47 protein-coding genes and 1 pseudogene (2 of these 48 running past the window's edge) are annotated in these 57,671 nt (G+C 47.7%); 31 read left to right on the top strand and 17 right to left on the bottom strand.

Features of this window, described 5'->3' with window-relative positions:
- The 3 genes in view from cybH to hyaA are tightly spaced (at most 21 nt apart) and all read right to left on the bottom strand, a layout consistent with a single transcriptional unit that may run on beyond the window.
- On the bottom strand, nt 1-271 hold the start of the coding sequence (gene cybH, locus M0415_RS05875) for a Ni/Fe-hydrogenase, b-type cytochrome subunit (protein WP_088211234.1). It extends 404 nt beyond the left edge of the window; 271 of the gene's 675 nt are visible here — the first part of the coding sequence; it begins with the start codon at nt 269-271; its stop codon lies off the left edge, out of view.
- A 21-nt stretch (nt 272-292) separates the two neighbouring features.
- Nucleotides 293-1,996 (bottom strand): nickel-dependent hydrogenase large subunit, encoded by a 1,704-nt coding sequence (gene hyaB, locus M0415_RS05870; RefSeq protein ID WP_249555023.1) that lies wholly within the window; start codon nt 1,994-1,996, stop codon nt 293-295.
- Between the two features lie 3 nt (nt 1,997-1,999).
- Complete coding sequence (gene hyaA, locus M0415_RS05865; RefSeq protein WP_088211232.1) at nt 2,000-3,136, bottom strand: nickel-dependent hydrogenase small subunit; 1,137 nt, start codon at nt 3,134-3,136, stop codon at nt 2,000-2,002.
- 349 nt (nt 3,137-3,485) lie between these two features.
- On the opposite strand from hyaA, the gene M0415_RS05860 reads away from it, so the two are divergent.
- The 10 genes and pseudogenes from M0415_RS05860 (at nt 3,486) to mepK (ending at nt 15,587) form a co-directional block, all read left to right on the top strand.
- Nucleotides 3,486-3,953: a TlpA disulfide reductase family protein gene (locus M0415_RS05860; RefSeq protein ID WP_249555024.1), complete on the top strand. Its 468-nt coding sequence runs from the start codon at nt 3,486-3,488 to the stop codon at nt 3,951-3,953.
- 3 nt (nt 3,954-3,956) lie between these two features.
- A complete protein-coding gene (locus tag M0415_RS05855) occupies nt 3,957-4,178 on the top strand; it encodes a DUF4266 domain-containing protein (protein WP_011716884.1) in 222 nt (73 codons plus the stop codon).
- Between the two features lie 93 nt (nt 4,179-4,271).
- Nucleotides 4,272-5,618: a DUF3570 domain-containing protein gene (locus M0415_RS05850; protein ID WP_249555026.1), complete on the top strand. Its 1,347-nt coding sequence runs from the start codon at nt 4,272-4,274 to the stop codon at nt 5,616-5,618.
- Between the two features lie 97 nt (nt 5,619-5,715).
- Complete coding sequence (locus tag M0415_RS05845; protein WP_249555028.1) at nt 5,716-6,618, top strand: FAD:protein FMN transferase; 903 nt, start codon at nt 5,716-5,718, stop codon at nt 6,616-6,618.
- A gap of 10 nt (nt 6,619-6,628) precedes the next feature.
- Entirely contained in the window at nt 6,629-7,288 is a 660-nt protein-coding gene (locus M0415_RS05840; protein ID WP_011716887.1) for a response regulator transcription factor, read from the top strand.
- Nucleotides 7,289-7,403: 115 nt separating this feature from the next.
- Entirely contained in the window at nt 7,404-8,798 is a 1,395-nt protein-coding gene (locus M0415_RS05835) for an ATP-binding protein (RefSeq protein WP_249555029.1), read from the top strand.
- 407 nt (nt 8,799-9,205) lie between these two features.
- Nucleotides 9,206-10,843, top strand: coding sequence for a glucan biosynthesis protein G (locus M0415_RS05830; protein WP_220055417.1), 1,638 nt, complete (start codon nt 9,206-9,208; stop codon nt 10,841-10,843).
- Between the two features lie 23 nt (nt 10,844-10,866).
- Nucleotides 10,867-13,050 carry a glucans biosynthesis glucosyltransferase MdoH gene (gene mdoH / locus M0415_RS05825; protein ID WP_249555031.1) on the top strand — a complete coding sequence of 728 codons (2,184 nt, stop codon included), beginning with the start codon at nt 10,867-10,869 and terminating at the stop codon, nt 13,048-13,050.
- 201 nt (nt 13,051-13,251) lie between these two features.
- A pseudogene (locus M0415_RS21495) lies at nt 13,252-14,915 on the top strand (L,D-transpeptidase family protein).
- A 123-nt stretch (nt 14,916-15,038) separates the two neighbouring features.
- Entirely contained in the window at nt 15,039-15,587 is a 549-nt protein-coding gene (mepK, locus tag M0415_RS05810; protein ID WP_249555037.1) for a peptidoglycan L,D-endopeptidase MepK, read from the top strand.
- Here the strand turns inward: mepK and M0415_RS05805 are convergent.
- Nucleotides 15,538-15,972 carry a hypothetical protein gene (locus M0415_RS05805; RefSeq protein WP_249555039.1) on the bottom strand — a complete coding sequence of 145 codons (435 nt, stop codon included), beginning with the start codon at nt 15,970-15,972 and terminating at the stop codon, nt 15,538-15,540. The two genes, mepK and M0415_RS05805, sit on opposite strands and share 50 nt — an antisense overlap.
- Before the next feature lie 313 nt (nt 15,973-16,285).
- On the opposite strand from M0415_RS05805, the gene rplY reads away from it, so the two are divergent.
- On the top strand, nt 16,286-16,573 hold the full coding sequence (gene rplY / locus M0415_RS05800) for a 50S ribosomal protein L25 (RefSeq protein WP_011622605.1): 288 nt from the start codon (nt 16,286-16,288) through the stop codon (nt 16,571-16,573).
- Between the two features lie 104 nt (nt 16,574-16,677).
- Here rplY and M0415_RS05795 read toward each other — a convergent pair whose 3' ends face one another.
- Together M0415_RS05795 and M0415_RS05790 are read right to left on the bottom strand one after the other, a co-directional pair.
- Nucleotides 16,678-20,964 carry a translocation/assembly module TamB domain-containing protein gene (locus M0415_RS05795; RefSeq protein ID WP_249555041.1) on the bottom strand — a complete coding sequence of 1,429 codons (4,287 nt, stop codon included), beginning with the start codon at nt 20,962-20,964 and terminating at the stop codon, nt 16,678-16,680.
- Nucleotides 20,961-22,817: an autotransporter assembly complex protein TamA gene (locus M0415_RS05790; RefSeq protein ID WP_249555043.1), complete on the bottom strand. Its 1,857-nt coding sequence runs from the start codon at nt 22,815-22,817 to the stop codon at nt 20,961-20,963. The genes M0415_RS05795 and M0415_RS05790 overlap by 4 nt, the downstream gene beginning before the upstream one ends.
- 120 nt (nt 22,818-22,937) lie before the next feature.
- Between M0415_RS05790 and M0415_RS05785 the strand changes: the two genes are divergently transcribed.
- From M0415_RS05785 to M0415_RS05750, 8 genes are all read left to right on the top strand, one after another.
- On the top strand, nt 22,938-23,969 hold the full coding sequence (locus M0415_RS05785; protein ID WP_023267272.1) for an isoaspartyl peptidase/L-asparaginase family protein: 1,032 nt from the start codon (nt 22,938-22,940) through the stop codon (nt 23,967-23,969).
- A 249-nt stretch (nt 23,970-24,218) separates the two neighbouring features.
- Nucleotides 24,219-24,635, top strand: a complete 417-nt coding sequence (locus M0415_RS05780; protein WP_011716896.1) for a CBS domain-containing protein — start codon at nt 24,219-24,221, stop codon at nt 24,633-24,635.
- A 128-nt stretch (nt 24,636-24,763) separates the two neighbouring features.
- On the top strand, nt 24,764-28,645 hold the full coding sequence (gene hrpA, locus M0415_RS05775) for an ATP-dependent RNA helicase HrpA (protein WP_249555045.1): 3,882 nt from the start codon (nt 24,764-24,766) through the stop codon (nt 28,643-28,645).
- A gap of 711 nt (nt 28,646-29,356) precedes the next feature.
- Nucleotides 29,357-29,515 (top strand): periplasmic nitrate reductase, NapE protein, encoded by a 159-nt coding sequence (locus M0415_RS05770; protein ID WP_249555047.1) that lies wholly within the window; start codon nt 29,357-29,359, stop codon nt 29,513-29,515.
- A gap of 44 nt (nt 29,516-29,559) precedes the next feature.
- Entirely contained in the window at nt 29,560-29,817 is a 258-nt protein-coding gene (locus M0415_RS05765) for a chaperone NapD (RefSeq protein WP_089067898.1), read from the top strand.
- 2 nt (nt 29,818-29,819) lie between these two features.
- Entirely contained in the window at nt 29,820-32,309 is a 2,490-nt protein-coding gene (gene napA, locus M0415_RS05760) for a nitrate reductase catalytic subunit NapA (protein WP_011716900.1), read from the top strand.
- A gap of 10 nt (nt 32,310-32,319) precedes the next feature.
- Nucleotides 32,320-32,805, top strand: a complete 486-nt coding sequence (locus M0415_RS05755; protein WP_011716901.1) for a nitrate reductase cytochrome c-type subunit — start codon at nt 32,320-32,322, stop codon at nt 32,803-32,805.
- Nucleotides 32,806-32,813: 8 nt separating this feature from the next.
- Nucleotides 32,814-33,401 (top strand): cytochrome c3 family protein, encoded by a 588-nt coding sequence (locus tag M0415_RS05750; RefSeq protein WP_011626281.1) that lies wholly within the window; start codon nt 32,814-32,816, stop codon nt 33,399-33,401.
- 227 nt (nt 33,402-33,628) lie between these two features.
- Here the strand turns inward: M0415_RS05750 and M0415_RS05745 are convergent, their stop codons facing one another.
- Entirely contained in the window at nt 33,629-34,588 is a 960-nt protein-coding gene (locus tag M0415_RS05745) for an integron integrase (protein WP_249555049.1), read from the bottom strand.
- Nucleotides 34,589-34,912: 324 nt separating this feature from the next.
- On the opposite strand from M0415_RS05745, the gene M0415_RS05740 reads away from it, so the two are divergent.
- From M0415_RS05740 to M0415_RS05700, 8 genes are all read left to right on the top strand, one after another.
- Nucleotides 34,913-36,172, top strand: a complete 1,260-nt coding sequence (locus M0415_RS05740) for a S41 family peptidase (protein ID WP_126511645.1) — start codon at nt 34,913-34,915, stop codon at nt 36,170-36,172.
- A 17-nt stretch (nt 36,173-36,189) separates the two neighbouring features.
- Nucleotides 36,190-36,981 carry an ANT(3'')-Ia family aminoglycoside nucleotidyltransferase AadA2 gene (locus M0415_RS05735; RefSeq protein WP_001206356.1) on the top strand — a complete coding sequence of 264 codons (792 nt, stop codon included), beginning with the start codon at nt 36,190-36,192 and terminating at the stop codon, nt 36,979-36,981.
- A 64-nt stretch (nt 36,982-37,045) separates the two neighbouring features.
- A complete protein-coding gene (locus tag M0415_RS05730) occupies nt 37,046-37,837 on the top strand; it encodes an ANT(3'')-Ia family aminoglycoside nucleotidyltransferase AadA2 (protein ID WP_001206356.1) in 792 nt (263 codons plus the stop codon).
- 126 nt (nt 37,838-37,963) lie between these two features.
- On the top strand, nt 37,964-38,842 hold the full coding sequence (locus M0415_RS05725; protein ID WP_249555051.1) for a hypothetical protein: 879 nt from the start codon (nt 37,964-37,966) through the stop codon (nt 38,840-38,842).
- A gap of 201 nt (nt 38,843-39,043) precedes the next feature.
- On the top strand, nt 39,044-39,475 hold the full coding sequence (locus M0415_RS05715; protein WP_249555053.1) for a hypothetical protein: 432 nt from the start codon (nt 39,044-39,046) through the stop codon (nt 39,473-39,475).
- A gap of 150 nt (nt 39,476-39,625) precedes the next feature.
- The gene (locus M0415_RS05710) at nt 39,626-41,584 is read left to right on the top strand and encodes a nuclease-related domain-containing DEAD/DEAH box helicase (protein WP_249555055.1); all 1,959 of its coding nucleotides are present in this window, start codon (nt 39,626-39,628) and stop codon (nt 41,582-41,584) included.
- 79 nt (nt 41,585-41,663) lie between these two features.
- Nucleotides 41,664-42,191 carry a hypothetical protein gene (locus M0415_RS05705; protein WP_249555057.1) on the top strand — a complete coding sequence of 176 codons (528 nt, stop codon included), beginning with the start codon at nt 41,664-41,666 and terminating at the stop codon, nt 42,189-42,191.
- Nucleotides 42,192-42,219: 28 nt separating this feature from the next.
- A complete protein-coding gene (locus M0415_RS05700; protein WP_249555059.1) occupies nt 42,220-42,642 on the top strand; it encodes a GNAT family N-acetyltransferase in 423 nt (140 codons plus the stop codon).
- A gap of 372 nt (nt 42,643-43,014) precedes the next feature.
- Here the strand turns inward: M0415_RS05700 and M0415_RS05695 are convergent, their stop codons facing one another.
- The 9 genes from M0415_RS05695 to M0415_RS05655 form a co-directional block, all read right to left on the bottom strand.
- Complete coding sequence (locus M0415_RS05695) at nt 43,015-43,251, bottom strand: DUF2897 family protein (RefSeq protein ID WP_249555061.1); 237 nt, start codon at nt 43,249-43,251, stop codon at nt 43,015-43,017.
- 28 nt (nt 43,252-43,279) lie between these two features.
- The gene (kdsB, locus tag M0415_RS05690; protein ID WP_011622622.1) at nt 43,280-44,017 is read right to left on the bottom strand and encodes an 8-amino-3,8-dideoxy-manno-octulosonate cytidylyltransferase KdsB; all 738 of its coding nucleotides are present in this window, start codon (nt 44,015-44,017) and stop codon (nt 43,280-43,282) included.
- 82 nt (nt 44,018-44,099) lie between these two features.
- The gene (gene kdnB, locus M0415_RS05685; protein ID WP_011716905.1) at nt 44,100-45,170 is read right to left on the bottom strand and encodes a 3-deoxy-alpha-D-manno-octulosonate 8-oxidase KdnB; all 1,071 of its coding nucleotides are present in this window, start codon (nt 45,168-45,170) and stop codon (nt 44,100-44,102) included.
- Between the two features lie 19 nt (nt 45,171-45,189).
- Nucleotides 45,190-46,377, bottom strand: a complete 1,188-nt coding sequence (kdnA, locus tag M0415_RS05680; RefSeq protein WP_011716906.1) for an 8-amino-3,8-dideoxy-alpha-D-manno-octulosonate transaminase KdnA — start codon at nt 46,375-46,377, stop codon at nt 45,190-45,192.
- Between the two features lie 417 nt (nt 46,378-46,794).
- Nucleotides 46,795-47,400 carry a carbonate dehydratase gene (can, locus tag M0415_RS05675; protein ID WP_086903490.1) on the bottom strand — a complete coding sequence of 202 codons (606 nt, stop codon included), beginning with the start codon at nt 47,398-47,400 and terminating at the stop codon, nt 46,795-46,797.
- 153 nt (nt 47,401-47,553) lie between these two features.
- Complete coding sequence (locus M0415_RS05670; RefSeq protein WP_249555063.1) at nt 47,554-48,384, bottom strand: alpha/beta fold hydrolase; 831 nt, start codon at nt 48,382-48,384, stop codon at nt 47,554-47,556.
- Nucleotides 48,385-48,450: 66 nt separating this feature from the next.
- The gene (locus tag M0415_RS05665; RefSeq protein ID WP_249555065.1) at nt 48,451-49,263 is read right to left on the bottom strand and encodes a M15 family metallopeptidase; all 813 of its coding nucleotides are present in this window, start codon (nt 49,261-49,263) and stop codon (nt 48,451-48,453) included.
- A complete protein-coding gene (dapE, locus tag M0415_RS05660) occupies nt 49,257-50,402 on the bottom strand; it encodes a succinyl-diaminopimelate desuccinylase (protein WP_249555067.1) in 1,146 nt (381 codons plus the stop codon). The genes M0415_RS05665 and dapE overlap by 7 nt, the downstream gene beginning before the upstream one ends.
- Nucleotides 50,399-50,743 (bottom strand): ArsC family reductase, encoded by a 345-nt coding sequence (locus M0415_RS05655; RefSeq protein ID WP_502957113.1) that lies wholly within the window; start codon nt 50,741-50,743, stop codon nt 50,399-50,401. Before M0415_RS05655 ends, dapE begins: the two co-directional genes overlap by 4 nt.
- 246 nt (nt 50,744-50,989) lie before the next feature.
- Between M0415_RS05655 and M0415_RS05650 the strand changes: the two genes are divergently transcribed.
- Nucleotides 50,990-51,166, top strand: a complete 177-nt coding sequence (locus M0415_RS05650) for a hypothetical protein (RefSeq protein ID WP_249555071.1) — start codon at nt 50,990-50,992, stop codon at nt 51,164-51,166.
- Between the two features lie 85 nt (nt 51,167-51,251).
- Here M0415_RS05650 and M0415_RS05645 read toward each other — a convergent pair whose 3' ends face one another.
- Nucleotides 51,252-53,936, bottom strand: a complete 2,685-nt coding sequence (locus tag M0415_RS05645; protein WP_249555073.1) for a TonB-dependent receptor plug domain-containing protein — start codon at nt 53,934-53,936, stop codon at nt 51,252-51,254.
- Between the two features lie 771 nt (nt 53,937-54,707).
- On the opposite strand from M0415_RS05645, the gene M0415_RS05640 reads away from it, so the two are divergent.
- The 3 genes from M0415_RS05640 to M0415_RS05630 all read left to right on the top strand — a co-directional run.
- A complete protein-coding gene (locus tag M0415_RS05640) occupies nt 54,708-55,613 on the top strand; it encodes a LysR family transcriptional regulator (RefSeq protein ID WP_088211445.1) in 906 nt (301 codons plus the stop codon).
- Nucleotides 55,614-55,698: 85 nt separating this feature from the next.
- Entirely contained in the window at nt 55,699-56,808 is a 1,110-nt protein-coding gene (locus tag M0415_RS05635; RefSeq protein ID WP_249555075.1) for an efflux RND transporter periplasmic adaptor subunit, read from the top strand.
- Nucleotides 56,805-57,671, top strand: the beginning of a protein-coding gene (locus M0415_RS05630; protein WP_249555077.1) for an efflux RND transporter permease subunit. Its footprint extends 2,241 nt past the window's final position; 867 of the gene's 3,108 nt are visible here — the first part of the coding sequence; the start codon lies at nt 56,805-56,807; its stop codon lies off the right edge, out of view. Before M0415_RS05635 ends, M0415_RS05630 begins: the two co-directional genes overlap by 4 nt.

Below are 57,671 nucleotides of genomic sequence, written 5' to 3'. Positions count from 1 at the left end.
ATGAGCGCCGCTCGATATCGCTTCGACTGAAAAAATACAGGTAGAAGCGGGCCAAGGTGACTGCGGTCAGCACAAAACCGCAGATCAAATGGGCAAAACGGATCCAGCCTTGTACCAATACATCCGTGCTGTCGGGCGCCACAAGAAACGGCCAAGCAATATAGAATCCGGTGATCACTAGCACTAAAATGGTCAGTGCCCGTAGCCAGTGGAAAATCCGTATCGCGGGACTAAAAACCAGTGTCCGAATGCGGGTTTCAGAATGGTTCATGTTGCGTTCCCTCCCTCGTTGTTATTGACCATTGGGGCTGACACGGAACTCGCTCAATGCTTGACCTTTGAAATCCATCACGTGTACAGAACACGCCATACAAGGGTCGAATGAGTGAATAATACGTATCACCTCAAGGGGTTTAGTGGGATCTTCCAGTTTTAAGCCAATCAGTGAGGCTTCATAGGGACCAATCTTGCCATTAGCGTCCACAGGACCTGCGTTCCAGGTGGTGGGCACGACGGCTTGATAGTTCTCAATGACGCCGTTTTTGATGCGGATCCAGTGGCTTAACATGCCGCGTGGCGCTTCAATCATGGCGTGACCCACATATTCCTTACTCGGATCAATGTGTGGCTTCACATAGGTGGTTTCATCGGATTGAATATTAGTGAGCAGGGCATCGAAGGTTCTGAGGCCTTCCTGCGCCACGATAACCGTTTGCAGCATACGCGCAGCGGTGCGGCCCAGTGTGGTAAACAGGGCTTCAACGGGCAAACCAGTACGGGCTAATAACGCATTCACGGCATCGACCACTACCTTATTGCCACGGGCATAGCTCACCAGCAGGCAGGACAATGGACCCACTTCCACGGGTTCGCCTTGGTAACGTGGCGATTTCACCCAAGAGTATTTACCATCGCCATCTAAGGTCGGCAGTTTGCCGTAAACCGTATCCCGCTCAACAAAGCCAGTGTAGTTAGGAATGGTAGTGCCATCGTAAGGATGCTGCGGCGCATCGGCGGTGTACCATGCATGGCTTACGTCTTCGGCGATAAGCTCAGGGTTAATGTCGCTCACACCCGCTAAGTCGCCCTTCATGATCACGCCTTGGTCAAACAGGTATTCGCCATTGGCGAGCACAAAGTCATTGGTTGCCATGAAGTTTTTAACGTTCACGCCGCCAAGTACGCTGGCTTCACCACCAAAGGCTTCCGCCGCCATCACGATATCGGCTTGATAGGCGCGCAGGATAAAGTCGGTCACTATGGCGTGTTTTTGCTTCCATTCCTGCAGGCGCGCAGGGCTTAGCATGTCGCGCACTGAGGTCACACCGCCCACAACCAATGATTGTGGATGTGGCTGCTTACCGCCGAAAATCGCCAGCATTTCTGCGGCAACCCGTTGCACTTCAAGGGCCTTGAGATAGTGCGACAGGGCAATCAGGTTTTGCTCTGGGGTAAATTTATAGGTGCCATTGCCCCAGTAAGCGTTAGCGAAGGGGCCGAGTTTGCCTGTTTCGACAAAGCCTTTCACCCGCTCTTGCACTGCTCTTAATTCACCTTCGCCCGCAGCAATCGGCTTGTCGGTATATTTGAGGGCGACCTGAGCGGCCTTAGCAGGATCGGCACTTAAGGCGGAGACCACATCGACCCAGTCTAAACCGTGTAGATGATAGAAATGCACTATATGGTCATGCATATAGAGCGAGGTTTGCATTAAGGAGCGCAGGTATTTAGCGTTTAACGGGATTTGAATGCCTAAGGCATTTTCCACCGCTTCAGTACCACAGCGATAGTGGGAATAGGTACAAACACCGCAGATCCGCTGCACGATAAGACCCACGTCCATTGGCGTGCGGCCTTTTAAAATCACTTCAATACCACGCCACAGGGTAGAGGAAGACCATGCCTTGTTGATGACATTATTCTCATCAACTTCGACTTCAATACGTAAGTGACCCTCGATACGGGTGATAGGGTCGATAACAACGCGCTTGCTCATGGGTTATTCCTCCAGCGGCTTGGCAAAAATACTGGCAACGGCGTGGGCTCCAATGCCGACGACAGTCGCGCCTAAAATCACCGCACCGACGGTGTCTGCGGTCGCATCCAATCCATGGAGGAGTTGACGACCAAGGGGTTTTTCAAAATCGGCCATATCATCCCAGAAGTTAGGTTCTGAGCAGCCCATACAACCGTGGCCTGCTAACACTGGCCAGCTGGTGTGATGGTTAAAGCGCTCTGTGGGGCAGTTGTTATAGGTATAAGGTCCTTTACAACCCACTTTGTAGAGGCAGTAGCCCTCTTTTGCGCCGTGATCGCCAAACTCTTCAACGAATTCACCGGCATCGAAACGGCCGCGACGTTCACAGTTATCGTGTACCCGTGCGCCGTAGGCCCATTTAGGACGATTGAACATATCCAGCGCTGGCAATTTGCCGAACATGATGAAATACATCAGAGTGCCGACGATGTTTTTCTCACTCGGTGGACAGCCACCTAAGTTGATCACCGGCTTGCTCACCACTTCGTGTACACCTTTTGCCCCTGTAGGGTTGGGGTAGGCAGCTTGCACACCACCGAAGGAGGCGCAGGTACCCACAGAAATAATCGCCGCAGCGCCATCGGCGGCATGCTTGATGATTTCTAAGCCCGTATGACCTTTACAGCCCACGGTTAAGAAGCTGCCGTTATTGGCGGTTGGAACCGCACCTTCAACGGCCAGTAGATAACGGCCTTTGTAAGTTTCCAGGGCATGCTCGAGGTTTTCCTCTGCTTGCCAACCCGCGGCGGCCATTAAGGTTTCGTGATATTCCAACGAGATATGATCGAAGATCAGCGAATCTAAGTTCGGCGTATCGGCGCGGACTAAGGACTCAGAGCAGCCAGTACACTCGGCCATATGTAACCAGATTAAGGGTACACGGTCGGCCAGCTCGGCGGCTTCGGCGACTAAATTACTAAATGGCAACGGCAGGGCAAGCATGCCTGTCACCATGGCGCTCCATTTCATGAAATCACGACGGGTGATGCCATGTTGTTGCATTTTTTCGACAAGAGAGAGCTGTTGACGGGGAGCGAGTTGGCGCAACGCATCTAAGCGCGCCTTTCCCTGTTCATAGAGGGCTGCATGTGTGTCCATGGGTCAACCTTTTTTGTTATTTAAATGTAAATTGGTAAGGGTTTACATAATTGACATAGCCAGTTTAGGCCCTAGGCGATTGATAATTCTTGATGCATATCAAGAATTTTCAAGAGATGTGATGAAACTGATTTTGACATTTAATTAACATGACACAGATCTAATTTCGAATTTGCTAATGGGACAAAATGTCGCACTTTTAACATTTTTGCCGCTAGAGTTCACTTTGTAATCAATTGATGTCGTAGGAATAAGTGGAACAGCAGACTTAATTTATTCTTCTACAGTTTAAGAAAACCTTAAGATTCAGTTAATAGATTCAAACGCAATTGTGATGGGTGGAAGACGTATGAAAAAACTCTTGTTGTTACTCGGATTATTCAGTGTGGGAGCCTATGCCGCTCCGTCGCTCGATCACCAAGTTTTCGATGCGCAAAACCAAGCGGTTTCCTTAACCGAGTTTAAGGGTAAAGTGGTCTATGTGGATTTTTGGGCCTCTTGGTGCGGGCCATGCCGTAAGTCATTTCCTTGGATGAATGCGATGGCACAAAAATATCGTGATCAAGGTTTAGCCGTGGTGGCGATTAACCTCGACACCGATAAAGCCCTCGCCGATGAATTTTTAAAGCAGGTTCCTGCAACCTTTGATGTGCGTTTCAACCCCGAGGGAGATGTAGCACGAAGCTTTGATTTATTGGGGATGCCCAGCAGCTTTATGTTCAATCGCCAGGGGCAACTAGTTAAAAGCCATGTGGGCTTTTACCAAGACAATGCCGCCGATTATGAGCAAGAACTCGTCAGTCTGTTGAAGGAGTAGTGTATGCGTAAAATCGCCTTGATTGCCGTTTCGTTGATGATAGTGGGGTTAACTGGTTGCTCAAGCTTAGGGGTGCAGCCGTGGGAAAAGGGGCAATTCGCCCGCGCCGATATGGCGCTCGATAGTGAAAAGTTAGACCAAGCATTAGACGATCATATCTATTTTAGTAAGGAAGGCAGCAGCGGCGGCCGTGCGTTTGCGGGCGGCGGTTGTGGCTGTAACTAGTCAGTATTGCTTGAACAGGTTGTGCCGTAGATTTTCATTTTTATTCGGTTTTTAGTCTAAATAAGTTTCAGTGATATAAAGGTGTTGTCAGCCATGACAAATAATAACAATAAGTTAGACTCAATAGCCCCACAAGTTCTCCAAGCTAAACCGCAGACTAAACACATTGCTAGTGCCTTGGCTTTAGCCAGTTGTGGCTTGTTTGTCTCTAATGGTCACACCACTGAGCTTGCAAAAAATGCCGATGATTGGAAAGTCGATGCCGCGCTCATGTATTACGGTGAGCAAGACAGGGTGCAGGCAATCGAAGCCATTGGGACGGCGCAAAAAAACTTTGGCGACGATAGTGTGTTGGATTTAAAACTAGTGGTCGACAGTTTAACCGGTGCTTCGGCTTCAGGCGCGGTTGCCCAAAGCGACAGCCAAACCTTTACCCGTCCTTCCGGTAATGGCCAGTATAAAGTGGCGGCGGGTGAGACACCGCTCGATGATACCTTCCACGATACCCGAGTACAGGGCAGTGCTAACTGGTCACTGGCGCTTAATTCCGATTGGAAAGTCAACGGCGGCGTCTATGGCTCTAAGGAATTCGACTATATGTCGATGGGCGTGAATGCAGGGCTTGAGCGTGGCTTTAACAAGGACAACACCACTCTGTTTTTAGGGACATCTTACAGCTTCGATGTGGTCGATCCCGTGGGTGGCAGACCCGTGGCCTTATCCTCTATGGCGATCCGCGATAACTTTACCACGGATGAAGCCTATCGCGCGGCATTCGATGCGACACGCCAAACGAGCAGTGACGATAAACAAACCGTCGATTTGATGTTAGGTATTACCCAAATATTGAATCAGCGTTGGTTATTGCAGGCGAACTATGGTTTATCCAGTGTCAGCGGCTATTTAACCGATCCCTACAAAGTGTTGAGTGTGGTGGACAATAACGGCACCACTGAGGACATAGTCTACGAGAATCGTCCCGATTCGCGCCTGAAACACAGCTTTTATGTGATGACCAAAGGCGCACTCGATGCTGGTGTTGTGGACTTTTCCTACCGCTATAGCACCGACGATTGGGATTTAACTTCGCACACCTTAGAGACCCACTACCGCTATTACTTTAGTGGCAGTTTCTACGGACAATTGCACTTACGTTATTACCAACAGTCGGCGGTGAATTTCTATCAGCCGTTCCTGCTTGCCGATACGCCGCTACCCGAGTTTGCCAGTGCGGATTACCGAATTGGTGATATGAGTGCTTATACCATTGGGGTTAAGTTTGGCCACCGTCTGCCAGGCGGCCATGAGATGACGTATCGCTTGGAATATTACCAACAGGATCCGAAAAACAATGGCACAACGATCCCGGGCGAGCTGCAAAACTACGACCTGTTCCCAACCCAAAAGGCGATAACGGCGCAGTTTAGTTATTCATTTTAAAGGTATACTCTGTTACTGAGCCGTAGACAAAGCGCATCAATATGGGGCGTGTTGCCCATATTGAGCGTTAAGCGAAGTACAGAATAAGGATGCGAAGATGCCAGCAGTTTCCCCTAATGCGCCTTATCGACTCGTGCGCCGTGATTGGGGATTTTTGGGCGAGTTTAGGGCCATGGCGAGTCCCTGTGAGCTATTGGTTGCCAGCCATGATGAAGACATCGCCTACGATATGCTCGATATGGCGGCCCGTGAGGCGCGAAGAATCGAGCAAAAGTACAGCCGTTTTATTGAAGGCAATTATCTATGGCGTTTGAATCATGCCGATGGCAAACGTCAGTCAATCGATGAAGAAACCTGGCAACTGTTGGCTTTTGCGAAACAATGCTTTGAGTTAAGTGACGGGCTATTTGATATTACGGCTTGCCCGTTAATGCAAGTGTGGCGTTTTACGCAGGACGCCAAGATGCCCGCCAAAGCAGATATTGAGGCAGCGCGAGCCTTAGTGGGCTTTGCGCGTATTGAGTTTAATTCCCAAGAGCTGCTGATGCCCCAAGGTATGCAGCTCGATGTTGGCGGTATCGCCAAAGAATATGCGGTCGACAGGGTCGCCTATGAACTTGCCGAGTCCTATGCGGGGATTTCGGTATTGGTTAATTTTGGCGGTGATATCGCCTGTCCGGTGGCCAATGCTGTGCCTTGGCAAGTGGGGATTGAAGATCCTAATCAGCTTGACCATGCCGCTAAAGTGCTTGCCATCACCCAAGGCGCCTTAGCGACCAGCGGTGATACTCGGCGGTTTATTGAGGTCGAGGGTAAACGTTATGGGCATATTGTCGATCCGCGCACAGGCTATCCCGTGAGCGGGGCACCGCGCTCGGTGACGGTACTCGGGCCAAACTGCGTCACTGCGGGCATGTTGGCCACCATGGCCATGTTACAGGGCGAACAAGCCGAAGCCTTTTTAGCCGAGCAATCGGTTCAGTGTAGTATTTTTCGATAGGGCATTATCAATGCGTATCATGTTAGTGGAAGACAATGAGTTACTAGCCCAAGGGATTTGCTTAAGCCTTGCTAAAATGGGGATGCAGGTCGATCATCTCAGTAGCTATCAGCAAGCATTGGTGGGCATTAAGAATGAGACCTTTAGCGCCATAGTGCTTGATTTAGGCTTACCCGACGGTAATGGTAAGGAGCTACTCAAAGCGTGGCGCGCCGAAGGCGTTTCAATCCCGACGATTGTGCTCACGGCTAACACGGATTTTGATACCAAACTCGAGTGCCTCGATATCGGCGCCGATGATTATTTAGGTAAACCCTTCGATGTGCGCGAGTTAGCCGCGCGTATTCGGGCGATCGTCCGTCGGCAATATGGTTTAGATAATAACAGCTTGAATATTGGCGCGTTAAGTATCGACCTCAACACCCGCGAAGTGAGTTTTCGCGATCAAAATGTGCCTCTGTCACGCCGGGAATTTCAGCTATTGCTGGAACTGGCACAATCCGCAGGTCGTGTATTGACCCGTAATCAGTTAGAGCAGTTAACCTACGGTTGGGATGAGGTCGGCAGCAACTCGATTGAGGTTCATATCCACCATTTACGTAAAAAATTAGCCAACGACTTAATTAAGACGGTACGCGGCATTGGCTACACCCTAACCGAAGTCAATTAACCCATTAAAATTGACACTCGCGCAAGGATTTAAGTGACAAACTCGGCGTTTATCGGTATTTAGTAACTGCCTTTTAGGCATGTCTACTCTCACCATAAACGACGGGGACCACAGGGTGAATCGACTCAAGGTGCTGGATGTGTACTCATTACGTTTGTTATTAACCTTGCTGATGCTCTCGGGGATTTCAGTTTCCGTGGGCATTTCAAGCTGGTTCAGCACCCGAGATTCTAAGCATCAAATCGAAGAGTTATTCGATGCGCAGATGCTGCAAAGCGCGAAAATGCTTGAACTGTTCTATCACGACGAGGAAGCTTTCAAAGCGCCGCAAGAGTTGCCGCAAGTTCTCCATGTGCCCGACAGTCAAGTGAGCACCTTTGCCGAAAAAGCCGATGCGTTAAAGCTTGCCTATGAGCATAAACTCGCCTTCCAGATCTGGAGTGAGGCGGGGCAAGCACTGGTCTTTTCAGACAATATTGGCCGCCAACCCATCACTAAGTTTGTCCAAGGCTACAGCAAAAAAGTGTTCGAAGGGGAGCTCTGGCATGTGTTCAGCTTTTTTTCGGTCAAACACAAAGTCTGGATAGTTACTGCCCAGCAGGACGAAGTGCGCCAAGAGCTGGTCTCACAGATTATGCATAATGCCGTGATAGTACCGCTGATCGTGGTGCCCTTAACCTTACTTATCGTCAGCTTGCTGTTTTACATCTTGTTCCGTCCGTTGAAGTCCTTCGAGCGCGAGTTAATGGCGCGCTCGCCTAACGATCTCACGCCGCTCACTATGTCACTCCCAAAGGAACTTGTGCCCGTGCGCCGCGCGCTAAATCAATATATCAGCAGCATTGCGCATTTTATTGCGCGGGAACGCCGCTTTAGTGCCGATGCGGCCCATGAGTTAAAAACCCCCTTATCCGTGATTAAGTTACATCAACAGGGTTTAGAAGGCTTAGTGGGAGAGGGGGATGCGGAGCGCATCCACCTCGCCGCCATCGATGCGGGTGTGAAGCATATGAGTCATACAGTGGAGCAGCTCTTACTGCTTGCGCGGGTCGATTCGATTGCCGAATTGAATGTGCAGCCTTATCCGCTGTTGCCAATGGTAGAGGATGCGCTGAACCAGCTAATGCCACTGATCACCGACTATGAATGGGATATTGATGTTGACGCGGCGTTAACGCTCAACTGCGATCGTTTTTACCTGTTGATCGTGCTGAAAAATATCATCGAAAATGCCTGTAAATACAGTCCTGCTGAAACGCAAATTTGCATTAGTGCAGCGCTAACTGACGCTTATGTTGAGATCAACATCGCCGACCGTGGTCAGGGCATGACCCATGAGCAAATCGCCAGCGCGACGGAGCGCTTTTACCGCGTCAATGAAAATGAGGGGATAGGTGCGGGATTAGGGCTCTCCATCTGCCACCACATTATTGATTTGCACCAAGGGCAATTGACGATAACGCCCCGCGAAAATGGCGGTTTAGTGGTTACCCTTTTATTACCTCAATAGTATCGTTTGTTTTGTTGGTACACGCTTGATGCAATAAATTTTGTTGCAACAGGCTCGCGTATTGGCAGGCATCACCTAAGATTATTGTCAGCAGTCAGTTTGCAAAAGAGGCTGATTTTGTTTCTATAATGCGAACTAGATAGCACTTTACTCACATACGTTACTTTTAAAGATCAAATCCGTATGTTAATTCGAATTTGATATTCTTTATTGGTATAAGTATATTGCTAAATAGTATCGTGCAAAAGGAGTTAACTGCATCTTTATTTATGAGTTTTTTACTCCTTCTGATATCTTTCGCGATATGTAACAGCCTGTGTTTTTTTACCATCAAACCGCGGTAAAAAAATTTCACTGTGCAGACAAAAAACGTTGATTTCTTAGTTTATTTTTAGGTTACCTATCCTATGGTTAGCTTGTTGCGTTGCCAATCGTTTAAACCTTCTTCTTCACTCATTTGCTCACTGGCGCTTAGCGCAGCATTTGCGCTGTCGAGCACGGCATTTGCTGAAGAAACAAAGCCTGCTGAAAACAAACCCGCCACACCTGTGGTGAGTCCACCTAAGGCGACGGCTCAGCCGGCGAACAAAAATCAAGTGAGATTTACAAAAACGGGCACCTTTGATGGCGATTCTGTAATGAAACTGGCGCGTAAGCTGGCTTCTAAGCCCTATGTGGCGTTAAAGGACCCGCTGCCAGCAGGCCTCGCCAAGTTAACCTACGATGAATACCGCGACATTCGCTTTAACCCGATTTCGTCCATTTGGCGCGATCAAGGTTTACCATTTCAAATGCAAATGTTTCACCGTGGCTTCTATTTCCAAGATTTGATCGAAATTGCCATCGTTGAAGCTAACCAATCGACTCACTTAGCCTACGAGCCTAAGTATTTCACTGCCGGTGAAGTTATCAGCCAAGCATTGCCAAATGATGACATTGGTTACTCAGGCTTTCGCATTCATAACCAGTTAAACACCAACGGTGTGTATGACGAGCTGATGGTGTTCCAAGGCGCGAGTTATTTCCGTGCCTTAGGTAAAGGTAACTCCTATGGCTTATCTGCCCGTGGTTTGGCATTAAAAACCGCCGATCCAGAAGGGGAAGAGTTCCCTATTTTCCGTGCATTTTGGGTTGAACGTCCTTCCTACGACAGCAACCTGATCGTGGTGCATGCACTGCTGGATAGCCCAAGTGTTGCGGGCGCGTATCGCTTCTCTGTGCGTCCTGGTGACAACACCCAGATCGACGTCGAAGCGACCTTATTCCCTCGCGTCGAACTCAGCAAAGTCGGTCTAGCTCCTAGCACTAGCATGTTTTTACATTCACTTAATGGCCGCCACGATACCGATGACTTTAGACCTGAAGTTCACGATTCAGACGGTTTGTTAATGTTTAACGGCCGTGGTGAGCACCTGTGGCGTCCACTGGCGAACCCTCGCCAATTACAGGTGAGCGCGTTTGCCGACAACTCGCCACAGGGCTTTGGTTTAATTCAACGTGAACGCAATTACGCTTCTTATCAAGATCTCGAAGCCCACTACGAGCGTCGTCCAAGTTTATGGATTGAACCTGTGGGTAACTGGGGACAAGGTGCGGTCGTTCTGACAGAAATTCCAACAGAATCAGAAATTCATGATAACATCGTGAGCTTCTGGAAGCCGCGTCAGCCTATTCCTGCGGGCAGCGAGTATCATTTTGCTTACCGTATGAGTTGGGGCGAGGAACCAGCGGCGAAAACCAATTCTGTCGTGGTGAGTCGTACAGCCAGTGGTCGTGCCGACATCGCAAAAGCGACCCCAAGACGTTTGTTTGTCGTGGATTATCATCTTAACGGCGCCATGCCCGATGAATTACCGCTCGCGAAGGTTGAGTCTTCCGGTGGGGTGATTTCAAATGTGGTTATTGCGCGTAACGCGGCTAACAATGGTTATCGCCTCGCGTTTGAGTTGGAGCCAGAAGATAAGGAACTTATCGAATTACGTGCCGAACTCAAGTTCTCAACACCGCGTCAGGTTGAAACCTGGCTCTATCGCTGGACGCTTTAAGGTCCATGACGGAGCAACATAATATGACTGTATCCGAGAATTCGGTTCTTGAGACTGAAGTGCTCGTGGGTGGTAGCGCCATGCCTAATGAAAGGCCTGGCGCGATGGAACCCCAAAGCTTAAGCAAAATGCCTGAAGGCTTCCCACGCCGTAGCACAGTGGCTAACGGCGTGCGCTCGAAGGTATCCCGTCGATTTTTTGTCGTAGGCGGCGCACTTGCACTGTCTGCGTTTGCAATCTACGAAATGGGCGCTGTGTTCAGTATCGGCGGGATCACTCCCCTCGAATATCTGATGTTGGTACTGTTTGCGATTAACTTCTGCTGGATTGCCTTAGCGTTTTGTAGTGGTATCGCAGGCTTCTTCATGTTGCTGAAAAAGCCCAAGCCAAACGAGCTTGACCAGACTGAGTTACATACCCGCACCGCGATTTTGATGCCCACCTATAACGAGTCGCCTGATAGGGTGTTCTCTGCGGTATCTGTGATGGCGGAAGCCTTGTCGCAAACGGGACATGGCCATGCGTTCGATTGGTTTATCTTAAGTGATACCACAGATCCTGAAATCGCCCTGTTAGAAGAGCAGGCGTTTTTAGTGCTGCGCCAAGAAACCCACAAACATTCTCGCGTGTATTACCGCCGTCGTCGTAAGAACGTGGCGCGTAAAGCGGGTAACGTGGCGGATTTCTGCCGCCGTTGGGGCTCTCGTTACGATCACTTACTGGTGCTCGACGCTGATAGTTTGATGGAGTCATCGACCATCACGGGCTTAGCACAACGTATGCAGGCCGATCCTGACGCCGGACTTATCCAAACCATTCCATCGCTCATCAATGGCACCACCTTAATGGCGCGTCTGCAACAGTTTGCGGCGCGTATTTATGGTCCTGTGATTGGTACGGGTCTAGGTTGGTGGGTACAAAAAGAAGGTAACTTCTGGGGCCATAACGCCATTATTCGTACCGAAGCCTTTATGGGCGCGGCGGGTCTGCCAAACCTTAAGGGTAAACCGCCATTTGGTGGCCATATCCTAAGCCATGACTTTGTCGAAGCGGCGCTTATTCGCCGTGCTGGCTGGAGTGTGGTGATTGCCTACGATTTACCCGGCTCTTATGAAGAATGTCCGCCCTCGATTGTCGATTTAGCCGTGCGCGATCGCCGTTGGTGTCAAGGTAACTTACAGCATTCCCGTATCCTGCCGACCAAAGGCTTGCACTGGGTTAGCCGTTTGCACTTAATGACGGGCATTATGGCGTATCTGTCATCGCCATTCTGGTTGTTATTGATTTTAACGGGTTTGATGCTCGCCTTGCAGGCACACTTTATTCGTCCAGAGTATTTTACCGACCAATTCTCGCTGTTCCCAACATGGCCAATCATGGACTCGGACAGGGCATTGAGATTGTTCTATATCACTATGGGCGTGTTGTTTGGACCTAAGATTTTCGGTGTATTATTGCTGCTAAAAGATGGCAACTTTGCCCGCAGTGTCGGTGGTCGCATCAAGGCGATTTTCAGTGTGATATTCGAGGTCATCCTCTCGGCACTGATCGCACCTATTATGATGTTTATCCACTGCGGTGCGGTGATGTCAATTCTAATGGGACGTGACAGTGGTTGGTCCCCACAGCGCCGTGACGATGGCAGCATGCCTTGGTTAACCCTGATCTATCGCCACCGCTGGCATATGCTGGCGGGCGTGATGTTAGGTTATGCGGCCATTTTGGACTCCTTAACATTGCTTGCCTGGATGAGCCCCGCCTTGATTGGTCTTTGGTTGGCCGTGCCGATTTCGGCGTGGACGGGGTCAATCAAAATTGGTGAGTTCTTTAAACGCATTGGCATTTTGGCCACGCCAGAGGAGCGTAATCCTGCGCCTATCTGTATTCGTGCCCAAGAGGCACGTGCCGCTTATCAGGCGCATATCGAGCAGCCTTGGACATTAGCGCAAGTGTTAAAAGATCCAGCGTTAATGGAACTGCATTTAGCTATGGTTGATAAGCAGCCACTGCGTGCGGCGGGTACACCCATTGAACCGGTTGAAGCTATTGTGCACGTAAAAGTGCATGAAGCGCAGTGCCAACAGAGTGCCTTGGCGTTATTTAACCGTCAGGAGATGGCGCTGGTGCTGGCTAATCCGCTGATGCTGCGAAGTTTACAAAAACTGCCAGAGCAGTTTGTGCCGGAAGACTTAGTGTCTTTCTGCTAGTGCGAACTTCAACCTAGCGTTATTTCGCTGACTCGATGAAATGCCACTGATGCCTATCAGTGGCATTTTTGTTTTATCCCTTTGCTGTCTGCATTTCGTTAACGGCTTCAGCTATAGTGAATACAGATTACTGGTGAATTGAGTGTTGATGTCAACATTCGCGGTATATCAGCTCAGTATCTGCTATTACAGGGGATGTTTATGATGCCTGTGAGTCGATTAACGCCAAATCCTAACAAACGAAATCGTAGCTTGAGTTTAGTTAAGCGCTGGCCACTTAGCACATTGCTGATGGGACTTTCCCTTGTGCTCATCGAATCCTATGCAGCCAAACCTCCAGTCACTGCACCTTTAAGTGTTGAACCACAAACTGTTGCGCCGCTAGCTGATGCGACTTCCATTGAAGTTGCCGAACCAGACACCGCAGTTGAGCAAATCCTAGGGCAAACATTACTCTTGAGTCTTGCCGATGTGAGCCCGGTTTTTAGCGCCAATTATCAACAGTTGATCCAGTGGCGGCAGAGGGCGCTGGATAATGAGGAGCAGGTGAAGCTTCAGCAAATGCAGCTGCAACTGGATAACTATTGGCAGTATCTCGATGCCCAAGCTGAATGCATCACGCCATGCTCATCGGCAACACTGCTGCCAAAGGATACGTATTTTCGCGCTGTGGTCATCAAGCTGAAGCAATTAATGGCGTTAGCGGAATCCTCTACGTGGGAGATGCTTATCCTCGAAGATAAGCTAAGTCCAGGGCAAGAGAGTCCACTCATCGCGCCGATTGCGCAGCGTCTTTTCCTATTAGGTTTTCTAGAAAATATGCCTAGCACAGCTTCCGAGTCAGTATCTGAACTAGGATCTGAGCCAGTCATTAAATCAGACATTGAGTCAGATAGAATTTTGCCAGACGCAACAACACCTGCTGATTCAGTCGCACGAGAGGAGCAGGTTGCAACTGCTAACAATCCCTTACGTTATGATGATGCGCTTGTTAGCGCTATCAAAGCCTTTCAAACCCTGCAGGTTTACAGGCGGATGGGGTGATAGGTAAGCAGACCCTGTATTGGCTAAATCAATCTCCCTATGCTCGGGCACAGCTGTTGGCCAAAAATACCCTTAGGCAGCAGATTTTTACGCGCACCTTACCTGCAAGTTATCTGATGATAAACATCCCAGCATTTGAGCTGCAATTCGTCGAAGCGGGGAAGGTCATTCTTAATTCAAAAGTAATAGTAGGCAAAGCATCGCGGCCTACACCACTGTTAAGTAGTCATATCTCCAGCGTGGTGCTCAATCCTCAGTGGCGAGTGCCACGCACCATTGTCCGGCGCGATATCTTGCCCCATATACGTCAGGATGGTCATTACCTGCAGGATCGTGGGTTTGATGTCTACGACTATGACGGCGCTCAAGTCGAACATTCGCCGCAGGAGTGGCAAGAGTTGGCATCCAGCCATTTTCCCTATCGCTTAGTGCAGCGCCCTGGGGCGAAAAACGCCTTAGGTCGATATAAATTTCATTTCGACAACAGTTTTAGCGTGTATTTGCACGGAACTTCTGAGCCAAGTCTCTTTAAAAAGACCGATAGGGCCTTATCATCGGGTTGCATTCGGGTTGAAAAGGTCGAGGAGCTGGCCCGCTGGTTTCAGACTCACTTAGTTAAAGATACGCGTCTTTGGGACAAATTAGCGCCTAATACCACTCAATCCCAATGGTTTGCGTTGTCAGATACCATGCCGGTTTACACGGTTTATTGGACAGCATGGCTTGATGATGCTGGGCAAATTCAATATCGCAATGATATTTATCAGCTAGAGGCTGAGTTTACCCAGGCGGTACCTGCAGCAATTTTTTACATTCTATAACGACCTGAACTTTTAAGAGATTTTGAAATCTGAAATCTTGCGAGCCAGTCAAGGCTTGATCTGAATGGCGATTCAGTATAATTTGCGGTTTTAGTGTCCAAAAAACGAACAAAAGGTGATGATGTGACGTTACTTTGTCCTGCCCGTAGGCAGTTGTTGTTAGGCCTCAGTGGTGTGGCATTGTGTTCTTTAATTCCTTCTAAAGCGTTTGCAAGTCGGTCGACTAAAGGGGTTCGTGATCTCAGCCTCTATAATCGCCACACGGGCGAGCATAACAATGGCAGTTATTGGATTGACGGCCATTATCAGAGCGAAGTATTGAATGATTTTAGTCATTTGCTGCGGGACCATCGCCAAAATGTGGCGGCGCCCATGGATAAACGCTTATTCGATCTGCTTTACACCCTTAAGAGCACCCTCAATACCGAGAACGAAATCCATGTGATTTCAGGCTATCGTTCGCCTAAGACCAACGCCATGTTGGCGGGTAAGAGCAGTGGGGTGGCAAAGAAAAGTTATCATATGCAAGGCATGGCAATGGACATCGCTATCCCGGGCGTGAACCTAAAAAACCTTCGTGATGCGGCGTTATCGCTTAAATTAGGAGGAGTGGGTTATTACCCTAAGTCGGGCTTTGTGCATGTTGACTGTGGCCCAGTCCGCCACTGGTAGTCTTATCGTTTTGCACTGAGAGCTGCTGATAAAACTGCAGCTCGAGTGTTTGAATATCCTGCAAATAATGTTTTAACAGCGGCAAGAAGAGTTGCCCAAGCTTGTTCATTTCCCGATGTTGTTGCCAGTCGTTCACATGCTGATTGAGGCACTGTGAAAACTTAAATTGCCTGAGTCGTTGGCCTTCAACGGCGGATGATTCACAAAGCTGCATCAACATCAGCAAACTGCGATTTTTTTGTTGAGTGCAGGCGAGCAGCTCTAACAGTTTCAATTCGATTGTGGTCTGTTGATAGGGTACCGTTTCGATAAGTGAGACGAGTTCACGGGCTAATTGGCATGAAAGACGATTTTCTTGTTGCAATAAATACAGCTCGTGACGCATGTTTGACAAGACTGAAGTGACAAAATTTGCCCGAGCTTAGCAGGCATAGACGGGCTTAAGTGTGATCAAGATCGCGTGTTTTTTGATTCAGATCAAAGCCGCTTCGGCTATGTAACAGGCTACAAACAAGTTTTCCAATTCAATAAATACTCTTTGTGATTTATAACGATAGCCGCTCGGTATCATTCAGGTTTAAGAGTGGGGCTGTTCTTGTACCTGCCGAGTAACTGTGTTAGTATGCGCGCGCTTTATAATGAGTCACCATTGGTCGAAAATGGTGATGGTTTTTACTCTAAATTTAAGTGAGAAACACATGTCTTACACTATCCAAGCACAAACCCGCACTGAAATAGGGAAAGGTTCGAGCCGCCGCCTACGTCATGCAGGTAAAGTTCCTGCTGTTATCTACGGCGCAGGCAAAGAGCCAGTTTCTATTGTTTTTGATCACAAAGACATCATCAACATTCAAACTAACGAAGACTTCTACACTTCTGTTGTGACTATCGTTTTAGATGGCAAAGAAGTTGGTGTTCGTGCACAAGCTATGCAACGTCACGCGTTCAAGCCAATGATCGAGCACGTTGACTTCGTTTACGCTTAATCGCGTGATTGAAGCAAAAAAGCGCCTATAGGGCGCTTTTTTTGTGGCTGTTTTTTAACGAAAAAGATAAGAATCCCCGCGTAACATGGCTACGCGGGGGAGTATCACTTGATATTGAAGTTATAATAGATATCGAGAGATTGGCCTAAGGTGCCTGATACCGTTTCCAGATAGAGTTGCGATAATAGGTAGTATCTTACCGTCATCTCATACCCTGGGTTAAATACCCCGACGCCATATTTCACCATCAGGTTATCACCGATAAAGCCACTGATCGCCACGCGGCCCTCATCGTTGGTGTCCAGTTGTACGTTAGAGAAACCAAACTCTTCAATAATCCCTGTGGCGGTACTGCCAATGTTATTGATGGCACCACCGCCGCCGACTTGTGAACCTAAGCCCAGTGCAGCACCCATCATCAGCGAATTGTTCTGCTCGTTATTGCTGCTGTTAAAGCCGCTACCTTTGATAATGTAAGACAGGATCTCCGCTTGCTCCTTAGCAGGATTAGAGAACAGGGTCACCACCGGGCGGGCAGGCGTGCCTGTGACACGGACGCCCGCGACCAGATCTTCACTCTTAATTTCACGAATCGCTTCGATATTTAAGTTAGGGACGGATGTCGGGCCAACAAACTGCACCTCACCGGTGCGGATTTTCAGGGTTTGTCCCATAAACTTATAGCTGCCTTGCTTGACTTTAATATCGCCAAACAGCAGTGGTGGGCGGAACGCCTGTTGCTGCAGTTTTAAGGTTCCTTGCAGCTTACCTTTAAGGCCCATGCCATCTACTTTTAAGTCGTTACCGACATTAATGTTTAGATCCGCCACTATGGCATAGGGGCTGGCTTTCGGTTGCGCCGCGGCAATCGAGTCATCGAAGACCACATCTTCCGACAGGGCAACACCGCCCTCGGCGAGCTGGACGATTTTGATATTACCTGAAGGCACATCGACGACGCCTTTAACTTCGAGCTGTTGACTGCTAAAGGCGATGGTGAGATCGGGCGAAACATCAAGCAGCGCAAGTGGCGGTTGGATCACGGCTAATTTGTCGCCCTTTATCGCAAGTTCGCCACTAAATTGACCCTGAGGCCAGCGCATATCACCCGTGACACGGCCCAAGCCATTGCCCATCATCCAGCGTCCTTTGAGGGATGCCTGTTGGCCGCCCAAGTCCATCGACATATCGATTTTATTAATTAGTGTCGGGTTGGCCGTCAATGCGAGGGCGCCTTGAGTCAGGGACACATTGCCCGATACTTCTGGGGCATCCAAGGTGCCGGCAAAGTTTAATCTGCTGGTCAACAAACCTTCGAGGGTATTGAGCTGCGGGAAAAACTCGCCCAAGGGTTGCAGGTTAATTTGCTTGATATTGGCATAACCCGACAAGGTTCTGTCTGGCGTCACGTTGACCGTGACTTCACTCTGCCAACTGGCGACATCTTCTGATTCAAAGCTAATCGATGAAAGGAGTCGTTTAGCATCTAAGTTAGCTTTAAAATCAAGCTGTTGATAATTAATGGTGACTTCACGGTTTTTTGCCCGTTTAAGCTTGATGCTACCGGGCGTAAAATTAAAGTCGACATTGGCCGTGGGTTTACGTCCCGCCGCCCAGGCAAAATTTGCCAAGAGTGAAGAACCGCCATCCCACTGCATATTGTTTGGTAATACAGGCACTAACAGCTTACCTAGATTACCCGCATAACTGAGCTGAGCCTCGCCAGTTTTGCCAATCGTCACTTGATTATCGAGGCAAACCTTACTGTTGGGGTTGACCAGACAGAAGGGGCTTATATTGCCTTTGGACTTATTTTGATCCCAGGCGACAAGAATATCTTTATCAATCTCCCAGCGTCCGACGGGGGTTGCCAAGTTGATTTTATTCACCTGCGCCTGCAGTTGGGATTTTTTCATATCGTATTGGCTAGTGACGCCAAGCTCGAGTCCAAGATCCCCTGTGGCGCTGAGGGTGAGTTTTTGGTTTTGAATATCGCCCTTACTGCCCAAAGTCACAGTATCTAAGCTCTGTGAGCCGAGTTGCAGCGCCTTGGACTTGAGTGATAGGGCAAACTCATGGGCATCCAAAGGTTTATAGTAAGCCTTGAGTGTTGACTCCCTAAGCTTAATATTTTGATGCACCAGATCGACCAGTTGCGCGGTTAACTCTACTTGTGGATGTTTTTCATCCCCAGTGACATTGATATCGGCCTGCAATTGGCCACTGGCTTGGGGCAACCACAAACCGAAATCGGGGACTTGTAGTTTGCCCTCAAGGTTCCAGGTTTTGTTGGTTTCGCCCGCTAGGGTTAAGGTGGAGCCCAGTACCTTGGCATTGACGCCTTTAGCGCTGATATACAGTTTATCGTTGATGCTGACATCGGCTGTGATATCAAACGGATACCCCTGCATCGTGCCTGACAGTTGAGTGTCCGTTAGAGCCACTTGCCACTGTTTATCTAACAAGCGTCCCGTGGTCTGTAATTGGCCCGAGATTAAACTGTTTGGCAAGCTGCTTGTTGCACTTGCACTTGCACTTGTTGCTGTAGTTGCAGCAGCTGTGGTTGGAGCTGGAGCATTTGTAGTTACAGGCGCCGACTTATCGGTGTTTGTGCTCGGCGCTTTAGAGTCTTTTTTAGCTGTCGTTTCAGGCGTCTGCACGGTTTCCGGCAGGGTGATTTCCTGTAATTTCAGGTTATCGAGCAATACCTTGGCTTTCCAAGCGATCGCCTTAGCGTAATCTAGCTCACCGGTGACATCGACCGAACCTAGCTCTCCCTTCGCAGTAAACTGCTTAATATCGAGCTTCGCATCCTGATGATGGAGTTCACTGCTGATGGCTAACACTTTATGGAAAGGTGTGGTGACATTTCCATTGAGCGTCGCCGCTTGCTGCGTGAGGGAGCCTTGGCTGTCGAGGTTAAGGTCGCTGACGAGATACTCGGCATGTTGCAGTGGCCATTGTGCGCGGACTTTTTCCAGTTTGACCTTGTAGGGCAGCGTGGGATCTTTGAGGGTCAATTGTCCATTGAGACTAAAATCGACATCCCCCTTGGCAAGGGCATGGATCCCAAGCTGTCCGACGCTTTGGCTAAGGGTTAGGCTTAATTGTTGATGGGTCAATTCAGGCAACTCGGCAACCTGAGTCACATTGGCCTGAACCTCAAGCGCGAGGGGATAGTCCTGTTCGAGGGCGAGTTGGCCCACCACAGAAACTTCGCCATAACTATGGGCAAGCAGCAGTTTTTCTAGAGTTAACTGATACTTGGCAAATTTACCTTGAAGCTCAATATGGCTAAACAGATCTTCGCGCGGACCAATCTGTAAACGGCTGTTGTCTAAACTGAGGTGCTTTATATCCACCGGGAAAGGCATAAAAACCTGTGGTAAATGGGCAAGTGCCCATTCCTCTGTAGATGCTTGCTTGTCGGTGTTTTCATCCGTTTGCTTATTAGCTTGAGGATTTGCAGGGGCTTTCGCCGAGTCCTTATCAGTAATTGGCTTATCTGCTGTGGTTTTAGCGCTTGCTGTAATTACTGCGGTTGCTGATTTTTCTGTCTCAGGCTGAGGAGGCGTCGTCGCTGCGCTCGTGGTTTCTGCCGCTGCAGTTGTCTCGGCTGCCTTGGTGTCAGTGACTTGTTTGCTAGTGATTTGAGTGTTTGCGCCTTGAAGAGCTGTGGCCTGTGTGTCTGGCGCAGGGCTGTCGTCGGTTGGAATTAACACGGCCAAGCCTTCACTGCTAAGCTGCTCGACCGTGAGTCCTTCGGCAAACCAAGTGGCGGCGGTCTGAATATGATTTGCCGAAAAGCGCATCTTATCGACAGCAATATTGATGTTAATCAGTTCGGCGCTGTCGAGTTTGATGCCAAAGGGTAGAACCAGTTCACTCGGCTCAGCATTTTCGGGGGGGACGTCGACTTCTGCGCCGCCTGCGCTTAAGGCCTCGGTATCAATATTGACATCGATTTGGCTCGCCGTTAAAGCATTCACGCACAGCTGTTTTTGCAGCAGACATGTGGGTTGCCATGCCAAGTGTAAATCCTTGAGCTCGACCTTAATCCCATCCATCGACCAACTGGCGTGGGCTAAGGTGAGATCTTTATTTAAGGAGCCAGAAGTGTAGGTGAGCGCCAGGTCAGGCACAAACTTATCGGCTAAACCCACACTTATCCGAGAGCCAATTTCAGTCCCTAGCAGTAATGCGGTTAACACCAAAAGACTTAAGGGAACGTAAACAATAATCCGCGTGCAGAGTTTAAATATTTGCCAAATGCGCAGCTTAAGTGTTTTGGGCTGCACGCACGTTGGATTTTGCTCCAAAGACAATTGCTCAAGTGTTTGATTCTCTTGTTGAGCAGATGCATTAGGTTCATGAATAGGGGGCTTGCTCATAGCTCTGTCCCCATGGTTAAGTGAATGCGCCATGAACGGTCAATGGTGTCTGTCTCTTTCAAACCAACCCCTAAATCTAACTTAATTGGGCCAATGGGGGAGATCCAATGGATACCACCACCCACTGAGACTACGGGTTCAAACTGATTGTTATCAAAGGCGTTACCCGCATCCACAAAGGTGGCAACACGCCAAGTCGGGGTGACGTAATATTGATATTCCAAACTGCCGACCATGAGATAGCGACCACCGATAACTTCACGATTGACTTTACCATCGGCATCGATGTAATCGAGATAAGGCCCAAGTTCTTGGTAGCCATAACCACGTATGGTTTGGTCGCCACCGGCAAAATAGCGCAGTGATGGTGGGATAAAGGCCAGCTCATTTTCATTGGCTAGGTTGGCGGCGAGATCCATACGCGCCACGATTCTGTGGTTATCAAAAAAGGTGTCAATCCACTTAAACTTGGCCTGTAAGCGGGCAAGGCGTGTCTCGGAGCCAAGATAAGGATCGGCATAATCTAGGCTATACATTTGCCTGAAACCAGACTTGGGATCGAGTGAGTTATCCCCACGGGTCGTTTTAGAAAAGTTAATTCCTGCCAGATAAAAACTGGGGCTGTAATCGGTATCGGACTGAGTATATTCCTCGCGAATCGCATCGAGGGAATAGGTCATCAGCCATTGATTATCTAAGCGTTGCTGCCTGAGTAGCCCGAGCAAATACTTAGTCGACTCCAATTGGCCTGTGTTACGAAAATCGCGGTTCTCGGGTTCGTAAATCTGGGTCACCCCGTATTTATCCCGCAGTAAGCCTAGGCGAATTTTCAGTTGATCGTCTAAGGGGTGAGTCAGCGGAATCGTATAAGTGGTTAAAAACTTAGGTCTGTCAGGCGACCACTCCAAACTGGTTTCTTGGGAGTGACCGTATTTATTAATTTGTGGCGTACGCCAAGTGACCCGTACTCGCGGATCGAAGGTTTTATCTGCGCTTTGGCCTATGTCGCCACCGAGACCTAATTCAATCGAGTGGCTGGCCTTATTGGTGAGCTCCACCTTGACGGGCAACTGGTTATCCTTTGCCTGATCGATCTGCGGTATGACCTTGATATTGGCGAAATAGCCCGTATCCAACAATTGGCGATTTAGAGCGCTGACCCGACGGGTCGAATAGGCGGCATCTACTTTGAAGGGGATAAGCTTAGTGAGAATATCCGGCTCTAAGGTATGGCCTTCAAAGCTCACTTGTCCAAAATGGTAACGTGCGCCTGAGTTAAAATGCAGGCTAATTTGCGCCGTGTTTAAATCGCGGTTGATTTTGATTTGCGACTCGATGAATTCGCCATCGAAATACCCCCTTGCCAAGGCAAGCGTCACCAGTTGGGATTTCACATCGGAATACACCCCATGGTTGAGCGTATCCCCAGGCTTGATATTGACCTCCGCAAGCCACTTATCGAAGGCGCGATCGTCGAGCATCTCACCAGAGAAATTAATATCAACCCATTGGATCTTTACCGGTTCGCCCGCTTTGACCGTGAGCTTTAATTCCCATGGGCCTTTTTCTTTTTCGACTAACTGTTCTTCCACTTCGCCATGGTAATAGCCCATGGACTCGAGGGCGGTGGAGACATTGTCTTCCACGTTAAATAAGAAGGCTCGGCGCTGCACTTCGGAGTCGGGCATAGCACCTAAGTGGGCGAGAATATTACGCTTTAGGGCTTCGTCGACCCCGTTCACTGAAAGCGTTAACAAGTTATCGGCGGCCATCGCCCCCGATGTCACTAAACTCAGGCCAAGTAGCAAATGAAGACGAAAAGGTAATGACGTTATTTGCAAGAATCGCTGCACTTTAATATCCCTGTGATGTGGTTTCATTGTCGCCAGAATGGAGGTAACAGGCAAGGAGATGATTGAAATTAGTCATTGAAATGGTTACAAAGGACGCTACTGTTTAAGGGGATGTAAATAATGAAAATAAAATTAGCCACCTTTAGTTTAATTCTCTCGAGTGCACTTTTTATGTCACAAAATACCCATGCGAATGAAAAACCTTTTGCCATTGCGATCCACGGTGGCGCGGGCACCATTTCTAAGGCCAACCTCACGCCAGAGCTGCGTCAGGCCTACAAAGACAAGCTTAAAGAAGCCGTCGATAAAGGCTCAAAAGTGCTCGAACAGGGCGGTGATAGCTTAGTGGCGGTGCAAACTGCCATCAATGTATTAGAAAATAGTCCGCTGTTTAACGCAGGTGTCGGTTCGGTTTACACCTATGATGGCGGCCACGAGCTAGATGCGTCGATTATGGATGGTAAAACCATGAATGCGGGCGCCGTAGCAGGCGTGCGCCATATCGCTAATCCCATCGATTTGGCCTTAGCCGTAATGAATAAGTCCGAGCATGTCATGCTGTCGGGCGCAGGCGCCGAGGAGTTTGCCTTAACCCAAGGTTTTAAACTGGTACCTAACAGCCATTTCGATAGCGATGCCCGTTATCAACAATTACTCGATGCCAGACAAAAACTGCAGGCGGCTGAAAAATCAGATCAAATTGCGGGTATTGAGATGAAAGATCTCGATTATAAATTTGGTACCGTTGGAGCTGTCGCCTTAGATAAAAACGGCAACTTAGCGGCGGGGACTTCGACTGGCGGTATGACGGCCAAGCGTTTTGGTCGCATTGGAGACTCGCCCGTGATTGGGGCTGGCACCTATGCCGAAAACGGCGTTTGCGCTGTGTCGGCCACGGGCCACGGCGAGTTTTTTATTCGCTACCAAGTGGCGGGCGATATCTGCGCTAAGGTGAAATACCAGCAAAAATCCATTATTCAAGCGGCAGATGAAGTGATTAATCAACGCCTTATCACCGCTGGCGGCTCTGGTGGTGTGATAGCTGTCGACCACAGGGGCAATATTGCCACGCCATTTAACACCGAAGGCATGTACCGCGCCACCCGTAGTAATGGCGAGCCTGCCCAAGTGATGATTTGGCAGGACCAATAAGGTTACCGCCTATTGCCTTAGCGCGCTTAACATGCGCTAAGGCAATATCTCTAAGCCATCCCTTTCAAAATGGCGTTTGTAGGCCCGGTGTTACCCCTCTAAATCACCGTTTTTATCCGCCCAATTTCCTTCCCGCTGAGTAAATAGATAACTCCAATCGATATTAATCGCTTACCACTTGCGAGATTTTGACTAGACTCAAAGCGTAAGCCGAGTTGAGTTAGTAAAGGATAGATTGGGGAGATTGCTATGGATTCAATAAAAATACGCGACCATATGGATCGTCAACCCGTATTGCTACGCGCCAATATGTCGCTGGCCACTGCGGTTGAAAAATTGTTAGACAATAACAAGATGGGTGCCGCTGTCGTGGATGATAACGGCGATTTAGTGGGCTTTTTATCCCAGCAAGATTGTTTAGCCGTGATGCTCAAAAGCAGTTATCACTGTGATATGACCTCAGTGGTAAAAGATTGTATGCGCACCGAAGTCTTGTATGTCGGTCCCGATGACAGCATTTTGCAATTAGCAGAGCAAATGCTTGGCTCTAAACCTAAGATTTATCCTGTGGTCGAGCAGGGTAAAGTCGTCGGCACCATTAACCGCACGAATGTGCTGCGCGCTATGAATGTGTATATGCAGCAATGTTACTTAGCACCCGCCTAAGCTCTAAGCGCTAAGCCCTTCAAAAGGTGATTAATTTGCCTATTTTTCATCCTTTTGAGGCCAAATTAGTCGTACCAATACGTCACGTTCCTTGCTAGGATCGCTGTTTTCGATGCTAGCAATGGAATTTGGTTTTGAACTCTGACAAACATCCGCTATCGAGCGACTTTCTCAAGCAGTGCTTTCAAAGTGATGCCTCGCGGATCCGCCGCCGTTTATTTAAGCTCAATAAAGAAGCCGATTCTGATAAGAAAACCCAAGAGTTAGCCAAACTTGCCGAGCAGGCGCAAGCAGCGTTCGAAAAAGTCGAGCAGCGCCTTAAGGCGCGCCCTAAAATCCAATATCCAGATAATCTGCCCGTTAGCGGCATGCGCGAAGAAATAGCTAAAGCCATCAGTGAAAACCAAGTGGTGATCATTGCGGGTGAAACCGGTTCGGGTAAAACCACTCAGCTCCCGAAAATCTGTTTAGAACTGGGCCTTGGTAGTCGCGGCTTTATTGGTCATACCCAACCGCGGCGTTTAGCGGCGCGCAGCGTGGCGACACGTGTTGCTGAAGAATTACAAAGTCCGCTCGGCGAAATGGTGGGCTTTAAGGTGCGTTTTGCCGATGCCTTAAAGAGTGAATCCTATATTAAGCTGATGACTGACGGGATTTTACTGGCGGAGCTCACCTCGGACCGTTATTTAGATCAATACGATACAATCATCATCGACGAGGCACACGAGCGCAGCCTCAACATCGATTTTATCTTGGGTTACCTCAAGCAAATTTTGAAAAAACGCCCCGATCTTAAGATCATCATCACCTCGGCGACTATAGATGTTGAGCGTTTTTCTAAGCATTTCAATAATGCACCTATTATCGAAGTTTCTGGCCGGACGTATCCGGTGGAAACCCGTTATCGCCCGTTGGTGCAAGATACCGAAGCGGATCTCGACCAAATCGAAGGGATTTTTGCTGCCGTTGACGAATTAGTCGCAGAAGGCTTGGGCGATATTCTGATCTTTATGAACGGCGAGCGCGAAATTCGTGATACCGCCGAGCAGCTTAACCGTCGCAATTACCGCGATACCGAGATTTTGCCGTTATATGCGCGCCTCTCCTATGGCGAGCAATCCAAGGTATTCAGCAGCCATACTGGGCGTCGCATCGTGCTTGCCACTAACGTGGCGGAAACGTCGCTCACCGTCCCTGGTATTCGTTATGTTATTGACCCAGGCACAGCGCGGATCAGCCGTTACAGTTATCGCACTAAGGTGCAGCGCCTGCCCATCGAGCCCATTTCACAGGCCAGTGCCAATCAGCGTCAAGGTCGCTGCGGCCGTGTTGGCCCGGGTATTTGTATTCGTTTATACGATGAGGCGGATTTTAACAGTCGTCCCGCGTTTACCGATCCCGAAATCCTACGCACCAACTTAGCCTCGGTGATTTTGCAGATGCTCGCCATCGGCCTTGGCGATATTGCGGCGTTCCCCTTTATTGAGCCGCCCGATCCGCGCCATATTCGCGATGGCTTCTTACTGCTTGAGGAATTACAAGCCGTTAAGCAGCAGAAGGGCAATATAGTGTTAACGCCGCTTGGGCGTCAGCTATCGCAGATCCCGGTGGATCCGCGTTTAGCGCGTATGGTGGTGGAGAGTCATCAGCTGGGCTGTTTGCAGGAAGTGCTAGTGATCGCTGCGGGTCTGTCGATTCAAGATCCCCGCGAGCGTCCCATGGATAAAAAGCAGGCGTCCGATGAGGCCCATCGCCGTTTTGCCGATCCCCATTCAGATTTTGTCAGTTGGGTGAACCTATGGCAGCACTTAAAAGAGCAGCAAAAGGAATTATCCGCCAGCCAGTTCCGTAAAAAATGCCGCGACGAGTACTTAGCCTACCTGCGTGTGCGTGAATGGCAGGATTTATATACTCAGCTAAAACAAGCGGTTCACGATTTAAAGTGGCGCTTAAACGAGACGCCAGCCAACTACGATGCGCTGCACCGTGCGTTGTTATCGGGTCTGCTGAGTCATATCGGCTTTAAGGATAATAACAACGAATACTTAGGCGCGCGCAATCGTAAGTTTTTTGTGTTCCCAGGTTCACCGCTGGCGAAAAAAGGCCCGAAATGGATCATGGCGGCTGAGCTGACCGAAACCTCTAAGCTGTTTGCCCGCTGCTGCGCCAAAATTGAGCCAGAATGGCTCGAGCCGTTAGCGGCGCATCTGATTAAAAAGAATCACATAGAGCCACATTTTGAGGCGAAACAGGGCAGTGTGATTGCCTTTGAAAACCAAGTGCTTTACGGTTTGACCGTGGTGCATCGCCGCCGCGTGCAATACGGGCCGATTAATCCTGTTGAAGCGCGGGAGATCTTTATCCGTAGTGCGCTCGCCGAAGGGCAATTACAAACCAAAGAAACCTTCTTTATCGCTAACCAAAAGCTATTAGAGGATGTCGAAGCGCTCGAGCACAAGTCCCGTCGCCGCGATATTTTGGTCGATGAACAAGTGTTGATGGACTTTTACGAGCCGCGCATTCCCGAAGGCATCTATAACGCGCCTAAGTTCTTTAGCTGGTGGAAAGAAGCGCGCCGAACTCAACCCGATTTACTCGATTTTAATAAGTCACTATTGATGCAGCGCAGCGCCGATCATATCTCGGCGCTCGATTTCCCCGATACTTGGCACAAGGGCAATATTCGTTTGCAACTGAGTTATCACTTTGATCCTGCGGCGAGTGATGATGGTGTCTCTGTGCATATTCCTGTGGCGCTACTCAATCAAATCGATGATACGGATTTCGATTGGCTGGTGGCGGGGATGCGTGAGGAGAAATGCGTCGCCCTGATTAAGTCTTTGCCTAAGGGTCTAAGACGTAACTTTGTGCCTGCGCCCGATTATGCCCGAGCCTGCGTGCAAGCAATGCAGCCCTTTAGCGCCAGTTTACTCGACGCCATGTGCAAACAGCTTTTGCGTATGAGTGGCACGCGCGTCAATCCCGAAGATTTTGATGTCACGCAGATGCCAGCGCATTTGCAGATGAACTTTAAGATTGAGGACGACAAGGGCAAGTTAGTCGCACAGGGGCGGGTACTCGATACCTTAAAGGCGGAGTTACAGGGCGTGGTCGCTAAGGCGATTCGTCAAGTCGCGGATAAGGGCATTGAAAAGGAAGCGCTCACCGAGTGGTCCTTTGGCGACTTACCAAAACAATTTGAGCAGCGTAAGGGCAACTATCAAGTACGGGCTTTCCCCGCGCTGATAGACAATAAAGACTCAGTTGCTATCAAATTATTTGATGATGAATTTGAGGCACAGACGGCGCATCGTCAAGGTCTACGTCGCTTGCTGTTACTCAATATCCCATCGCCGGTAAAACACCTGCAACAGGCGCTGCCGAACAAGGCAAAACTGGCGATGTATTTCAATCCATTTGGCCAAGTGCAAATTCTGATTGATGACATCATTGCCGCAGCCGTGCAGCAATTGCTTGATGAAAAGGCGCTGGATGTACGCGATGCCGCTCAGTTCGAACAGGCCAAGGATTGGGTACGCCAAGAGCTGAATCCAACGGCTGAGCAAATCGCCCTAAAAGTGGAGCAGATTTTGACGCTCTATCAGGGCATTAAAAAGCGGACTAAGGGTAAAATTAGCTTAGATATCGCTTTTGCGATGAGTGATATTCAAAGCCAATTAGACCAATTAGTGTTTAAGGGATTCGTCGAAGCCTGTGGTTGGAATCGCTTAGCGGATGTGGCGCGTTACCTAAAGGCGATTGAAACCCGTATCGATAAGTTGCCCGTGGATCCGACCCGTGACCGTTTGCATATGCAAAGTATCACTAAAGTGCAGGAGGCCTTAGCGGCGCAACTTGCCAAGGTGCCGCGCTCACAGCCCGTACCTGCGGCACTGATTGAAGCCCGTTGGATGATTGAAGAGTATCGGGTGTCTTGCTTTGCACAGGCGCTGGGAACGGCTTATCCCATCTCGGAGAAGCGTATCTTAAACCATATCCTGCTGAGTTAATGATGTTGATACATTACGGATTGAATCTGTAGATTCAGTGAGTTGAGCGTAACGCGTCATCTTTAGCATTAAAAGCCGAACCTTTGGGTTCGGCTTTTTTATTGTTCATTTTCACCTAACTACCATTAGCCACGACAGACTTGCCCCTTACTGCATAGATTTTCGCTATGGGCTATCAGGCTAACCCCAAAGGGCAAAGTCGGTGGCGAGTAAATTGGCCCTAATGGCGATATTAAAAACCTCAAATTTGCGTGGTCAGTTAGCCAATACGGTAGGGGATTTGGCTGTCTCTTGAGTGAGTTAACACTTTGACGAAGATGTTAAGCCGATTTTGCCGTGGATAATCGGTAATTTGTGCCTTCCTTTACCATCCCCTAATACTCCTTAAGGAATATTTTGTTTAAATCTTGTGCGCTTTACTTGCTGAGCGCCTATATTTTTTCCATGCTTTAGCAATTAGTTAATAAAAAAACATAACCAATCAATCTATTTACAATCTAAAAAAACGCTTAAAAACCATGATCTAACTAAATCTATCGTCAAATTGATGATCTGGATCAAGCATCAAAGGGTTTACCGATTTGGAGGTATACAGTTTGTTAACACCTTAACGCTATGATCATTTCGTGGATCAAAGATGCAATAGAGATACCTATAAATCCTGCATTGGTCAGAGCAATCCATCACAGGAACGAACCTCTTGGAGGACGCATGAGTGCTAACAGCGCAGCAGAAAAATCCTTAGAACTGAAAATTTTTATCTTTTTAACCGTATTTCTCGCCCCCCTCTTATCCGTGTTGTTGGTGAGTGGATTGGGATTTGCCATATGGTTTAGCCAAATCTTAACCGGCCCACCGGGTGCAGGTTGAGGCCTAAAGAACAATAACAACAGCATGAATAAGCGGAGTGTCGGATGAGCAAAGAGCTTCATATCACGAGTCTAGTGGTGCAAGTCATGCCACACAAAATGGCGGATGTTAGGCAACACATTATGGCGATTGAAAATGCCGAACTCTCTGTTAATAACGAAGTGAAACTCGTCGTCGTACTTGAAGGTGACTCCCAACGTGCCTTGATGGACGGTATCGAACAGATTAATGCCATTCCTGGCGTCTTGTCCGCCACTATGGTTTACCACCAGAGTGAAGAGCTCGAAGAGGGTGAAGAATGAATATGAATAGACGTGACTTTATCAAAGCCAATGCGGTGATTGCAGCAGCGGGCGCGGCAGGCTTAGCACTGCCGGCGTCGGCGAGCAATTTAATCACCAGCTCAGAACAAACTAAATTAGAGTGGAACAAAGCCCCATGCCGCTTCTGTGGTACGGGCTGCTCTGTGATTGTCGCGACCCGCGAGGGCAAAGTGGTTGCTACCCACGGCGATGCAAACAGTGAAGTGAACCGCGGCCTTAACTGTATTAAAGGTTACTTCCTGTCGAAAATTATGTACGGCAGCGATCGTTTGACTACGCCAATGCTGAGAATGACCGACGGCAAGTACGACAAGCACGGTGAGTTTACCCCCATCAGCTGGGACAGTGCCTTCGATATCATGGCGCAAAAATGGAAAGAAACCTTAAAAGCCAAAGGCCCGACCGCAGTTGGGATGTTTGGCTCGGGTCAGTGGACCGTTTGGGAAGGCTATGCCGCCGTTAAATTGATGAAGGCGGGCTTTGGCTCTAACAATATCGACCCGAATGCGCGCCACTGTATGGCGTCTGCCGTTGTCGGCTTTATGCGTACCTTCGGTATCGATGAGCCTATGGGCTGTTACGATGATATGGAAGCGGCCGATGCCTTTGTGCTTTGGGGCTCCAACATGGCCGAAATGCACCCGATCTTATGGACTCGAGTGACTGACCGTCGTTTAAGCGCATCCCATGTGAAGGTGGCAGTTCTCTCGACGTTTGAGCATCGCTCCTTCGATCTCGCGGATTTACCGATAGTATTTACGCCACAAACCGACTTAGCCATCCTAAACTTTATCGCCAACTACATCATTCAAAACGATAAAGTGAACTGGGACTTTGTGAAGAAGCACGTGAACTTCCGCCAAGGTACCACGGATATCGGCTATGGTTTACGTCCAACCCATCCGCTGGAGCAGAAAGCCAAAAACGTGAAAACGGCAGGGGATTCGACTCCGATTGATTTCGATACCTTTAAGGCCTTTGTCGCCGAATATACGGTGGAGAAGGTCAGCAAGATGTCGGGTGTGCCAGAGGCTAAACTTATCGAGTTAGCTAAACTCTATGCCGATCCCGAGACTAAAGTCACGTCCTTCTGGACCATGGGCTTTAACCAACATACCCGCGGCGTATGGTGTAACAACCTGATTTATAACATCCACTTACTGACAGGTAAGATTTCGACTCCCGGTAACAGCCCGTTCTCGTTAACCGGTCAGCCTTCTGCCTGTGGTACGGCTCGCGAAGTGGGAACCTTCTCACACCGTTTACCTGCCGACATGGTGGTAACAAACCCAGAGCATAGAAAACACGCCGAAGAAATTTGGAAGATCCCCAGTGGCATTATTCCGCCAAAACCTGGTTATCACGCCGTCGAGCAAAACCGCCGCTTAAAAGATGGCGACTTGAACTGCTATTGGGTGCAAGTGAACAACAATATGCAGGCGGGGCCGAACATCAACGAGGAAGGCTTACCAGGCTATCGTAATCCTGCCAACTTTATTGTGGTGTCCGATGCGTATCCCACAGTCACGACTCAGGCTGCGGACTTAATTCTGCCAACCGCCATGTGGGTTGAGAAAGAGGGCGCTTATGGTAATGCCGAGCGTCGTACTCAATTCTGGCATCAAATGGTGCAGGCGCCGGGCGAATCCCACTCGGATCTGTGGCAGTTGATGGAGTTCTCTAAGCGCTTTACGACCGACGAAGTCTGGTCGAAGGAAGTCCTAGCGGCGAATCCACAATTTAAGGGCAAAACCTTATTTGAAGTGCTGTACAAAAACGGCAATGTCGATAAGTTCCCGCTGGCCGATACCGATCCTAAGTATTTGAACAACGAAGCGAAACATTTTGGCTTCTATGTCCAAAAAGGTCTGTTTGAAGAATACGCCACCTTTGGCCGTGGCCATGGTCACGATTTAGCTCCTTTCGATGCCTACCACGAAGCCCACGGTATTCGCTGGCCGGTGGTCGATGGTAAAGAAACCAAATGGCGTTTCCGTGAAGGTAGCGATCCTTACGTTAAACCTGGCTCAGGCTTTGAGTTCTACGGTAAACCCGATGGCCGCGCAGTGATTTACGCCTTGCCATTCGAGCCGCCCGCAGAGTCGCCAGACACTGAATACGATATGTGGTTATCCACCGGACGGGTGCTCGAGCATTGGCATTCAGGTTCGATGACTCAACGCGTGCCAGAGCTTTATCGTGCCTTCCCCGACGCTGTGTGTTTTATGCACCCAGAAGATGCGAAAAAACGCGGTTTACGCCGTGGGGATGAAGTGCGCGTGGTGTCTCGCCGCGGTGAAATCAAAACCCGTGTCGAAACCCGTGGCCGCAACAAACCACCTGTGGGACTCGTGTTCGTACCTTGGTTCGATGCCAGTCAGCTCATTAACAAAGTCACCTTGGATGCGACAGATCCACTGTCAAAACAAACCGACTTTAAGAAATGCGCCGTGAAAATCGTCAAGGTATAAGGAGTACAGGATGAAAACATTCAAATTAGTCTCAGCATTCAGTGTGCTTGCCTTCTCCACCCTGATGATGACCAGCGTGACTGCAGCGAGCATTCCTGAGGACAGAATTGATACTTTGCGCCAAGCGCCAATCAACGTTGAGCCAACTCCGCCCGCGATGCAGGCGGTGCTGAACAAAGATATCAAAGAGATGCGTAACTACCCTATGCAGCCACCGGTGATCCCGCACAAGATCGACGGCTATCAGCTCGATCTTAAGGTCAATAAGTGTATGTCCTGCCATGCCAGACATCGCACGGGGGACTCCCAAGCGCCTATGGTCAGCGTGACTCACTATATGGATAGGGATAACAACTTCTTAGCCGAGCTTTCGCCAAGACGTTACTTCTGCACTCAGTGCCATGTGCCGCAACTGGATGCCAAATTACTGGTCGAGAATGACTTTGTGGATATGGATCATCTGATTAAAGCGAACACTGAGCAGAAAACACACTAGGAGTCAGCATGTTAGATAAACTTAAAAAGATCTGGCAAGTTCTCAATCGTCCGAGTGTGCACTACAGTTTAGGGTTTTTAACCTTAGGTGGCTTTGTGGCGGGGGTGATCTTCTGGGGGGGCTTTAACACCGCGCTTGAAGCCACCAACAAAGAAGCCTTCTGTATCGGTTGCCACGAAATGGAAAATAACGTCTATCAAGAGTTACAGTCGACTATCCATTTCACGAACCGCAGTGGTGTGCGTGCGACTTGTCCTGACTGCCACGTGCCGCACAACTGGACCGATAAGATTGCCCGTAAGATGCAGGCATCGAAAGAAGTGTGGGGTAAAGTGTTTGGTACCATCAATACCCGCGAAAAGTTTGAGAATAAACGTCGCGAGCTGGCCGAACATGAATGGGAACGGTTAAAGGCAAACGACTCGCTTGAGTGCCGTAACTGCCATAACTTTACCTATATGGACTTTACCAGACAGTCGCCACGCGCCGCCCAGATGCACTCGACATCCTTGGCCAGTGGTGAGAAAACCTGTATCGATTGCCATAAAGGGATTGCTCACCATCTTCCCGATATGGCAGGGGTTGAAGGCTTCTAAACTCGACTCACATTCCATCTCCAGCCAAAGGCCAAGTGCTCTCCACACTTGGCCTTTTTTATGGCGAAGAAAAATCCGTATGTGGCATAGGCGGGATTTAGTTCGCTATCGCCTTTTCTGGCTTGTTTCACCATGGCGCGCTATCGGGGCTACTGACAATTAACTCTGCAAGCTGTAAGTAGACTAAATTTTAGTAATGCTACTTAGTTTCGAAAGGGCTCTGACATTTATAATGTGTCTAACGGGCTAGTTGTCCCCGCAAAATGTTGGCCAAGTACATGTGTATAGATTTGTGTGGTACTAACGTCGTTGTGGCCCAGTAATTCTTGAACACTTCTTATATCACGACCAGCTTGAAGCAAATGGGTTGCGAAGCTATGCCTAAACGTATGGCAGGTGACGCGTTTATTCATTTGAATATTACGCACGGCATTCCCGAGCGCTTTACGAATAACACTTTGATGTAAATGATGCCTGCAAAGTGTTCCTGTATAAGGATTGATACAGGTTGTACTAGAAGGGAAAATAAACATCCATCCGTGTTGCCTAAACGCATTGGGATACTTGCGTTCTAATGCATTTGGCAGAGATGGACCTATCCCTTGAAGGTTGTCATTCTGTTGAGTCTTAATAGCCTTTTCAATATATGTAGTGAGCTTTCCTGCGCATCTATGGCTGAGGATGGTTTGCCTATCTTTATGTCCTTTAGCGTCTCTAACGGTCAGCGAAGCTCTCTCAATATCAATATCTTGGATACGTAACCTGAGGCATTCTGACACTCTTAGTCCACTACCATAGAGTAGTTCTATTATTAGCTTATCGCGGCCATCAAGTTCATTTAGTATTAGTGAGATTTCTGATGGGGATAACACTGTCGGTAAATGTCTCTGTTTAGTGGCATAGCAAAAACCTAAATCCCCAAGCTCATGGTGCAAATGCTTCTGATACAAATAGGCTAACGCGTTAAGTGCAATTTTTTGTGTGTTGATGGCCACATTTCGTTGATTGGCAAGGAAGGTTAAAAATTGTGTAACTTCTTCCGTTCCCATTGTTTCAGGGTGACGCTTGCCGTGAAAGTTAATAAAGGCCTTGATCCAATACAGATAGGTTTTTTCCGTTCTAATACTGTAACCACGCATACGCATTTCTTCTTGAAGGCTGCTTAGAAATGGGCTTTTTAGACTCATGATGACCCTCGCCCTTAAGTGCTGTTGTTTTATACAGTATTATTTGAAATTCCCAGATATCAAGGAGAATAGTGAAAAATTTTTGCGCGTTTGTACATAAACAAATTCAGATTGTTTATGTTTATCAAAAAGTTATGTACTTGCGATTTGAGATAATAGGTTTGGAAAACGCGCATGCGCGTTTTTACTGATGGTATATTTAACAGAATGCTGATAAATTCTTTACATACAGATAGTTAACAGTGCGCGTTTTCACTGGTCCAACGAGATAAACGCGCATGCGCACGAATAAAATGTTATCAGTCAAAAGGAATGCGGGGTTTTATGGCAAGATTGGCAACAGTATGGATGACGCTAGTTATATCATCATATGGATATGCGCATGACAATGTGGTGCGTTGGAAGGATGATATCAACTTTTATGCCGAAAACCTGATTAAAGGGCATATAGATCCTTTTCACACACTTTCACAAGCAAGCTTTGATAGTGAGATCACTAGGATTAAAGAAGGCGTAACTCATCAAACGGAAAATGAAATACTGATCGAACTGATGAGGCTCACACGGAAGATTAACGACGGACACACCTCTTTTCCGTTGTGGGGGCGAGATTATGCCCGCTTCCCACTAGAACTGAAATTGTTTGGCAATGATTTACATGTTACAGGCACGAACAGCCAAAATAAAAACATACTTGGATCGAAAATTATCTCTATCAATGGCGTGCCTTCCTTCGATATTGTCCGTCGTTTATCAGAGATATCCCCTTTCTCTGAAAACGAGTTTTCCACTTCCGTAAGGGCGGCGAGCTATCTTCCTAACGCTACCATTCTGAGCGGTCTTGGAATTGTGCAGACTGAAGGTGAAGCAGAATTTGTATTTGATGTTAGTGGAAAAAAAATAGAGACAACTCTTATATCCAGTGTTTCGCCAAATCTTGACGCTCGGATATCGCACCTAAACGATGCAATTTTTCCTGCCTATGAGAAGATTGATAGTAATGTTTGGTATGGATCTTCGTCAGATAATAAAACTGTGTATGTCAAATTTAGAAGATACCCTTCTATCGCTAAGATGGAACGTTTTGCTAATAATTTGCTCGATTTTATCAACAAGAATAAATCGGAAAATCTTATAATTGACCTTCGAGACAATTTTGGTGGAGATTTTTTTGTGGGCCTCAGATTGGCGCAACGGCTAGTGCTTGCTGACACCATCAATTGGAGGTCGGGAGTGTACACGCTAATCGACAATGTTACGTTTTCTGCAGCAATGAGTAATGCGGCTCAATTTTCTCAAATATTAAATAGCAAACTGGTTGGATCGCCAACTGGAGCTAGGCCGGAAGGATATCAAGATATGGGACAGTTTACGCTTCCGAATTCTGGGCTTGAGGTCACGTTTTCAAAGCGCCTGTATAGCTTCAAAGACGGTCAACGAGATGCATTATACCCTGATGTAAACGTTGAGATTTCAATCGAAGATTACAGAAACGCATATGACAGGCAATTGAGGTGGGTGTTGAGCGATATAGCACACAGAAACGAAGCTGATAACAAAGCATTGCAGCGGACAAGCCGCTGAATGCGGCGTTAGACATCATGAGGGAAGCGGTGACCATCGAAATTTCGAACCAACTATCAGAGGTGCTAAGCGTCATTGAGCGCCATCTGGAATCAACGTTGCTGGCCGTGCATTTGTACGGCTCCGCAGTGGATGGCGGCCTGAAGCCATACAGCGATATTGATTTGTTGGTTACTGTGGCCGTAAAGCTTGATGAAACGACGCGGCGAGCATTGCTCAATGATCTTATGGAGGCTTCGGCTTTCCCTGGCGAGAGCGAGACGCTCCGCGCTATAGAAGTCACCCTTGTCGTGCATGACGACATCATCCCGTGGCGTTATCCGGCTAAGCGCGAGCTGCAATTTGGAGAATGGCAGCGCAATGACATTCTTGCGGGTATCTTCGAGCCAGCCATGATCGACATTGATCTAGCTATCCTGCTTACAAAAGCAAGAGAACATAGCGTTGCCTTGGTAGGTCCGGCAGCGGAGGAATTCTTTGACCCGGTTCCTGAACAGGATCTATTCGAGGCGCTGAGGGAAACCTTGAAGCTATGGAACTCGCAGCCCGACTGGGCCGGCGATGAGCGAAATGTAGTGCTTACGTTGTCCCGCATTTGGTACAGCGCAATAACCGGCAAAATCGCGCCGAAGGATGTCGCTGCCGACTGGGCAATAAAACGCCTACCTGCCCAGTATCAGCCCGTCTTACTTGAAGCTAAGCAAGCTTATCTGGGACAAAAAGAAGATCACTTGGCCTCACGCGCAGATCACTTGGAAGAATTTATTCGCTTTGTGAAAGGCGAGATCATCAAGTCAGTTGGTAAATGATGTCTAACAATTCGTTCAAGCCGACCGCGCTACGCGCGGCGGCTTAACTCCGGCGTTAGACATCATGAGGGAAGCGGTGACCATCGAAATTTCGAACCAACTATCAGAGGTGCTAAGCGTCATTGAGCGCCATCTGGAATCAACGTTGCTGGCCGTGCATTTGTACGGCTCCGCAGTGGATGGCGGCCTGAAGCCATACAGCGATATTGATTTGTTGGTTACTGTGGCCGTAAAGCTTGATGAAACGACGCGGCGAGCATTGCTCAATGATCTTATGGAGGCTTCGGCTTTCCCTGGCGAGAGCGAGACGCTCCGCGCTATAGAAGTCACCCTTGTCGTGCATGACGACATCATCCCGTGGCGTTATCCGGCTAAGCGCGAGCTGCAATTTGGAGAATGGCAGCGCAATGACATTCTTGCGGGTATCTTCGAGCCAGCCATGATCGACATTGATCTAGCTATCCTGCTTACAAAAGCAAGAGAACATAGCGTTGCCTTGGTAGGTCCGGCAGCGGAGGAATTCTTTGACCCGGTTCCTGAACAGGATCTATTCGAGGCGCTGAGGGAAACCTTGAAGCTATGGAACTCGCAGCCCGACTGGGCCGGCGATGAGCGAAATGTAGTGCTTACGTTGTCCCGCATTTGGTACAGCGCAATAACCGGCAAAATCGCGCCGAAGGATGTCGCTGCCGACTGGGCAATAAAACGCCTACCTGCCCAGTATCAGCCCGTCTTACTTGAAGCTAAGCAAGCTTATCTGGGACAAAAAGAAGATCACTTGGCCTCACGCGCAGATCACTTGGAAGAATTTATTCGCTTTGTGAAAGGCGAGATCATCAAGTCAGTTGGTAAATGATGTCTAACAATTCGTTCAAGCCGACCGCGCTACGCGCGGCGGCTTAACTCCGGCGTTATGTGCCTAAATTTACAACTTTTATATTATCCAAATATTCTTTATTGAAATAATCAGGAAAGGAAAACTATGATTGAAAATAACGCAGTATCAGATACAGAGCTCTCGATTCAAGAAGAAATGCACCAAGAAATGATGTTGCAAGCACGTAAGAAAGTACTTGAAAAGAAGGTTTTTGCAGTCATTCAAGATATTTCACGAAGTGGTATCCACGAAAAATTCTATAAAGTGACTAACAAAGGACGAAAAGAGTATATTCAAATCGAGTGGCGCCATTTCATCTTACGTGAACACGAAAAAGATAAAGATGTCATCACGACAGTAAGTCAACGAAAAGGTCGGACCAGTCGCGGCGACTCATACGTTAAAGATGTTGATGTTAAGCAAAGAACTATTCATTACGACTTTATTACTGCTGAAGATAGTGACGGCAATACACACACATTCAGACTACAAGATATGAATCTGGAGAAATTACCGCGCGATCATATGATCAGCCTTGGCTGGGTTTATCACAGTGACACGCAACCTGACAATAGTGATTTGGTTTCTGAGGGGGGCGCACTTGGTCAAAATTGGAAAGGTGAGCTTCAACCAACGATTATTGTGGCGCATCCTAAAGCTGAATCAAACGGCACACCGGTTGCACAATGGATGAAAGCTGAAGAGTTTCAGAAACTTATCGCCAACAGCGGTATTGGCTGGTGGCACCTTGCTTGGGTATTACCTGTCGCCAGTTGCTTTTTCATGGGCGGACGATACTTTGAAAATACTGGTTGGATATTATCTGCTATTGGGTTAGGTGTTGCTGCTGTTGTTGCAATCATTCGTAAGGTTCAACTGGGTAAACAAATTAAAACCTTCTCAGAGTGGCTAAGAGGTGAAATTTCAGACTTTTGTTCAAGATCTGAGGGGTTAGTAGCTTCTATCGTAAGCAAGTTACAGTAGTTATTGCTATCGAGATTGCTTAAGCTTGTTAGTTAAAGTAGGCACATAACAAACTGTTTAAGAGTGATTCGCAACGCGTGGCATTTTTTACTATGCGTTGTTTTTAGTGTCTAAGGTGGTGTGCGGCGGCATCAGTATTGCGTTGCTCACACCTTAACAGGGCGTTATGCGCTTAATTGTAATAATAAAGGGGGGTGTCTGTTGTTGATTGAGCTAGTACAGAAATTTTGTTCAGCATTTGAAGATGAGTTGAACTCTTCAGACTACTTAGATAGTGAGCTTTGTTCTTTCCCAAATGGCTCATGTGAAGCTACAAGCCAAATGCTTGCTCTGTACTTGCAGTCAGCGGGTATTGCTGACGTGGTTTATACAAAGAATGAAACCGATCAGCTAGAAGTTGGTCGTATTCATTATTGGGTTGTCGTTGAAAAAAAAGTAATTATTGATCTAACAGCACATCAATTTGATGAGTTTAAAGGTACTCATGTATGCTCTGTTGAGTCTGAGTTTCATGGGCTTTTTAAACAGTTAAGTACAAGTGTTCCCAATAAGGAAAGCTTGCGGCGACCATTTACTGGTGACTCGAATATCAAGTTTTTTGAAAGACTTATGGTGCGTTTAGAGCGCGCATAACAAAGCGTTCAAGAGGGATTCATGACGCGTGGCATTTTTGGTATGCGGTGATTTTTGGTGGTGAAAGTGGTCTGCGGAAAGTTGGTTTTTGCGGCATTCACCCCTTAACGCGGCGTTATGCTCAAAGTAGTTCAGTCAAACTGAGGTTGTATGGCTAAGATATTCCCAAGCATTGAAGTCATCAAGAAAAGCAAGCAGAAGCCGACTGAGGGTGAGTTATTTCTTCTAAATGAGCTGTCGCAGAATTTCGATACGGAAGTGGAGATATACTTTCAGCCATTTTTTAACGGTGAAAGACCTGACATCATAATTATTCACCCGGTAATGGGTGTAATCATAATCGAAGTAAAAGACTGGGATTTGTCCTTTTATAATTTGGATGAAAACAACAAATGGCATGTAAATAACAATGGGTTGGTAATACGATCACCGTTCGCCCAAGTTTTTGGCTACAAAAAAAATATGTTTGATCTTCATATTAATGGACTTTTAGAAAAGAACTTAAATAATAAGAATTTTTACAAGGTGATATCTTGTTACGTTTATTTCCATAGCGAGAATAAAGATTCAATTCAAAGATTTTTTTCTCCCAGAATGGACGAATTGAAGAACATGCTCAGAGAGCATAATAATGCATATGCTGAAAACCCAATAGACCATGACAAATATGAGCGAAAGAGAGAATGGCTGAACTCAAAAATAAAAAAGTTTGAAAGGGATCTGTATCAGCATGCAGTTACCAAAGATCAGTTAATGAAAATAAAATTTCCACTTTCCAAGAAGAGTGACATATACCCTGCATCAATCCACGAAGCTTTCTTAAGGTATTTGCAGCCTCCTTATCATTATCTCAATGAAGGGAAAGAAATTGAATACACTAAGGTGCAAGAAAGGCTCGTAACCAGTGAGCAGGGCAAGCGAGAAAAAATTAAAGGGGTTGCAGGATCAGGAAAAACTACCGTGCTGGCGAAAAGGGCGGTAAATGCACATTCGAGACATGGTGGTAACGTTCTTATACTCACGTTTAATCTTACTCTTCGGATGTACATTAAAGACAAAATAAATGAAGTGAGAAGTGATTTTTCCTGGGGAGCTTTTGGCATCATTAACTACCATAGATTTATGAGTTCAGCACTCAGTCGATATGGGATAGAAGTAAGTGTTCCTGAAGAAATGAAAAATGATAAAAATAAGGTCAGTGCTTACCTGGATTCGAAATACTACTCAAATGAAAATGTCTTTGAAAATTGCGAAATTGAAGAGAAATTCGATACGATATTAGTCGATGAAATTCAAGACTATAAGCCTGAGTGGATAAAAATTATACGTAAATACTTTTTAACTGACCAAGGCGAAATGGTTCTTTTTGGGGACGAGAAGCAGAATATTTATGAAAGGGAAATTGATGAAGAAAATACCACAAAAGTAGTTCAAGGTTTTGGTCGCTGGAATAAGCTGTCTAAATCTTTTCGTTATAAAGAAGATTCTCACATATTAGATGTTGCAAAAAGGTTTCAGGAAGCATTTTTTAGTGGTCGGTACGAACTCGATTTTACAGAGGCGATGCAACCCGCGTTGTTAGGAGTTGGCGTCAATCAATGTGTATTGATTGACGCAAGCGATATCAATTCAATTGTTAATTATGTTTTTTCTGTCGCAAAACGTGAATTTATTCACCCGAATGACATGGTTATTCTTTCATCCAGCATTTCTCAAATGCGGGAAATCGATTTTTTAATAAGAAAAAATCCAAATTTTAACGAGAAAACTTTGACAACATTTGAAACCAAAGAAGCTTATGAATCTTCACGCATAGATCGTAGTGATATTGAAAAAATAAGAAGTATTAAAAAATATGGATTTAACCTGAATAGTGGTGTTTTAAAGATATCGACAATACATAGTTTTAAAGGTTATGAATCGCCAACTGTTTTTTTGATTGTTAATGAGCTAGATAACGCGGAGTTGGTTTACGTTGGCCTCACAAGGGCAAAGTTCAACTTGGTTGTTTTTGTCACAAGAAACTCTAAGTATTCCAACTTTTTTGAAGGTTCTCTTGAAGTTATTCAATTATCAGATGGCGGCGGCAACGACATGGAAAGAGCATAACAAAGTGCTGCTGCCGGACAATTTTTCCGCTGTGCTCCAAAATTGCCGCAGAGCACGGCGTTAACCCCCTAGGAGAATTATGAAGCATCTAAGCATATTTTTAATTCTTGTATTTACTGCTTTTAGTCAATCTACATTCGCTTGTTCCTTTGGAGGTGCGGACCTTTTTAAACCCACCTTGGAACGCTGGCAAGAACATCCTGGACCAGCTCAAAAAGGCGAGAAAGGAGATTACTGGGAAAAAGTTCCAGCTCCGGTAGTCAAGGTTTCAAGTATCACAAGAGGTTCGGCTAAATCAGGCAGCTCGTGCGATGACGCAGGGGTTATCCTGTTAGAAATCTCGTTGCCGAAAGAATCGACCTATTCAATTGAAGAATTTGCTGTCTATTTCCGTGTTAAAGAGGGGCTGTTGCCGGATGCTATATTTCCTGACGTTCCGCTAGTTGGTGAGTATAAAGATGGGAAAATGACATTGTTACTTGCGTGGCTGGATGGGCACCCATCGCGTCAAATACCTCTTGATTTAAAGGTAGAGGCATTCTTTATTACCAACAGCCTTAACATTGGTGAATCTACCATATTCAATATTGTGGCAAGCAAGGGTTAACAAGTGCAGGCGTTAGGAGACTAGATCGGTGGTTACATTTATACCAGCTAAGGATTTAGCAAAAGCAGCATATTTTACTCTGTCGAATATGCAGCCATATTATGAACAATACTCTGTAGATTGGGATGAAGCTCAGATTGAGCAAATGACACAAGATCTTGTGAACTTTGATATTTTGTTTGAAAAAAAGCTTGTGGGTGTCGTTAGATTATCTTTTGACACTGAAGAGTGCTGGTTACGAGATTTGCAAGTGGAACAGAGTTACCAGAATCGTGGGATTGGCTCAATCGCTATTGCTGAGGCAGAACGTCTGGCTAAAGAGCATGGCTCTCACATTTTGAAGCTTAAAGTGTTTAAAAATAGCCCTGCCGTTCATTTGTATAAGAGACAAGGGTTTGGTTTAACAAGTGAAGATGATCGGTTTTACTACATGAGCCGTGCCGTCTGCTAACCATCAAATTTTATCGCCAGCCAAAAGCGCTGGCGGCGACGTCAACCCGCAGGGCGGCTTTCCTCGCTAAATTGGGGCGTTAACCTATAGACATTTTTACCCGAAATTCACTTGATACAGCTGACGTCCTGACACACTTTTGTGCCTTTCCACGCGGTCTTGCTTCGATTTGTATGAAACTTCAATACGTGGGGCAGTTCTTATCCAGATGCATTTTAGTGGCGAGTATAAATCTTTATTATTCAATGCTTCATCTTTGCTGTGAAAGATTGGGCGTATACGCCAAGTTAGGCCGAAACGTTATTTCTCTCCCACAAAAAAGGCGCTAATGCGCCTTTTTGATGGATAAATCAAAGGAGTAAAGCGACTCGCTTAGGGTTTATCTTGCTCAACTTGGGTTGATTTATCGCGATTTTCAATCGCCGTATCCGCAGACTTATCGGCATCGGGTGAGGAATTCGCGCGATTATCGGTCGTTAACTGCTTTTCTTTATCGTGCTGACCAAACTGTGGCAGTTTGAATTTGGCACTGTATTTCAGTGCGGCAAGATTGCTGGCAATCACACCGACCACCAAAATAATAATGATCCACACTTCTAAGCTCGACATGACAACTCCTTATTGAGCAACGCCCTGATTAATCAACGGCTAAACGTTGCTCACACTTACGAATATCTTCCGGCGTGTCAACTTCGATTGAGTCGAAGGCGCTGATGGCGACTTTGATCTTATGGCCATGTTCTAGGGCACGTAGCTGCTCTAATTTTTCCAGATCTTCGAGACGACCTAAGGGGAGGGCGGCGAAGGCTTGCACGAATCTGCGGGTGTAAGCATACACGCCTAAGTGCTTGTAAACTGGATAATCTTTGGTATCGCGCCCGAAGGGAATACGTGCGCGGGAGAAATACAGCGCGTAGTAGTCGTTATCGAACACCATCTTCACATGCATAGGATCGTCGAGCTCGGCTTTGTTGACAATTTCATAGCCGAGGGTCGCCATTTCAAACTCGCCTGGATGGCGTTCGAAGAGGCTGATCACTTGCTCGATGGAAGTGGGGTCGATTAGGGGTTGGTCGCCTTGAAGGTTGATGACTAAATCGTCATCCTTCAAACCTAATTGGTTAATCGCATCATTGATACGGTCTGTGCCCGATGCCGCATCAGGGCTGGTCATGACCACTTTGCCACCGAAGCCTTCTACGGCGCTTTTGATACGCTCATCATCGGTTGCAACATAAATATTGGTGAGGCCTTTGGCTAACGACGCGCGTTCGTACACGTGTTGGATCATCGGCTTGCCGTTAATCGGGGCTAAGGGCTTGCCCGGGAAGCGGCTTGAACCGTAACGCGCCGGGATTAACAGAGTCACATTCATTAAATTATCCTAATTTATCAAAGATATGCAGTGTAGATAGACAAAAGGGCTCACAACGAGCCCTTGTCATCTGCTTGAGAGCTTAAATGCGACGGAACAGGGCAGTCAACATTTCGTCAGTGACTTTCTCTTCCCATGTTGGGCCGTACACGTTTGCCCATAATGGACCCATGCTCTTAGTCACGGCAACCATTTTCGCGATGGTTTCATCTGGCAGATCTTTACAGATGTTCTTCGGCAGAGTGATGTTGTGCTTCTTCATCATCAGACGGAATTCAGCTACACCTTCTGGGTAGAATTCTTCTAACACGTCGAAGGCGATACAGTTACCGATACCATGGTGGTAGCCGAGGATGTAAGACAGACCATAAGATACCGCGTGGCATGCACCTACTTGGCTGTAAGCGATACTCATTCCGCCCATAAATGACGCCATCATCAGCTTGTCGTCTTTTTCTGGGTGATCTTCTAAGTACACTTGGCGGCAAAGCTCCATGGCTTTTTCGGCGTATGACTTAGAGAATTCGTTTAAGAAGGTACCTTCTAATGATTCAACGCAGTGGATATAGCAATCCATACCTGTGTAGAACCATTGGTCAGTTTCAACACCTTCGATTAACTCAGAGTCCATGATGATTTGGTCAAACACTGTGTAATCTGAGTTCAGACCCAGTTTACGCACTGGACCACACAATACTGCGGTGCGTGACGCTTCAGCACCCGTACCTGAAATCGTTGGAATACCAATGTGGTGAACCGCTGGATTTTTGATTAAATCCCAACCTTGGTACATGGCAGAGCCGCCTGGGTTGGTCAGCATCAGTGATACCGCTTTTGCGACGTCCATGGTTGAACCGCCACCTAAACCGACGACGCTAACCGGTTGTTTGCCGTTGAAGGCTTGAACTTGCTCGGTCAGGGTGTCGATTTGCACTGTGCTTGGCTCATCATCTACGTTAACCCAAATCAGTAAGTCTTGGGCTTTCACTGGGATGCGTGCTTCGAGTGGTTTGCCTTGGTGAACGTCATCGACTAAAAATACCACGAAGTCATCGTCGGCCTTACGCTGTGCAGCTAATACTTCGTCTAATTGTGCGAAGGAGCCACGACCGAAGATCATCTTTTCAACTACTTTAAAATTTTTAAAACTCATTGCAAAAACTCCCGTTTAATTATTGGGCAAATGCTTTCTTAATGTTTTCAATACGCTCGGCAATCTGAGCATCGGTCCAAGACAATTTAATGAGCATGGAAATAGTGCGGCTCATAATGGCATCAGATTTCGGCACAGAAATTTGAGTATAGTCAGGTCTGTCGGCGATTAATGTGATTGGCAACGCAGCAGGGGCCTTAAGCTCCTGAATGTGTTTCCAGTTTTTCAGATAATGCCAGTTGTTCACGTACCAGTAGAAGCAACCGTCAACGCCATTTTCAGCCAGTTTTTTGCTGATCTCTTGGGTACGCGCTTCTGTTGGTAACATAAAGCTTAAGAAGCCAGCTGAATCACCCTCTGGATCGGGGATTTCGCGGAAGCTGACTTCAGGAATGCTCGCCATCGCTTCTTTAATGACTTTTTTGTTTTTACGTTGAATGTCGATAATGGTATCGAGTTTACGTAACTGGGCTAAACCTAAGGCCGCGTTCATTTCAGAGATACGGAAGTTCAGACCCATAATTGGGTGTGACTCGGCGCCACGGTCTTTACCAATATGGTCATGGCCGTGATCGGAGAACATGTGGGCGTGATCGTAGATTTCGGTGTTATTGGTGATCACCGCGCCGCCTTCACCACAGGTGATGGTTTTAACAGAATCGAAAGAGTAACAACCTACATCACCGATAGTACCTAGGGCTTGGCCCTTGTAGCTGCCGCCAATGGCTTGGCAAGCATCTTCTAACAATACGATGTTGTGCTTAGCGCAGACGGCTTTGATTTCGTCCATCTTGGCCATAGAGCCACACATGTGTACTAAGTTTACCGCTTTAGTACGTGGGGTGATCGCCGCTTCAATGCCTTCTGGTGATAGACACAGCGTCTCGTCGATTTCGGCAAAAATTGGCACAGCACCGGCCATGAAAATCGCTTCTACAGAAGCAACAAAGGTAAAAGGTGGCACGATAACTTCGTCGCCAGCACCAATGCCTGCCGCCATTAAGGCTGTTTGCAGCGCAGCAGTACCGCTAGATAAGAGGTGAGCATGCTTAACATTCATTTTCTCGCAGAGCAGTTGCTCCATATCGCGAGTCTTCCAGCGATCATTACGCATATGGTCGAAGTTATAACGGAAGGTAAAGCCGTGTTCCATCACATCGGCGACTTCTTGCTTTTCTTCTGGACCAAATAATTCAAAACCGGGCATGGAAGGTATCTCCTTAGAATTTGTGGCGCATGGTCGCGCTGCAATTAACTGGCGGATTATAACTGGGCTAAAGATCCCTTGCGATGTTTTATTGATGAAAATAAGGTCATGTTGACGTTTCGAGCTTAGATTTTGCTCACTTAACACTGTGTTATTGCATGTGTTCGTGTTTGCTAGCCTTTGCGAGCCGTTGTATTAGGGCATGCGAGTCCATTAAGCGAGGTGCAGCTCGAGGTTTAGCCGATGGGTTGAGATGAACTGCGTCATTCAGAGCCAATGGGGCGAGTGTGGAAGTATCTTGGCAACAAGTTAAATTAGGCGGATGGATCTTGTATGTGGCGTGTAATACAGATTGGTATGCATTAAAACAAAAAACCTGCACGGGGCAGGTTTTTGGCGCGTTTAACTCAAACCGATTTAAATCTTTTGCGCGCGATCGACAGTCACATCAAGGTCGGTTAACAGACCATTATCGATACCGTAAATCCAGCCGTGGATCGCCAGTTCTTGGCCGCGAGCCCAAGCTTCCTGCACGATTGTGCTGCTGGTGACGTTGGCCACTTGCTCAATTACGTTGAGTTCACACAGACGGTCGAAACGCTTGGCATCATCCATTTGCATTAATTCATCCTGATGAAGACGGTAAACATCACGTAAATGACCGAGCCAGTTGTCGATAAGCCCTAAGCGTTGATTCCCCATGGCAGCACGAACACCACCACAGCCGTAATGGCCTACTACCATAATGTGCTTCACCTTAAGCACATCGATGGCGTATTGCAGAACAGATAAGCAGTTAAGATCGGTGTGGATCACCATATTGGCAATATTGCGGTGAACGAAGACTTCGCCCGGCATTAAATCGATGATTTGGTTTGAAGGTACTCGGCTGTCGGAACAACCAATCCAAAGATATTCAGGGTTCTGCTGTTTTGCCAGCTGTTCAAAAAAATCAGGGTGCTCTTGGCGAATGCGTCCGGCCCAGCGACGGTTGTTATCGAATAAGGGTTTGAGTAGTTTCATTTTAACCTATTGTTTTATTGACATATTAAAATGTCTTTATTGCCCTAAGTGATGCAAGCAGCACATTTGTAGCAAGAGTATACCAGTAAATTTACGCTTGCTGGTCTATCCAATGTGCCACAGTGTAGTGACACATTGATGATAGGTGCGCCGTTACAATACTTTCGCTAAAAACCGAGTTAAATGCTCAGTGACAAAGTCGGCTTGCTCTAGGCTGGAAATATGCCCTGCATTAGGAATATGCACTAATTGACTGCCGTCGATGGCATCGCTCATCAGGTAACTCTCAAGCACGCTGCGGGCCTTGTCTTCGACTCCGACCATGACTAAACAGGGCAGAGTCAATTGCTCGGCAAATTCCATGGTATCGCGGCGGCCAAAAATCATTCGGCCAAGTTTTACTATGCTCGGGATGGTCTCTGGCGTTTGCGCGGCCAAGTAGGCTTCAAAACGCTGCACTAATTCGGGGTTATTTTGTTTGGCATTATCGGCGAAAAACAGCGGTGAAATGGCGCTGATGATCGGCGCAGGTATGTTGCCGGCGGCTTGGATCGTGTCCAGCATGCCATAATATTTAGCGCGGGTGATCTCGGGCTCAAACCCAATAAAACTGTCGAGCATCACCAGTGCATTGACGCGTGCGGGGGCTTTAAGGACGAGCTCGGCGCCCCACATTGCACCCACGGATAAACCGATAATCGCAAATTGCTCGATATTGAGGCTATCCATCAAGGTCAGCATATGCTCGCTGATGTCTAAGAGGCTGTTGCAGCTTTCTGGGACGGCGCCCGATTGACCGTGTCCCCAGAGCTCAGGCACGATGCAGCGATACTGTTGACTTAAACTGGCAATTTGCGGCGCCCACATGGCGCTGTCCCAGAGGTAACTGTGGCCAAATAACAGCGCAGGGCCTGAACCTATATCGAGGTAACTGAGTTGGCTACCGGCGATGTTGAGTTGTTTTCTGTGTGAAGAAAAATCCATAAAACCTACTTTTTAAAGATAAACGCCGAGTGTAAGGCGCCATCAAGTTGTGTGAATGGCGAAACCTTAAGGCTTTGCAATTCGATGTACATATTCCGCCACAAGCATAGGTAAGCGAGCGAGCACAGCTTCTTTAAGCAACATATCGCTGTGCTGGATAACCTGCGCTAAGGCCTGTACCTCAAATTGGGGTAACAGGGTTTGAGACACGGGGAAATAGCTGATATGCCAAGGCTCGGCGCTGACGGCGCTTTTACCGCGCTGAAAAGGAAAATAAAACCCAAAATCCTTGGCGTGCTGGAGTAGCCACTGGTGCAAGTGGGCGCAGGGGCCGCCATCAGTGTATTCCGCTTCCACTAACCGCAGGGATTTTACCTCGATTTGCTTGGCATCAAACACATCGATATCCGTGCCCCAGTGATGGCGTGACGCGCCGGGCAATGCCGACCAGAGCAAAATCAAATCGACTAATGCATCATCGCTCAGTGGGCTGATATCCACGGGCTGCTCGTTGATATCCAGCACTGCACGCTTACCGCTGGCCTTGGCGTTCCAAATGGCGAGTTGCCGGTCAAAAGGACGGTAGGCCGAGCAAATCGCGAGGGCTATTCCATCTTTGGCGGCGCTGTCCGCCATCGCTTTAAAGGCGAGGGCAGTTTGAGCCTCCAGCATGAAGCGTGTTTCGCTCGGGTGATAGGGACTCAGCAGTTCGACTAGCTTCAGCTTATCCGCTGACTCTTGGGTTATAGCAGCGGATAAGTCGGTATGTAAGCCCGTGTCTAAACTGCTTGCTATTCCACTCGCTATTCCGCCCTCTATTCCACTTTCTATTCCATAAAGCTGGGCAGTATTCCTTAAGCGTGACGTGGCGTTTAACACAGTAATTGTTCCAAAATCACTTCGTAGCACAGGGCTAACTGCTCGAGATCGTCGATTTTCACGCACTCGTTCACTTTATGGATAGTGGCGTTCACTGGACCGAGTTCCAACACTTTGGCGCCCGTTGGTGCAATAAAGCGTCCATCTGAGGTGCCGCCCGTGGTTTGCGGATCGGTATCATAGCCAGTGACTTGACGGATCGCATGGCGAGTCGCGTCTAACAGTGGGCCTTCGCCGGTTAAAAATGGCAGACCGTTGAAGGTCCAGCTGATGTCATAATCCAGTTCGTGGGCGGTCAATAAGGCCTCCACGCGCTCGATTAATATCTCGGCGGTCACTTCGGTCGAATAACGGAAGTTAAACATCACCTCTAGGGTGCCTGGGATCACGTTCGATGCGCCCGTGCCGCCATTAATATTGGCGATTTGCATGCTGGTGGGCGGGAAGAATTCGTTGCCATTATCCCAATGGGTTTGGCTTAACTCGGCTAAAAACGGCGCGGCTTTGTGGATTGGGTTATCCGCAAGGTGCGGATAGGCCACATGGCCCTGAATGCCCTTAACGGTCAAGTTGGCGGTCAGGCTGCCACGGCGCCCATTTTTGACCACATCACCGAGTTTTAGGGTCGATGAGGGTTCGCCCACCAGTGCCCAAGTGATTTTTTCATTACGGGCTTCTAGGGTATCGATAACCCGTGTGGTGCCATTGATAAATGGACCTTCTTCATCACTGGTGATCAAAAACGCAATCGAGCCGGGATGATTTGGGTGCTTAGCCACAAAACGTTCGGTCGCGACGATCATCGCCGCCAGCGAGCCTTTCATGTCTGCCGCGCCGCGGCCATAGAGGTAACCGTCGATAATGGTTGGCTCAAAAGGTGGGGTATGCCAGCGGCTTAAATCGCCCGCGGGCACTACATCGGTATGGCCGGCAAAACAAAATACTGGGCCTTCATTACCGCGACGCGCCCACATATTGGTGGTGTCTTCAAAGACCATGGGCTCAATATTAAAGCCAATGGCGGCAAGACGTTCGGCCATCAGGGTTTGGCAGCCTTCATCCAGCGGGGTGACCGAAGGACGGGCGATTAATTCTTTAGTCAGTTCGGTAACTGGATGGGTGTTCGAAGCGTGCGTCATAGGGAAAAGACCTTCTTATATTCTGCTTCGTTAAAGCCCACCAGCACTTGTTCACCCACAACCAGCACAGGGCGCTTGATCAGCGTCGGGTAAGTGAGCATCAGTTGAATGGCTTTGGCTTGGTCGATATTGGCCTTATCTGCATCACTCAAGGCGCGAAAACTGGTACTGCGTTTGTTAAAGACGGTTTCCCATCCTGCAATTTGACACCAATGCTGAAGATCCTTTTCTGCTAATCCATCCTCCCTAAAGTCATGGAAGTTGACCGAAAGTTGATGGGTTTCAATCCATTTACGTGCTTTACGCACTGTATCGCAATTTTTAATACCAAAAAGGGTCAAGATGATGCTCCTATCGAGGGGCGCCGTTGGCACGCATTGATTTTGCTCGCATTGTGGCATTGTGTGCTGGATGCCACAAGGGGGATATAAGCTTGTGTGGGCGGTAACTATTCAGAATGCGACTAGGAATAGCAGGGCGAACTGAGAGGAAAAGCTTAAGCGTCAGTTAAGTATTGGCTTCTAGTCTAAGTTTTGAGCCTGAGTACTGAACCTGAGTATTGAGCTTAAATCGACAAGGGGATCGCGATGAATATCAGTGCAAGCAGCCCAATGTTAGCGCATAGCTATGCCGCCAACCGTTCGTCTTCACCCACAGCGTTACCCGCTCAGCCTGCGCCAGCCAAAGTGGAAGAGCTGAGTGAGTCTGCTAAGGAGCGCGCCCGTGAGGCGAGTCAAGGCGAATCGATTGATACCTACGCGTAACTGAGCGTGAAGCCTATAGATAAAAGCCGAGCAATTGCTCGGCTTTGTGTTTTAGGAAGCACAGCTAATCAAAACATGAGGTTGATTAGAAGTTCATCTCTACCGCTAAATAATATTCACGTCCAACAACGTTGTAGTAAGAACGTGGGTAATGCGGCCAAGAGTTTTGGGTTTCGTCAATCTCTGGGCCCGCATCGAAGATATTATTAATCCCGCCGGAGAACTTAATCGCATCGGTTAACATATAGCTGGCAGCCCAGTTAACTTCGACATGGCTATCGATAGTGACGGCATATTTATCCGCTAAACCATTGTTAATGAATGCCTCTTTACGCTGGCCATTCATGCTGTCGGTGTACTTGATCAGCAGGTTGGTAGCGAAGTCATCGTAGCTCCAACCCAGATTTAAGTTACCGCGGATTTGCGGGGCAGAGCCGTCACCATCGATCAGATCTAAAGGCTCAGAATCTGGGGTTAATTGCTCCTCCCACTTCAGCAAATAGGTGCCTTCTAAGCGGGCGGTAACATCGCCGTAGCCTGAAGTCTCATAGCGATAACCCACCGAGAAGTCGATACCCGAAGTTTCTTGGGATGACATGTTGATGGCTTGAGTATTTACTTGAATTAGCTTGCCGCTTGCATCGCGGAAAATCTTATCGGCGAAGGCGTCAGAGTGATCCAAGATATACTGGGCGCTTGGGCTATTGACTAGGTTATCGATTTCAACAATCCAGTAGTCCAAGGTTAAATTGAGATCGTTATAATCCCACACCATACCGAGGTTATAGTTTTTACCGGTTTCCGCTTCAAGTTCTGGGTTTGCACCGATAGTAATTGGTAGTGAGTCAATCTTCTCACAGGCTGGGCCCGTGCCACCCGCGGCCTCACAGGTTGGAGTGTCGATCACTGTGCTATAGGCTGCCGTTGGTTCACCAAATAAGCGTTGCATATCTGGCGCTCGGAAGGTTTCTGCATACAGACCGCGTAACAACAGATTATCAATCGGGCGATACTCGACTGCGACTTGTGGGCTGAATTGCCCGCCGACATCGGATAAATCGTCATAGTAGTCGTAACGGCCCGCAAGGGTGACGGTGAGGTTTTCGATCACAGGCACGGCGACTTCGGCATAACCTGCGTATTGCTCACGTTCACCTTGAGCGCTGCTGCCGCCTTTACCAATCACGCCACCATTGCTGGTGAAGCTATCGGACTGATCGTAGAACCATTCTTTACCGTATTCGACGCCCACGGCATAAGCCACTGTGCCTGCTGGTAATTCAAAGGCATCGCCACTGATCCCCGCATTGAAGCTCGATAGGGTGGATTGCCCCTTCTTGCCGCCTTGGAAATCCAGCAATGCGGCATCTTCTGCCGAGATCACATCCAGTAGCGAATTACCGTTTGTGCCCGCGGTGAGGTAGTTCCACATGCTCTGGTAGGTTGGCGAGCCTGCGGTGGTGGATTCCACCGTTTGGCGTGCAATCGACCATGAGGTGTCGTACTCGATAGAATCGGTGAGGTAACCTTTGCTGCCTAATAAGAAGGAGAAATTGTTAGTCTCAAAATCAGAGGTGCGCGGACCTAACTCAGACATACGGCGAGTGTAGTAATAGTCCCCATCGGCAGCGCCAGCAAAATCTCCGCCGAAGGCGGTATTTTTATCGAAAACTTGGGATAACCCATTGAGTTCATCGAGGATAGTGACGTTATTGCCCGATACGTTGAACATAAAATCTTCACCGACCGTTGCCGATTCAATTTCAGTGTAGGTCGAGGCATGGGTGTAATCGAGGCGCGAATACAGCTGATGATTGTCGTTTAAGTCTTTGGTGAGGTTGATCATCGTTGAATAGCGTTTTTGCTCAGGCGAAAAGTCGCGCTGTGCGGAGCGATCGAAGCCACAACGGCCGTTGGACATCATTTGATAACCACGCGCTTCACAGTCCTCAACTGATAATGTTTTCAACAGTTCAGTTCTATTATTTCCAAGATCTTTAACGATATTTGCACCATAGGAACTGTAACCAGCATAGTAGTTACCCGGAACAATATCGGTTCCCCATTCAGGACGATCCGAGGCTTTTAACGCTTGGCGGTCTTCATACTCGGCGAAGAAGGTCAGGTTCGCTTTATCGCTGCTCACGCCCGTCATAAAGGAGAACTGGTTATTTTGAAGACCACCATCGAAGGTATCGGAGTGACGGTATTTGAAGGTGCTTTGTTCAACGTCTTTTTTCAAGATGATGTTAATTACACCGCCCATCGCATCTGAGCCGTAAATTGCCGAAGCGCCCGTGGTTAAGATCTCGATGCGCTCAATCGCCCCTAACGGAATGTTGGCGGTATCGACAAAGCTGTCTGTACCACCAGCACCAAACGGATATTTAGGCACACGTTTGCCATTGATTAATGTCAGTACGCGGCCAGCGCCCACACCACGCAGGTTGACGGCCGATGCCGCAGGGGTAAAGCCGTGCACTTCCTGCTGGGTCATAGAGCCGCCAGAGTTTTGCGACAGGTTACCTAGTACATCTTGCACTGAGTTAAAGCCGCCTTTTTCGATATCTGCAGCGCTCACCACCACGATAGGGGAGGCATTTTCAAGATCGGTACGTTTAATACGTGAACCCGTGACTTCGATACGCTCCACTTTATCATCGATAACGGCCGCTTCATCGGCGGCAAATACCAACGGAGATAAGGATGTTGATACTAAAGCGAGTAAACTAAAACGAACCGCGCGTGCCACGGTTGTTTGCGTAGTCATATTTTCATTCCCTTTGTTATGCCGTGATGATCAGGAAGGTTTTCATCATGGCTTATATTTATTTGCAACTGCCCTCCATAGCCGGAAAATTATCATTAACAACTTTAATATCAACCGCTTATTTGTTATTCAATAGCTGCAACACTGTTGCATTTGTAATATTTAAAAGGCTAATTAAGTGTGCTGAAAAATAAAGAATGGCGGTATGGCGAGCGAAAATAACTAGATGTATCTCAATGTAACTAAACATTGTCTTTACAATGTCAATTCTATTATTAAAGAGTCGAGGGTAAGTAGTTTTAAATAATGTGATCTGTGTCAGGTGAGTGTTGAAGTTGTAAATTAAATAAACGTTAGTAAGTGCTTAAAAATAAACCTTAAATAAGTCTTAAAAATATAATTTAACATTTTATTTTTGTCAGAATGGTCAAAGTTCTACATTTCAAAACTCTCAGTTTTAAAATAGTCGCATTTATCGAGGAATTTGAAACATCCTGTCACCAATAAAGATAGGTTGTATTTAGTGGTGTTGATATTGTGTCTAAACTAGTCGTTTTATTCTTAACCTGCTTAAATATTATCCGGTCAATTTACCGCTTCTAAAAAGGCTGTTTTATTGCTCACGCCTTATCCTGATCTAGCGAGATGCAAAAGGTCGATAAATCAATTTGCTATCCTGTATAGTGAGCAGCATTGCGGCGATAAGATTCGAGGCTAGCGGATCGTCACGAGAGCGCTGCGCTGATGGCGGGCAAATAGAACGAGGTGAATGTGAGAATTAATGATCTTAGGCTGTTTTTGTTGGTTGTAGAGTTAGGCAGTTTTGCTGCCGCGGCCAGTTCGATTGGGATCCCGCGGGCTTCGGTCAGTCGCCGTATCGGTGAGTTAGAGGCGGATCTGGGGACTAAACTGTTTACCCGCACGACACGCCAATTGTCGCTGACACCCACAGGCGAAAACTACCACCAGCAGTTGATGGAGATTATTCCAAGGCTTGAATCCCTGAATGAGTCGGTCAAAAATCAACGCAATATGCCAACGGGATCGGTCAAGCTAGGTTTAGTTGGCGATGCCGATGTTGTGACCCATCATTTATTGCAGGACTTTTTAAAAAATTACCCTCTTATTACCTTAGAAACCCATGTGAGTAATCTTGGGTATCACGATATTTTAAATTATGGTTTGGATGCCTGTATTCATATCGGGAATATCAAAGATAATTCTTTTGTCGCTCGACCGTTAATGCGCGTGTGTCGCAAATTATATGCAAGCCCTGATTATATTGCTGCCCATGGTATGCCAACATCGCTGGATGATCTCAGTCAACATGCATTAATGATCTATCGTTTACAAAATGGTGAATTAGAAGATCGTTGGAAATTTAATTTAGGTGAATATCGAGTAAAAAGTCGACTGGTTTCTAACAGTAGCCAATATATTCGTCATGCCATTTTAAGTGGTGCTGGGATCAGTTTATTATCCGAATTAAGTGTGGTTGAACACTTGCAATTGGGTAATTTGGTTGAAGTTTTACCCGAATATGAGGTTTACGTTGACGATGCCTGGTTAGTCTATCCTAGCCGCAAAGGCATGACCCATGCGGCTCGGCTGCTGATCGATAGCTTAATTCATGAGGCGAGTAAGACACCGGATGTCACATTGTCACAAAATTCGTGACATTGATGTACCTTTTTTGATTATTGTCCAATAAATTCACCTCCTTTACTCTGTGCCGCCTTAGTCCTAGTTACAGGAAATTGTGGTGAACAGAGTAAAACCAATCAAAATCGGAACGGGTTTGTGTTGTGCGGGCATTGCATTAGTGCTCGCAGGCTGTGGCAGCAGTGAAGACCAAACCCTCACAACCTCAAAACGTCCGTTAGTACAAGTGATGGAACTACCCGCACCTGTCACGGATAAAGGTTACAAGTTTAGCGGCGTGTTGGAGTCGGAGAATCGTGCGGATTTGTCCTTCCGAGTCCAAGGCGTACTCGCTGAATTGTTGGCCGAAGAAGGAGTAGAGGTTACCAAGGGACAAGTGATTGCAAGGCTCGATCCCCATGATTTTCAAGTCAGTGTTCTGGAGCTGACTGCTAAGTTGGATGAGGCTAAAACCGCCCATCAATTAGCAAAAATCGAACTGCAAAGGGTTAAAAGTGCGATTAATGACCGCGCGATTGCTAGTGTGAAGTTAGACCGTGCCATGGCCGCCGAAGCGCGCGCGAAAGCGGGCGTCGAATTAGTCAGCCAGTCGCTGAAAAAAGCCCAGGATGCCCTGCGTTACACTGAGCTGACCGCGCCCTATGACGGTGTGGTGGGTAAAACCTTTGTCGAACAACATGAGCAAGTGAATGTTGGCACAACAATCCTGACCATTCATCGCCCCGAACGACTCAATGCGGTAGTGGATGTCCCCGAGAGCCAGATCTGGAACCTAAAACTTGGCACCGAAGGCCAAGTGACTTGGTTTAAGGGTACTGAAGCTGTACCTGCAGTGGTTGCCAAAATCGCGTCAGTGCCCGATCGCCTAAAGCGCACCTATGAGGTGACCTTTAACCTAGCGCATGTTCCAAAACAGTTAGTCGCGGGCAAGGCGGTGAGTGTGGACGTCGCTCTACCTTATGCCAGTGATAAACCTATCTATTGTATTCCTGCCATGGCGGTTACGAGCCGCGAGAGTCAACTTTATGTCAATCGCGTCATTGCCGAGCATGTGAGTGCGACTCCCGTGGAATCAGTGAGTCAGACCGACGATTCTTTATGCGTGACTGGCGGCTTAACCTCTGGTGAGTCAATCGTGATTGCAGGCGGCGCTTTTGTCGAAGAAGGCCAAGCCGTCACCATTTTGCATGGGGCGTCGGTTAAATCATGAGTCTTTCAACCTTTGCGCTAAGGCAAAAAACCTTCGTTATTTTCTTCACTGTGCTGTCGATCATCGCGGGGATTTATTCCTACTTCGACTTAGGCAAGCTGGAAGATCCGTCTTTTACCGTAAAAAGTGCGGTGATTGTGACCCTCTATCCCGGCGCGAATGCCAAGGAAGTCGAGCAGTTGGTTACCGATAAAATTGAAACTAAGCTCGAGGAGATGGAATCCCTCTGGAAGTTACGTTCACTCTCCCGTCCGGGGAGTTCGATGATCTTTGTCGATCTGAAGGAAAAAGTGAACTCGGAGGCCTTGCCACAACAGTGGGATTTGATGCGCCGTAAAGTGGAAGACGTCAAATTAGAGCTGCCCGTACAGGCGCAGATCAGTATAGTTCAAGACGAATTCTCTGAAGTCTACGGCATGCTGTTCGCTGTCTATGGCGACAATATGGAAATGGCGGAATTGAAGGACCATGCGCGGGAATTGCAGCGCCGTATTAAAGCCGTCGATGGGGTGAAAAAAGTTCAGCTGAACGGCATTAACGAGCAGGAGGTGAACATCCGCATCTCGGAGGAGCGTTTGGCGGAAGCTAACCTCACCATGCTTCAATTGATTGAGCAATTGCATAGCCAGAATATGCCGATTGTGGCGGGAGATTTTGATCTTGGCATCGAAAACCTACGCGTGGAACAGGGTGATACCTTTAAAAGTATTGAGGATATTCGCAATCTCAGCATTCAGACTGGCTTAAATGGGCTGCAATCGGCGGTGATCCGTTTGGGGGATATTGCCGATGTGACTATGGCGTATCAAGATCCTGCCTCAACACTCAGCCGCTATAACGGCCAACAGGCGATTACGTTGGCC

The sequence above is a fragment of the Shewanella sp. 10B genome, assembly GCF_023475885.1.
Taxonomy (GTDB): Bacteria; Pseudomonadota; Gammaproteobacteria; order Enterobacterales; family Shewanellaceae; genus Shewanella; species Shewanella mangrovisoli.
The sequence above is the reverse complement of the archived record's forward strand: the minus strand, read 5'-3'. Positions and strand labels throughout refer to the sequence as shown.

What these genes read in the sequence shown, in the direction of transcription:
- hyaB (WP_249555023.1), bottom strand. Translation starts at nt 1,996, where the DNA reads ATGAGCAAGCGCGTTGTTATCGACCCTATCACCCGTATCGAGGGTCAC.
- hyaA (WP_088211232.1), bottom strand. Translation starts at nt 3,136, where the DNA reads ATGGACACACATGCAGCCCTCTATGAACAGGGAAAGGCGCGCTTAGAT.
- M0415_RS05860 (WP_249555024.1), top strand. Translation starts at nt 3,486, where the DNA reads ATGAAAAAACTCTTGTTGTTACTCGGATTATTCAGTGTGGGAGCCTAT.
- M0415_RS05855 (WP_011716884.1), top strand. Translation starts at nt 3,957, where the DNA reads ATGCGTAAAATCGCCTTGATTGCCGTTTCGTTGATGATAGTGGGGTTA.
- M0415_RS05850 (WP_249555026.1), top strand. Translation starts at nt 4,272, where the DNA reads ATGACAAATAATAACAATAAGTTAGACTCAATAGCCCCACAAGTTCTC.
- M0415_RS05845 (WP_249555028.1), top strand. Translation starts at nt 5,716, where the DNA reads ATGCCAGCAGTTTCCCCTAATGCGCCTTATCGACTCGTGCGCCGTGAT.
- M0415_RS05840 (WP_011716887.1), top strand. Translation starts at nt 6,629, where the DNA reads ATGCGTATCATGTTAGTGGAAGACAATGAGTTACTAGCCCAAGGGATT.
- M0415_RS05830 (WP_220055417.1), top strand. Translation starts at nt 9,206, where the DNA reads ATGGTTAGCTTGTTGCGTTGCCAATCGTTTAAACCTTCTTCTTCACTC.
- mdoH (WP_249555031.1), top strand. Translation starts at nt 10,867, where the DNA reads ATGACTGTATCCGAGAATTCGGTTCTTGAGACTGAAGTGCTCGTGGGT.
- M0415_RS05805 (WP_249555039.1), bottom strand. Translation starts at nt 15,972, where the DNA reads ATGCGTCACGAGCTGTATTTATTGCAACAAGAAAATCGTCTTTCATGC.
- rplY (WP_011622605.1), top strand. Translation starts at nt 16,286, where the DNA reads ATGTCTTACACTATCCAAGCACAAACCCGCACTGAAATAGGGAAAGGT.
- M0415_RS05795 (WP_249555041.1), bottom strand. Translation starts at nt 20,964, where the DNA reads ATGAGCAAGCCCCCTATTCATGAACCTAATGCATCTGCTCAACAAGAG.
- M0415_RS05785 (WP_023267272.1), top strand. Translation starts at nt 22,938, where the DNA reads ATGAAAATAAAATTAGCCACCTTTAGTTTAATTCTCTCGAGTGCACTT.
- M0415_RS05780 (WP_011716896.1), top strand. Translation starts at nt 24,219, where the DNA reads ATGGATTCAATAAAAATACGCGACCATATGGATCGTCAACCCGTATTG.
- M0415_RS05770 (WP_249555047.1), top strand. Translation starts at nt 29,357, where the DNA reads ATGAGTGCTAACAGCGCAGCAGAAAAATCCTTAGAACTGAAAATTTTT.
- M0415_RS05765 (WP_089067898.1), top strand. Translation starts at nt 29,560, where the DNA reads ATGAGCAAAGAGCTTCATATCACGAGTCTAGTGGTGCAAGTCATGCCA.
- napA (WP_011716900.1), top strand. Translation starts at nt 29,820, where the DNA reads ATGAATAGACGTGACTTTATCAAAGCCAATGCGGTGATTGCAGCAGCG.
- M0415_RS05755 (WP_011716901.1), top strand. Translation starts at nt 32,320, where the DNA reads ATGAAAACATTCAAATTAGTCTCAGCATTCAGTGTGCTTGCCTTCTCC.
- M0415_RS05750 (WP_011626281.1), top strand. Translation starts at nt 32,814, where the DNA reads ATGTTAGATAAACTTAAAAAGATCTGGCAAGTTCTCAATCGTCCGAGT.
- M0415_RS05745 (WP_249555049.1), bottom strand. Translation starts at nt 34,588, where the DNA reads ATGAGTCTAAAAAGCCCATTTCTAAGCAGCCTTCAAGAAGAAATGCGT.
- M0415_RS05740 (WP_126511645.1), top strand. Translation starts at nt 34,913, where the DNA reads ATGGCAAGATTGGCAACAGTATGGATGACGCTAGTTATATCATCATAT.
- M0415_RS05735 (WP_001206356.1), top strand. Translation starts at nt 36,190, where the DNA reads ATGAGGGAAGCGGTGACCATCGAAATTTCGAACCAACTATCAGAGGTG.
- M0415_RS05730 (WP_001206356.1), top strand. Translation starts at nt 37,046, where the DNA reads ATGAGGGAAGCGGTGACCATCGAAATTTCGAACCAACTATCAGAGGTG.
- M0415_RS05725 (WP_249555051.1), top strand. Translation starts at nt 37,964, where the DNA reads ATGATTGAAAATAACGCAGTATCAGATACAGAGCTCTCGATTCAAGAA.
- M0415_RS05710 (WP_249555055.1), top strand. Translation starts at nt 39,626, where the DNA reads ATGGCTAAGATATTCCCAAGCATTGAAGTCATCAAGAAAAGCAAGCAG.
- M0415_RS05705 (WP_249555057.1), top strand. Translation starts at nt 41,664, where the DNA reads ATGAAGCATCTAAGCATATTTTTAATTCTTGTATTTACTGCTTTTAGT.
- M0415_RS05695 (WP_249555061.1), bottom strand. Translation starts at nt 43,251, where the DNA reads ATGTCGAGCTTAGAAGTGTGGATCATTATTATTTTGGTGGTCGGTGTG.
- kdsB (WP_011622622.1), bottom strand. Translation starts at nt 44,017, where the DNA reads ATGAATGTGACTCTGTTAATCCCGGCGCGTTACGGTTCAAGCCGCTTC.
- kdnB (WP_011716905.1), bottom strand. Translation starts at nt 45,170, where the DNA reads ATGAGTTTTAAAAATTTTAAAGTAGTTGAAAAGATGATCTTCGGTCGT.
- kdnA (WP_011716906.1), bottom strand. Translation starts at nt 46,377, where the DNA reads ATGCCCGGTTTTGAATTATTTGGTCCAGAAGAAAAGCAAGAAGTCGCC.
- can (WP_086903490.1), bottom strand. Translation starts at nt 47,400, where the DNA reads ATGAAACTACTCAAACCCTTATTCGATAACAACCGTCGCTGGGCCGGA.
- M0415_RS05670 (WP_249555063.1), bottom strand. Translation starts at nt 48,384, where the DNA reads ATGGATTTTTCTTCACACAGAAAACAACTCAACATCGCCGGTAGCCAA.
- dapE (WP_249555067.1), bottom strand. Translation starts at nt 50,402, where the DNA reads ATGACGCACGCTTCGAACACCCATCCAGTTACCGAACTGACTAAAGAA.
- M0415_RS05650 (WP_249555071.1), top strand. Translation starts at nt 50,990, where the DNA reads ATGAATATCAGTGCAAGCAGCCCAATGTTAGCGCATAGCTATGCCGCC.
- M0415_RS05645 (WP_249555073.1), bottom strand. Translation starts at nt 53,936, where the DNA reads ATGACTACGCAAACAACCGTGGCACGCGCGGTTCGTTTTAGTTTACTC.